The sequence below is a fragment of the Vibrio sp. 10N.286.49.E11 genome (assembly GCF_041469505.1).
In the GTDB taxonomy this organism is placed as follows: Bacteria; Pseudomonadota; Gammaproteobacteria; order Enterobacterales; family Vibrionaceae; genus Vibrio; species Vibrio crassostreae_C.
The window spans coordinates 57,672-115,342 of the sequence record NZ_JBFRKQ010000004.1 but is presented as its reverse complement, the minus strand read 5'-3'; the positions used below and the strand labels follow the sequence as shown (position 1 = coordinate 115,342).

Sequence of the window (57,671 nt, the reverse complement as noted above, 5' to 3'; positions counted from 1 at the left end):
CAGTAGAAATATGATACTGATCACCCATAAGATAACCTCGATTCTATATGGTAGCGTCATACTTAAAACCACGATGTGAACATACTTATGAAAAGACACATACTATCAAGCGCCATCCTACTCTCTCTAGCCTTTCCCACCTTTGCAGCTGATGGCGATATACACGATGTCACGATACTGGGTACTTCAGATATCCACGGTCATTTTATGGCGTGGGATTACGCGGCAGATAAACTCAACACTCATGGTAGCTTGAGCCAAATCGCGACCAAAGTTGGTGAGATCCGCAAAGAGCAATCTAACATTATCCTTGTCGATGCTGGCGATACCATCCAAGGCAACTTCGTAGAAACCTTCAAAGACGAGCCCGTTGATCCAATGATGCTTGGCTTTAATCACATGAAATACGATGTGTGGGTTTTAGGTAACCACGAATTCGACTTTGGCCTCAAAACCCTCAACAGGGCCGTTACCCAATTTAAAGGGCAGTCTCTCGGTGGCAACATCAAGAACAAAAACGGAAACCCATTCCTGCCTGGTTACACCATCCTAGAACGCGGTAGCATTAAGATCGGCGTGATCGGAATGGATACCCCAATGACGGAGGTCTTTGCGCAAGGTACCAACCGTTTAGAAGGCGTCACTTTCACTAATCCAACCTTGGAAGTGAAGAAAATCGTCAAAGAGATTGATGATAAAGTGGATGCCATCATATTGGTTGCCCATATGGGAATTGAGAACGAGAATGACATTGCCGACACCGGTGTCACCGACATTGCCAATGCAAACCCAGAGCTTGATGCCATCGTCGCTGGCCACATGCACACTCGCATCGATAAAGCCGTTGTAAATGGCGTTATTATTACTGAACCCGACAGATATGGCCGCGCCCTATCTCGTATCGATCTTCAATTTGAAGAGCGCGATGGCACATTCACTCTCGTCAACAAAGACAGCTTCACCTATAAAATTAAAGGTATCGACTCTGATGAGAATATGGACGAGTTATACCAGCCTTACCACAAACAACTCCGAGAAATGGCGAACAGACCTGTCGCTCAACTTACCGGCGTTGATTTAGTCCCAGAAAACGAAATCCGCGGTATCCCTCAAGTCCATGTTCAAGACACAGGCATCAGTGCGCTATTCCAAGAAGCGAGCTTCTTCTATGCACCCAAAGCCAATGTCATTGCACTTCAAATAGACAACGACAATGCAGAGCTCGATGTTGGCCCAATCAAAGCCAAAGACATCGCGTACAACTACCAATACGCAGGTGGCGAAATCACTGTCTATCAGATGACAGGCAAAGAGCTGAGAACCTACATGGAATGATCTGCAGGCTACTTCAACTCAGTACAACCTGGCGATGTGACCTACAGCTTTAACCCTGAACGTAGAGCTTCAAAATATTCGACCAATGACTTCTTCGCGGGCGTGGCTTATATCATCGACCTTACTCAGCCTGCAGGTACCCGCATCACCAACCTCGCGTTTGCTGATGGCACACCGGTTACTGATCAAACAGAGATCCGTATTGGTATGAATAGCTATCGAATGGGTCATCTAACCAAGAAAGGCGGCGTGCTAGAAGGTGAATCATTCCCTGTACTCTTTGATACGGAAGCAGAGTATGGAGAAGAAGCAGGCACGATTCGTAACATGACTATCAAGTATCTTAAAGAAGAAAAGAACGGCCAGTATGAGGGTAAGCCTCAACAACGATGGGCACTTTCTGGTTTAGAGAGTCGTTACAATGAACAGCGAGAGATCGTAAAGTCATTGATTAACGATGAAACTATATCAATCCCGACCAGTGACGATGGCCGCTACACAAACATCGCTTCTATCAACGTAAAAGAACTGATGTTCAAATCTGACGAAGCCAAACAAACAGCCATAACCACACGCGAAAAGAAACTGGCGCAGGCGACTGAGCAAGAGAGTAAGCAAATCAAACGCGAAATCACTCTGATCAAAGCGCTCAATTAAGCCTGACCTCAAACCAATAACGACTTAACGACGCTTAGAGCGTGGTTAGGTCGTTGTCGTTCCCATCTTCCAACATTACATCTGTACTGAGTAAAACGGTTGATATTGGATGAATGAGCCACAAAGGCTAATTCATAGTTGGACAGTTCAGTGATAGCGATTTTACTAAATTAGTAATTCGAAAATTACTTTATGTATTGAAAATCGCTTAATTCATTGTCTATTTTCGATTGTTAAGATCACTATTTAATGTATCTATATCTGAGACATTTTCTGATGGTGTTCAGGGTAACCCGTGATTTCGAATAGTAACCTTAAACCTTCTCTAAACGCCCCATAATCAAACTCTTTAAAATCAATAATATTCTGACCAAGTGAGTGTGATTCTCGGTTTATATATCGAATGAAAGCTTGATACTTCACGTCTTGAAGCTCTTGTTTTTGCATTACGTTACTCAAGTCTGATTTCTGCACAAAGTTGAAGAAGTATTCAACTACGTTCCTCATACAGTTTGCAACCAAAGCAGCAGGCTGATCCTTGTCATTAATAACAGACCAGTAAGATTGATAGTCATTCTGTACTTCTTCATACTTCATCGTTGCAATCGTTGTACCTTTCGTATTTTTAGATAACCGATACAGAGATTGGTTTTCTTTTCTTCGCTTGTGATTTGAATCAACAAGTTCATAAAAGAAGTACAGACTATGCGTGAGAACAAAAACTTGCTCAGCCCCATTACCATTGAAGAAATCGTTTTTAATTAGTTGTCCGATATTGTAAACAAAGATATGAGACAAGCTTGAAACTGGATCGTCAATTACCGCAATCTTTTTAACGTGTGCCTCATCAGCCGTTTGTTTACCTTTAAACAATTCTCGGAAGTACAAAAAGCTAATAATCATCTTTTCGCCCTCAGATAACGACAAGAAGATAGGTCCCTCTGTTCCTGTCCTTACAAGGCGATATAGGTCATCTTCATGCTTCTCAATATGAAAATCAGTAATACCAATATCAGTCAGCCCCTTATTGATATTTTCAATAGATTCTTCAATGTTAATTGTATCTTTTTGCTTCTCTGTTCGTTCAACTTCGAGAGTGGTAATCTCTACATCAACAGCTTTCTTGTCTTCTATTAACTTGGTCGTTTTCCCGCTGTAATCCGCTTTACTTGCTTCATAAGTCTTTATCGTCTGATCGTGTTCCCAACGAATGATTTTCCAAAACTCGTCTTTAATGCGTTTCAATTCTTGCGCTGAATTCGAAATTTTTTGGTTGTGGATACCAATGCTGGCATTCACTGCATCTACATGTTTATTAAATGAGGTAACATGGTCGCAAAGCTCTTCAAACTCGACTTTCAGGCTTGGAGTTTGCTCTTTTTGCTGAACTTTGAGTAAATTAGACTTTAATATTCCAGCAATTGACGCATAAGACTCTGTCATTTCAGCAAGGGAATCGGCAGAAAAAGGCGATGTCTTGTAGGTGTCTAAATCAGCAAGAGAATCAACTATCTTTTGGTATTTGGTAAGTATTTTGCCTATGTTCTGCTTACTTTCTTCATATGTCTCATCAAAGTAGCCTTTGATCTGTGCGATTAACTCAGGCGTTATCGTCTTAGACTGGCAGAACGGACAAGTTTCATCTTCAATCTCATCAAGGTACTGCAAACCATGACTAACCCAATCAGAATTTTTCAATTGATTAATCAGTTTTGCGATTGGGCTATCTTCATTACCAATCACTATTTCTTTGAGTAGTTCTAATTCCTCTGGCAAAAGCTTTGACAATGAAATCTTAGGTAAGACGGTGTAAGTAGTGGCTTTATCACCATCAATTGCAGCAACTTCCTCTTTAAGCTGTTCAATCGTTTTAATTGGTTTAACCGCTGGCAAAGGGACAGAAACAAGATGATTGAACAGAACTGTTTTGTTCCCCATTAACCGATCAAGGCAAAATTTCAGAACGCGATCACCACCAGAGTAGTTCGTCTTTATTTCCCAGGCCTTTTTTTCTGCCGTATCTGTTGCTTTCTTCAAAGCTTCACTTTCTTTGTTAATATCAGCTTGGTAGTTCTTGCTTTTTTCACTCAGTTGATCGATATCTTTCCCAAGCTGCTCTACCTTTTCCTTGGCTTCTTTGTTCTCTTTGGATAGGCTGAAAATACCATTAATAGAATCTTTGGAATAAAAATTATCTCGAATAAATTTCTGATTATAAACAAGAACCTTACATCCATCGTTTGTGTTAGAACAGTCTTTGTATTTAGAGTTGTCTGGTGCATAAAAGTAGTTGGAGAATGTACTTTTACCAGTACCATTTAAGCCATAAATGATGTTTACTTTTTTATCTGTGTTGAGAGTTGTAGCATTTTGATAACTTGCTACGTTACTAAGGTTTATTTGTGTAATCATATACTGCCTATACCAACTGGAAATTGAACTTATTAGTTATGCTGATTTGAAATAGCCATTGAAGTGCCACCAATATCATATCTTCTTTTAGAATGAGAAAAAGTATGTCAAATCACGGCTCGGCAAGACGATGGATTAATTAGGTGTAACCTAAAAAGAGGCAAAAAAAGCTACCAAAACAACACCAACCCACCCCGCTTTCATAAAGAAAACCTTTAACACGTTAAACCATGATTTATTGCACTTAAACGTGGTCACGAACCGTCTGACGATAAATTCGAAAGCCTCTGAGGTGGCTCAAAACTCCCACCACCAACTGTATTCTCCCTCACACTGATCTATTTCCCTCTTTTCGCAGTACAAGTTATTAATAATTCGATATAAATCGCTCTATTGTTTGAGATTTTTGTCTACAGTTTATAGAGCTTGTAGCTTCGGTAATTGCCACAAGTAACGACACCTTTTGATGGTTAGTTTTGGTTATAAGGAAAGGAAATGGAAAGCCCAATTGTCACACTCACACATGCCAACAAAAGCTTTGTTGATGGTAAAGACACTCATAGCGTGTTGGACAATGTCGATTTCGCTTTGGCGACAAGCGCAAGCGTGGCTTTGACAGGGGCGAGTGGCAGCGGAAAAAGTACTCTGCTGAATATCATTGCGGGGTTTGAACCTCTATCTGGTGGCGAATTATCTAGTGGTGAGTTGTGGCTCGATGGCGAGAACACATCAGATTGGAAAGATCCACAGTGGAGCCGATTCCGCCATCAAAAACTAGGCGTGATCTTTCAACAGTTCAACTTACTAACCCCACTCAACGTAAAACAAAACATCGCCTTCCCGCTCCATTTGAATCAACAAAAATGGAGCGACTGGTGCGATTATTTAGTTGATGCATTGGGCATCAGCGAGCTACTCGAAAGACATGTATCCGCACTCTCTGGCGGTCAGCAACAACGAGTCGCAATAGCGCGCGCGCTAGCCCATAAACCCAAACTATTGCTTGCCGACGAACCCACAGGCAACCTCGACCACAAAGCAGGGTTAGAGGTTATGAAGCTGCTGAGTGAAATCACCACACAAGGCAACACTGCCGTGCTTTTGGTTACGCACAGCCCAGAATGTGCCAGCTTTATGCAGACAAAATTGGTGTTAGATGATGGTTGTTTAAGGAACGTAGATCTAACCCCAAGAGCAGCAGCGTTGTGAGTAATCCAATGAAGCAAACTGGCTTCGCTCAGAACCAGCTCACCCATACCAAACTGACTCTGAATCTATTTGCGGCGCACTATCGTCAGTCACCATTGCAAGCCGCAGCGATTCTAATCGGTATTGTGCTTGCGGTCACCTTGTTTGTCGCGGTGCAAGCGATCAACCTCAATGCCAAGCGCAGTTATGCAGAATCGACCGAGCAACTTAGCGCTCAAGCGCAGAACCTGATCATTCCACCAGCAGGGCAAAACTATTTGCCGGAATCGCTCTACTTCAGCTTAAGACAAAGTGGATTAAGCGCGGCGCTGCCTGTAATTGAAGGGCGAGTAAGAGACGAACAAGGCCGACGCTGGTCAGTTCAAGGCAGTGAGCTAATCGCCGCCCTCACTTCAAGAGCTCGCCACGCTCGCATCGACGAAAAAAGCAATACTCAAGCCAAAGAGCCAAACATTTCCCTGTTCGACAATGCCTTACCTTTGCCGCAACTCTTAGCGGGTGAACCCATTGTGATGATGAGCCAATCTCAGCACCAGAGTTTGGACGAAGTGGACACGCTCACTTTGGATGAAGTACTCACCAAGGTTGTGGTACTGCCAGATGAATGGCAACTGGGTAGCCGAATGTTGATGGACATTGGATTCGCTCAGCAACTGCTTAACAAGCAAGGGCAACTGAGCTATATCGCTATTTTTGACACCAAGAGCGACACTAACAGCAATACTCAGGATAAGTCGCGAAGCCTTATCGGCAAACAGGGACAATGGATTTCCAACAACAAAAGCACGGATCTCGGTTCAATTACCGATAGCTTTCACCTCAATCTCACCGCCATGAGTCTGTTGGCGTTTTTGGTTGGCCTATTCATCGCTTACAATGGTGTGAAGTACAGTTTACTGAAGCGTAATCGGCTATTGGTGCAAATTCAACAAGCCGGCATTGCGCCAAGCATCGTGTTTTCAGCTCTGTTAGTCGAGCTGACTCTTTTAGTCACACTAGGCGCGTCGCTTGGTTTCATTCTCGGCATCCAACTCAGCCATTGGCTGCATCCAACCGTCGCGATAACACTTGAGCAACTTTATGGTGCAACACTGCTTCCCGGTACATGGCAGTGGCAATGGTTAGTGCAGGCACTGCTACTCACGCTGGCCGCAACGCTTGTCGCTTGTTGGCAACACTTTAAACAGCGGGTGCGACAACCCCTCTCTTCCCATGGCGGTTTCTATCAAGCGCCGGAAACGTCTAACGAAAATCAGCTGTTTGTTATCGGGTCAGTATTAACTATTCTCGCGTTAGCAGGTTTATGGATGAGCGAACATCATCGCTTCACCATGGCATGGCTCGGTGTGTTAGTGGTATCGATTCCTTTGTACCTGCCCAAAACGCTAAGCGTGCTAGCGAACTGGAGCGAAAAACGCACCCAATCGGGGTTAATACAATATCTGTTTGCTGAGCTACGTGAACTTATTTCCCCTCTCTCCCTTGCCATGATGGCGTTGCTTCTCGCTGTCACCGCCAATATCGGAATGAATACCTTAGTCGGCAGCTTTGAATCCACGTTAAAGCAATGGCTTGAACAGCGCTTACATGCCGATATTTACGTTAGCCCTGCCCAAGGTGAAATCGCGAATGTCGAACGTGCGTTAGAGCAGTTTGAAAATGTTGAAACCGTTTATAAGCAATATTATGTCGATGATAACTTGCAGGGCTTACCTACTTTGCTCGGCACCAAAGACAAAGACACACTTGAGCAAACCATGGTATTTCAATCCCACCTTGATGATTTCTGGACGCGCTTTTACCAAGGTGAATTCGTGGCGATCAGCGAACCTACGGCAGTGAAGCTCGGCTTGTCCCTTGGAAGCCGACTAAAGCTCGACGCGATCCAAGAAAAAACACTCATCGTCGGGGCGATTTTCCATGATTACGGCTCACCGAATGGCGAAGTGTTGCTTGCACCTAATTTATGGCTCGAAAGCGGGTTTACTGACTTACCCACCAGCTTGGGAATCAAAGTATCTGGCGACCCACAAGTGGTGTACGAACAGCTACGCCAACAACTCAATTTGCACCCTAGCCAGCTTTACGATCAAGCACAGATCAAATCGATCGCTTTAGATATCTTCTCACAAACCTTTGCTATCACTCGGGCGCTTAATGGCGTCACTTTAATGGTGGCGGTGATTGGGTTGTTCTGCGCCTGTTTCATGTTGCTCGATGCACGCAAAGCCGCCATTGCAAGGTTGTACGCGCTCGGTGTTAGTCAGAAAAAATTGATGGCGATGGTGGTCGGGCAAATCGTTGTTCTGGTCGCCTTCACTCTGGTTATCGCCTTACCACTCGGCGCTATGGTCGGTTATGTGTTGACGGACATCGTTACCCTGCGCGCCTTTGGTTGGAGTTTAAATTACGTATGGAATTGGAGTGATGCACTCAGCATCGCAACCATCACCATTTTAGTGGCTGTGATTGCGACCTTAATCCCACTGTGGCGTTTGGTCAGTAAACCCGTGGTATCCAGCTTGCAAAGTGAGGTGTTGTGATGAATCGATCAATGAGAGTTTTCGTTCTCACACTTGGCATCTTACTCCTTTTAGGGTGTGAGGAGTCCACTCAACCATCAGCTCAAAATATGGGTTCGATACTCGGTACTGAAACACAAACCGAGAATGAAACGGCAATCGATCAAGCGCAATTTTCTCCGGTAGTAAAAGGTATCGACATCACTTTCCCTGCCGACCATCAAGCGCACCCTGATTTTCGTCATGAATGGTGGTATTTAACCGCAAACTTGATTGATGAAAAAGGCAATACGTTAGGCGTGCAATGGACACAGTTTCGCTTTGCGGCTGCACCACAGGAACGTAGCAATAGAACCAAGGAAACTACGTGGCAAAGTCAGCAGATCTACATGGCACACAGCGCTGTCACCACTAAAGACAAACACTACGCCGATGAAAAGTGGTCACGTAACCAAGCAGAACTGGCAGGAGTAAGCGCTTCACCATTTCGTGTCTATCTTGATGACTGGCAATGGACGTCGACGACCGATGACCTGTTCCCAGCTACATTGGTCGCTAACTCGGGTCAATTTGGATACTCGCTTAAGTTAACCAACAACGCGCCTTATCAAAAGCAAGGCGAACAAGGCTACAGCACTAAAAGTAGCGATGGCAAAGTGGCTTCCTATTACTACAGCCAACCATTCATCGATGTATCGGGCGAAGTAACCATTGATGGCATCACGCATCAGGTGTCTGGTAAAGGTTGGATAGACAGAGAGTGGAGCTCGCAGTTTTTACTCGACTCGCAACAAGGTTGGGATTGGTTTGCGCTAAGGCTGAGTGATGAAACCAGCTTGGTGGTATTTCAACTTCGAAACTCAACTACAGGCAAAGCCAGCTATTCTCATGCGAGGTTGATGAATCAAGATGGCTCCGGCATCGCGATTAAGCAGCAAGACATCAGCTTAACCGCCATCAAGCAAACTAAAATCGACGGGCGTGACTACCCAACAGAGTGGCAAGTTTCGATTCCAAGCCAGCAAATAGAACTGACCGTCTCGGCACTCAATCCAAATGCCAAAATGCCGCTGTCGGTTCCTTATTGGGAAGGGCCAATTGAAATCAAAGGTTCTCATTCTGGGTCTGGCTATATGGAATTGACTGGGTATTAAGTCCTGTATTAATAAAGGTGAAATCTGACAACAAATACATCCGTTCTGTTAGGAACAACAACGAACTACAACAAACGGTTCTTATACTGCTCTGGCGTTTGGTTCGCGTAACGTTTGAACATGGTGATAAATGGGCTTGCTTGGTTATAGCCCAATGTAAGAGCGACCTCTTTGACCGATTGGCCGTTTCTCAACAAGTCCATTGAGTATAGGTAGCGCACACGCAGTCGCCACTCGGTAAAGCTCATTCCAAGCTCGGTCTGGCAGTGGCGAGAAAGGGTTCTTTCCGTGGTGTGGACACGTTCAGCCCAATCTTTCAGCGTCACTTCATCGGTTGGGTTCTCTTCAACAGAAGCCAATATAGGCGCTAGATACTTATTATCGGTTGAAGGCAAGAAGTGGTGTTCAACCTCACGCTGCGCAAGTTGGTCAAGCAGTACCTGAACGAGCCTTTGGTCTTGCTCGGTTTCCGCAACATTGATCCCACGATCGCGAAAATCATCGATAATAGAAGACACAATCGGCGTGATCTTTATAAGGCTGGTTTTATCTGGCAGGTGTTGCGTTAGCTCTGGGGCGATATTTAGCGAACAGTAGTCCAAAGGCTTACGGTTATAACTGCAATGCATCACCCCGGCCGGTACCCAAATCGCTAGATGTGGTGGCGCTAGAAATCGGGTGCTTTCCGCTTCCATCTCTAATATACCGCCACTGATCAATTGAACCTGTCCCCATGAGTGGCTATGAACTCGGGTTTCAGTGTTCGAAAGAAACGCTTCAAAATTCATAAATACATTGGATGGTGCCTTATCAATTAATAAGGATGGATGAAGGTTTCTGGAGTGTTTTTTCAAACTTGTCTTCCTATCGCGCTTAATGTCTTTCTAAAGATACTTGTAAGTATAACGACCTGTCAAACTAGCCGCACCAACTCATTCGCCACGGAATTCACATGCATTACCTATTACCATTTTTTACAGTCTGTATCTGGGGCGCCAATGCAATCGTCAACAAGCTTGCTGCAAGCACCATAGAACCTAGCGCAATGAGTTTTTACCGCTGGTTTTTTGCGATGTTAATTCTCACCCCTTTCTGTATTCGCCCAGTGATGAAACAGTGGGCTGTCATTAAGCCAAACTTATCGAAATTAGCGTTCCTCGGCTTTTTAGGCATGGTGTTGAATCAATCTCTAGGTTACTACGCCGGCTTAACCACAACCGCTTCCAACATGGCATTGATCACGTCTTTAGTCCCGTTGATCAGTGTATTTTTAAGCGTCCCTTTGCTGCACAAGTCGATTTCTAGTTTGAGTATTGTGGGTGGTGTATTGTCGCTGTCAGGCTTAGCCCTGATGTTAGGTAAAGGCGATCCGTTATTCTTCATGCATCAAGAATTGACTCAAGGCGATGGCTATATGCTAATTGCAGCCTTTGTTTATGCTTCGTACTGTGTACTACTGAAACGCTGGAAAATGCCAATCAGTAGCTGGGTGGTGATTTACATTCAGGGTCTGTTTGCTGTCGCGATGCTTACGCCACTTTGGCTTACCAGCAAACAGCTTTTACCACCACAACAAGCGCTCCCATTGATAGCTTACGCCGCGGTTGCCGCTTCAATTTTAGCGCCTTGGATGTGGGTGAAAGCGATTGACACCATTGGTGCTGACTCAAGCGCGATGTTCATGAACTTGCTTCCGGTTGTAGCGATCGTATTAGCCGCGACATGGCTTGGCGAAGAGATTAACCAGTTCCACATCATTGGTGGTGTGATGGTGATTTCAGGTGTCATCCTTGCTCAAATCAGAAGAAAACCAAGGCTTGAGGCTCCTCTCCCTCAACAAAGCTAAACGCATTACCCAACGCTCACATTAGGGTAAAAATTCAAACTCACGTTTCACACAGCAAATGAGAGTGGCTACTGTAATCCATACTATGATGAGCCCTTACAGCAAGCGAGTAAAACGGAAGATTAGTCTAAACGCTTTACTTTATATCAGCACGATGAGTCGTTACTCAACTATTCTTCAGCAGTTATACCTTTATATCATTACAATCACACTCGATTAGTGCGAAATACACTCAAAGGCTTCCCTAACAACAATCCGAAAGGAAATATCTACGCGAAGGATCTATACTTCATAAAAGAGTAAAAGTGAGCTGAAGAATAAATAGTTTTAACTACCACTTTAGTGGTAATTGCGATAAAGTCACTTTAACTAAACCAAACAAGCAACGGTTAGTTGGCAAACAATAAAAGGTACCGACATGAGTGCCTAAAGGCTTAGAAACACCTAGCATTACGCTAGGTGTTTTTTTTGCAATCTACCCTTTCTTTTAGCTTACTCTCGATTGTCTTTCCGTGTTTATCTCTCACCTTGAAACTCAATAACCATCAATATTCATCGGTTCGTCATCCGTTTGAAAAAAATAGTCTTAACCGTGAGATTATCCGCTTTAATTTCTATCATCTTATGTATATTGTTATTAGCAAGTAACAAGCATGTTATGCAGCATAATAATGAAGGAAGATAGATGAGCAGTAACAATAGCCGACAAGATGGTAAACGAGACGTTACTCTGCGTTTTTTAGCTGAACCCGGGGATGTGAACTTTGGTGGTAAAGTTCATGGTGGCGCAGCAATGAAATGGATCGATTTAGCAGCCTACGCTTGTTCCGCAGGTTGGAGCGGTAAATACTGTATAACAGCCTATGCAGGCGGAATTCGATTCGTTGCCCCAATTCATGTAGGCAACCTTGTGGAAGTAAGTGCAAAGGTCATTTACACAGGTTCATCTTCAATGCATATCGCTATCGACGTGCAAGCAAGCGACCCTAAAGAGCTCAATAACCGCCTAACAACTCACTGTATCGTTATTATGGTCGCTGTCGATGAGAATGGTAATCCGACTAAAGTGCCAGAGTGGATACCAGAGACGCCAGAAGACATCGAATTACGAGATTCGGCTATTCGCCTAATGAACATGCGAAAACAGATTGGTGAAGAGATGGAAGCTCACGTGAAGTACCTGAAATAAGGTCCACCAGCAGCCCTCCCCCTATAAAACTTTATTACAATGCCAAGCGCCTGCTTGGCATTGATCTATTTGATACCTTCGTGCTCTACACCGCCAAATCCGCTGCACACCCAATACAGACGATAAGAGCGTGATACCCAGCCAAAGGTTGAAATGAATCGGCACTTGTTCACTGATTTATTTTGACTGTAATAAAGTCGTCATTTTGCTCTGATTAAATACCGCCAATCATAATAGATGCATTTGAATTTCTTGGAGCCACTCTTGAGCGTCATACGCCCCACTCTTAGCGAGTCTACACTGAACAATTTAAAGGCTGTTGAGTACCAATGGGTTAGAACTTTGTACGTCGAAGGCTACGACAGCAATGAAATCAACCACTATATCCAAACGTGTTTCGGTGGAGATCCGACATTTGCCGATCTATTTCGTCGCGTGGCACTCGATCAAGAAAGTATCTATGTGTTGTTGCAACACTTAGGTTGTGCTCCTTCTAGTAAAGAGTTCTAACTTCTAAGTCCCACCAAAAACCAGAAGCATAAATAAACCTACCTCCATAACCCTCGTGAATGTCACTTGAATATTCTGTAACTACCTCTCGCTTACCCATACATTTTCAGTGCAATTTCAGGTTTTGTTGCATACAAATCATTGAAGTATCACGCATTGGAATATTCACAACATATCAATAGTACAACAGCCACTTATACTGAGTGTCTGATTTGTGAGACTAGTTCATTTCTACAAGTAACCAAAATGAAGTGGTCGGTATTTAGGAGAGAAGTAACTCGAAACTTTGGGTTTTAAAGTAGATATGAGCGCGATAGTTAACGAGTAACGCTGACACAAAAAACAAAAAGTAGCAGGCATAAAAAAACCCAAGTAAATACCTGGGTTAGAGTTACAAAAACCACTAATCATTAATAGCGTAAGGAACCTGATTAGTAGCCAGCTATGCGTAACCTGAGGGTTATTTTTATTACTGATCGGCGGCCAAACCAAATGATGTAATAAAAATGCCAATATAGAGCGACCTAACGGTCGCTCTTTTTCTTTCTTATAGAGTACAGCTTATCCTTTTACACCACCTGCCGTCAAACCACCAACTAACCAACGTTGAGCAAGTAAGAACACGATAGTAATCGGAAGTGCTGATAGTACAGCCGCTGCCGCAAAGTCACCCCATAGGTAGTTCTGAGGGTATAGGTACTGCTGCATACCTACTGCTAGCGTGTAAGAGTTCACATCTGTAAGTAGGATAGACGCTACTGGCACCTCACCCACTGTCGCGATGAAAGATAAGATAAACACAACCGCTAGGATTGGCACAGACAGCGGTAGTAGAACCAGTCTGAATGCTTGCCAAGGCGTTGCACCATCAAGGGCTGCTGCCTCTTCCAGAGAGTTATCAATCGTCTCAAAGTAACCCTTAATCGTCCATACGTGCAGTGCAATACCACCTAGGTAAGAGAAGATTAGACCACCGTGTGTGTTCAAGCCTAAGAACGGAATGTATTGACCAAGTTTGTCAAACAGCGCGTAGATTGCTACTAGAGCCAATACTGCTGGGAACATTTGGAAAATCATCATCGCTTTCAGGATTGTGTTCTTACCTTTAAAGCGCATACGAGCAAACGCGTAAGCCGATGTCGTAGACAGTGTCACAATCAGAATCGATGTGATACCTGCAACCTTCACTGAGTTCCATAACCAAGTTAGCACAGGGAACGGAGGTGACGTTACCGAGCCATCTGCGTTCGTTACTGACATACCCAATGCTAACTTCCAGTGTTCCAATGATGGGTTATCTGGAATCAAACTACCGGTTGCGAAGTTACCTTCACGGAACGAGATCGCGATGATCATCAGTAGTGGGAAGATAATCATTGCCAAGAAGCACCACAACACTGCATGCGTTGCCCACACTCGGTATTTAAGGCCTTTACCTTGTACCATAGCCATTGTCGTGCTCCTTAATCTTGAGACAGTTTAGTGAAACGAAGGTTTAGTAACGCTAGTGCACCAACCAATAGGAAGATAAGCGTTGCGATAGCACTTGCTAGACCGAAGTCTTGACCGCCGCCGCCTTCGAATGCAATTCGGTACGTGTAGCTTACAAGCAAGTCTGTGTAACCCGCTGGCTCAGAAGTACCAATCATGTTCGGGCCACCGTTCGTCAATAGTTGAATCATTACGAAGTTGTTGAAGTTAAAGGCAAACGCTGCAATCAATAGCGGTGTAAGCGGTTTAATCATCAATGGGAACGTAATGCGCTTGAAGTTATCAAGGAAGTTCGCACCATCGATTGCTGACGCTTCGTATAAATCATCAGGAATCGCTTTAAGCAGACCCATACATAGAATCATCATGTAAGGGAAACCTAGCCATGTGTTAACCATCAACACCATGGTTTTCGCTAAGATAGGGTCTGAGAACCAGTTCGGGCTTAAGCCGAAGATATTCTCGAGCACCATGTTGATCTCACCAAAGCTTTGGTTGAATAGACCCTTAAAGATAAGAATCGAGATAAACGCGGGTACGGCGTAAGGCAGAATCAGTAGAACACGATAAATAGAACGACCTTTCAACTCTTCCCATTGCACGATGTTAGCCAATACAAGGCCGATAACTAGCGTGAACGCTACGGTACATACCGAGAAGATAACCGTCCAAATAAAGATGCTGATAAACGGTTCTTTAATGCCGTCATCTTTCCATACACGCTCAAAGTTATGCGTACCAATGCTAACCACGAAACCTGGAGAGATGGTATTACCCGTAAACTCACCATTTGCATCAACAGGCTGGTAGAAACCCACATCCATATTTGGCTTGAGAACTTCACCCGTTTCATTGTTGATTAACGTTTCTTCATCGTCTTGTAGCGTGTAAAGCGGAGCAACAGAAGCAAACTTACGTAAGCCACTCATGCGGATGTCACCACCGTCAGGTAGATTGAAATCAACACCACTGATTGCTGCTCGGTTTTGAATGATCGCTTTGATCTTCTCTTTTTCACCTTGCGCAGACTCAATAACAGATAGGTCCATCTCTGTTTCTGTCATATTGTCTAGAGAAAATACGTCAGTCGCTAACAGTTGATCGCCATCTTTTACAACGATCTGGTGACCGTCATCTGTCTTGTACAAAGTAAATGGGTAGCTCTCACCGCTTTGGAAAGAACGGTCTAAAAGAACGGTTTGAGTGCGCTCTAGAGAAAGTTGGTTTTTCGCGCTGTAGTTAGTAAACGCAAGCCCTACGGTGTATGCCAATGGGAAAAGAATGAACAAGATCATTCCGGCAATACCTGGGTAAATATAACGGTGGGCGTAAGTTTTTTTACTACCAAAAATGTAAAGTGCCAAAGCCGTTAAGATCACTGTAAGCAGCGCAAAAGCGAGCTCACCGCGAGAATACATTAGAATTGTAGCGTAGCCGTTTATTAAGCCAACGCTACCAAGCAACCCCCATTTAATGAAGACGCTTTTACTGCCTGGAAGGCTTGATGGTGCTGGGATAGCATCTGTACCTTGAACTGACTGCATAGAGGAACCTGCTAGCGATATAGATAAAAAATAGAAAAGTAAGGAGAGGTTACCCTCTCCTTAAAAGGTAGTGCCTGGGTGTTACTTGACCATACGACCTTCAGCAGCTTTTAGTGCTTGGTCTACTGATTGACGGCCGTCAACTACGTTGCCGATCGCTTCTTCCATGCTGTACCAGAATGTTGTGAACTGAGGGATGTTAGGCATGATTTCACCGTTCATCGCGTTGTCCATTGTTGCTGCAATACGAGTATCGCTGTCTAGTTGACGTTGGAAAGAGTTAAGAGCAACAGCGCCTAGTGGCTTGTCGTCGTTCAGGCTCTTCATACCTTCATCTGTTAGTAGGTAGTTTTCCATGAACTCAACAGCTAGATCGCGGTTTGGAGACGCAGTGCTGATACCACCCGCCCATACACCAACGAAAGGTTTAGACGCTTTACCGTTGAACTTAGGTAGTGTTGTTACGCCGTAGTCTACGCCAGCTTTCTTGATGTTTTCCCAACCCCAAGGGCCGTTGATTGTCATTGCAACGTTACCTGCAACGAATTCAGACTCAGCTACTGAGTAATCCATGTCTGCAGAGATAACTTTGTCTTGTACCATCTTCTCGATGAAACCTAGAGACTTCTGAACACCTTCAGTCGCTACGCCCGCATCTTTAATGTCGTAACCTTCTGCAGTCTGTTTGAATGCGTAGCCGCCGTCAGCTGCAAGTAGAGGCCATGTGAAGTAAGCGCCGCCACGTAAAGGCCACATGATCGCTTTCTTGCCGTCTTTCTGAAGTTCAGCGTTAAGTGCTGGGATTTCTTCCCAAGACTTAGGTGGGTTAGGAACAAGTGCTTTGTTGTAAATTAGGGAAACTGACTCAACAGCAACAGGGTATGCGATTGTTTTACCCTCGTATGAAACAGCGTCCCATGCGAAGTCTACGATACCTTCTTTAGTCTCTTTAGAAGGTTTGATATCAACAAGAAGTCCCGCTTCTGCATAGCCGCCAAAACGGTCATGTGCGTAGAAGATCATGTCTGGGCCATCGCCAGCTGCTGCTACTTGAGGGAATTTTTCTTCTAGCTTGTCAGGGAAAGCGACGGTTACTTTAACACCAGTATCTTCTTCGAAGCGTTTACCTACTTCAGCCATGCCTTCATAAGCTTTGTCACCACCTACCCAGATTGTTAGTTGTCCTTCTTCGATAGCAGCATTTGCACCAAAAGAACCCAGAGCAACTATTGTACCTAGAGCTACAGCGCTTAGAGCGTTTTTCATGTGAATATCCTTTTTATATTTATACGTAGGGCACATCTACCAAGACGAGCCAGTTTTCGGAGGTTATGATCTGAGAAAACAGACCCTAGCTCATCATCCTAGCCACTACGCCCTAGCTATTATGGCTTAAATTCGTGATCGCCATCCGGTCAGATTAGAGACTGCAATCACAAAACGTATACTCATCGTGATCAACATCACCGTTACGTGGTGGATTTATTTGAACTGGATCGCCAATTATTAATAACCCCATTTATCTACTCCTCCCCTCCTACTCCCCCTAGTTAATTTTCCATTAGGAGGATGTACCCTTACGCCAATTCACCGAAACTGCATTCATCCAAGAGTGGATAGTAAGAACCCTTTACCGGCAAGTGTTATGCGTTGACGCATTATTCATTTAGTTGGCTTCACTGCCCGCTGGTGTCTTATATTAGCATCGAGCTAAATCTGTGATTGAATCACGGGGGAGGTTTAGCTGGATGTGGGGGAAATGGGCATCAGTTTGGCTATGACGGGTGGGCTTGGTTAAAGAAGCCAAGTCTCACCCACTTTTTTCTTACTCACTCAATACTTACCAATTCCTACAGTTACTGCTGACCCAAAAATTTCTTATAATGATAAGCAGTAAAACTTAAAATTTGATCGATCGAGGACAAGCTAGATGGCGAGTGTCACGTTAAAAAACGTTTATAAATCATATGGTGATGTACAGATTTCTAAGGACGTAACCTTAGACATCAACGAAGGTGAATTCGTAGTATTCGTTGGACCATCAGGTTGTGGTAAATCGACGCTATTACGTTGTATCGCAGGTCTAGAAGACATTACGTCTGGTGATTTGTACATTGGCGACCAACGCATGAATGACGTTGAACCGTCAAAGCGTGGCGTAGGTATGGTATTCCAGTCTTATGCGCTTTACCCTCACCTTAACCTATACGACAACATGTCTTTCGGTCTTAAGCTAGCAAACGCAAATAAAGCTGAGATCGACAAACGCGTTGAACATGCTGCAGAAATCCTTCAGCTTGGTCACCTTCTTGAGCGCCAACCTAAAGCGCTTTCTGGTGGTCAACGTCAACGTGTTGCGATTGGTCGTACTCTGGTTTCTCAACCAAACGTATTCCTACTTGATGAGCCTTTATCAAACCTAGATGCCGCGCTACGTGTTCAAATGCGTTCGCAAATCACCAAGCTACAGCGTCAACTGGGTTGTACCATGATCTACGTTACCCACGACCAAGTGGAAGCGATGACAATGGCGGATAAGATCGTTGTTCTGGATGGTGGTTATGTATCTCAAGTCGGTAAGCCGCTTGACCTTTACCACTACCCTCAAAACCGTTTCGTTGCTGGCTTTATTGGCTCACCGAAGATGAACTTCATGTCGGTACACATTGAACAAGCTGAAGCAGAACGCGTATTGGTACAACTTTCTAATGGCATGACTTTCTGGATCCCTGTTGATGGTACGACTGTCAATGCTGGCGATCGTATGTCTCTGGGTATTCGCCCTGAACACTTGATGTCTGCTGAATCAGGTGACGCGACGATTGAAGCTGACGTGATGATGGTAGAGAAACTAGGTAACGAAACTCAGGTTTACCTAAACCTTGAAAGTGCCGATGCTGATGTTATCTATCGCCAGCCAGACACGTTGAAAATCGAATCAGGTGACAAGTTGGCGATTGGTATTCCAGCGCACCGTTGTCACCTGTTCCACAGCGATGGCCGCGCATGTCGTCGTTTGTACAAAGAATACGGCACAGACTAATCGCTTAGCCTTTTAGGATATAACTTGCCCATATCGAATCCCTCTTACTCAGTAAGGGGGATTTTTTTATGTGCTGGATATTTTTATGTGTTGGATACGAGTTTCACTTACATTGAATAGTTCATGAGTCAGCCACTCGGTCTTTCGCTAGCGGCAATAAAAAAGGTCTAGCAAGCGCTAGACCTTTATCTGTTAGTTAGGCTATGAACCCAACCGCTAATATCACTTCTTTCAGACATGAAACCTGTCTAAATCAACTTAGTGAATTGGCGTATCATTCTGTTTGTTGAACTGGCCAAAATGCTTCTCTAACACTTCAGGAGTCAGTTTGCCTTCCGCTTCTAGTCGCTTAAACTCAGCAACAATTGCTTTTTGCTCTTCAAGTGATGGCAGTTTCACCTCAGGCTCATCGCCCATCTCTTGAGTCATCTGCTCTAGTTCTTTTTCAAAATCGCTCATGATACTTACCTAAATATTAAACCTAACCAGATTTTACTCATTTACGCCCTATGATGCTAGGGCGATTGAGTGCAAAGCCCGAAACCAGATCAAGCGAACGTCAGTTAGAAGAAAACAAGCCCGTAAATAAAAAGAGCTGAATTCACGATGAAATGAATCCAGCTCTTCGTCTATATCCCTTTCTAAGCCATGTTACAGCTTGAAAGAATTAAAGCTTAAATAAACCAACCATCTTATCTAGACGAGACGATAGATCACGAAGCTCTTGGCTCGCTTCAGCAAGTTGCTCAGCCGTGCTCGTTGTCACTTCGTTGATTGCGTTAATCTCTTCAATGTTCTGGTTGATGGTGTGAACTACGGTTGATTGCTCTTCCGTTGCCGTTGCCACTTGAGTGTTACGGTCTGTGATATCAACGATACGGTCTGAAATGCCACTCAGCACGTCTACCGCTTCATCCGAAGCCGATACACCTTCAAGGGTAATCACCTTACCCGCACTCATTGCCGTTACCGCATCTTTAGCATCGCTTTGCAGTTGGTTGATCATCTTTTGAATCTCTTCCGTTGAATCTGCGGTACGGCTTGCTAGGTTACGTACTTCATCCGCTACAACCGCAAAACCACGACCTTGCTCACCAGCACGGGCGGCTTCAATTGCAGCGTTTAATGCGAGTAAGTTAGTTTGCTCTGAAATATCACGAATAACACCCAGAATAGAACCGATGTCTTGAGTTGTAGAAGCCAGTTGCTCTACTACCTGACCCGTGCTTTCAATATCTTGCGCCAAACGACTGATCGCGTCTTTTGCTTTGTTCACCACAGAGCGGCCTACTTCCGTATTGCCTGAAGCTTGAGTTGCCGTTTCTGCTGCGGTTGCCGCGTTCGATGCAATCTCGCTGATGGTCATACCCATTTGGTTAATTGCAGCCACCACTTGAAGCGTTTGGTCGCGCTGTTCTTGGCTGTTGTCGTGGGTGATGTGGGCTTTGCTAGAAACACTCTCTGCCGCCACTTGAAGCGCTTGGCTTGTCGAACACACCTCTTTCATCGACTCGTGAATCTTTTCAATGAATCCGTTGAAGCCTTTTGAAAGCTGTGCAATTTCATCGTTGCCTTTCACTTCGATACGCTGTGCAAGGTCACCGTCGCCTTCACCTAAGTCGCCGAAACGCTTAGCCAAAAGCTTGATCGGTTGAGTAATGCTGTTCGCCAGAACTACGCCCATTAGGATAAAGACTAACGCCACAACCGCAGTCATGATCAGCATCTTCTGCGCAGTCGCATCAAGCTCAGCAAACACTTCACCGGTTGGTACCACACCAATAACGAACCAGTCCATTGAAGACACATACAAGCTCGCCACGAACAGCTCTTGGCCTTGGCTTTCTGTAGTAATCAGGTTGAAGCCCGACTTGTTCAGTAGTTGGCTTGCTTGAGGACCGTAAAGTTGTTGAAGTGAAGAGTCACTGCGAGAACGCTCGCGATGAATTTGAACATCACCTTGGCTATCGGTTAAGAAGACAAAACCAGTATTTTCAATCTTGAAACCGTTCAGCAGGTTAACCATGTCATCCATCGACTTTGATAGACCAGACATAGCCAAACCAGAAGGCTGTTGGTAGTTAGCAAACATCTTCACTTCGCCATTGGCTTCTTGGAACATGCTCACCATGGTCGGCTGTCCAGATTGCGTAAAGCCAAAGAACCAACCATCTTGCTGTTGGTTTAACTGACGTAGGAAGCCATTTTGGTTCCAGTAGTAAGCAGTTTGACGGTTCGCCACTGAGGCATCGTTCAACTGATACTGGTTACGAACATTGTTCAGCTGTTTCACCAGTTTATTTTCTAGTGCGGGATCGCGATCGGTCGATTCGATAGCATCAGAAATAAATTCATTTGAAGCAATTTGCTCCGCCGCTAGTAATAGCTGAGAGACTTCTCGGTCAATTTCACCATTGATTCGCTCTAGCATTCCTGGAAGTTCAATATCGATCAATCGATGACTTAATACATCTCTTGCTTGTTGTTGTGCCATTGCGCCGACAATCACTGTCGATGCAAGAACCGCAAAGGTAATTCCAAGTACAACTTTTTGCTTGATACTCAGAGAGTTAGTTTTAAACATATTTGGACCTTTAAAAAGAATCGCTCGTTATTGGTATACCCTGAACAGGACTTTTTTAGTGCACTCCAACAAGCAATGCACAATCTGAGTGATGTATCGGCCACAACCAATAAAACTAGAGACTTTCTTCTCAAAAAACTGCAAATATGATGTAACAATTAGAAATATTCACCTTGAGCATGAATTAACTAAGCAAATACCGCATTGTCGAGAGTCAATTTTAGTTCTCACCCCCTGAGACCCAACCGAACTCAAACCACTCCCCACCGCCGAGCTTTTGTATATAAAAACCAATTGATATAGTAATAATCACAACCTAACGATGTTTTTAGCTAACCACTTGTAAATATTTCCAATTTTGAAAAAATAAATTACGCAAATGTACTGGAACTTTTTCCTCGAAATCAGTGACCAATACTCAAAATAAAAATCAAATGGATACCCAGAGAGTCCAAAATGCACAAAACAAATTTCGAAGTCCTTCAAAACTATCTAGAGTCTCAAATCATTGGTCAAAAAGAGCTCGTTAAGCAACTGATGATCGCCCTTTTAGCAGATGGTCATATCCTCGTTGAAGGACCTCCCGGCTTAGCAAAAACTCGCGCAGTAAAATCATTGGCTGATTGTGTTGAGGGTCACTTCCACCGCATTCAATTCACTCCCGATCTATTGCCTGCCGACCTAACTGGTACCGATATTTTCCGTCCAGAAACGGGAGAGTTCACCTTCCAATCTGGCCCGATTTTTAACTCGTTAATTCTAGCGGATGAGATCAACCGTGCTCCTGCGAAAGTTCAAGCGGCAATGCTGGAAGCAATGGCAGAGAAACAAGTAACTGCCGGTCGAAAAACCTATGCGCTGCCTGAGTTGTTCTTGGTAATGGCAACACAGAACCCAATTGAACAAGAAGGGACTTACCCGCTACCGGAAGCTCAGTTAGACCGATTCTTGCTTCACCTAGAGGTTGAATACCCAGATATGGAAAGCGAGCTTGAGATCTTACGACTCAACCGTGGTGAGGCTCAAGGTAACGAATCAGCTCAGCCACAACAGATATCTCAGCAAACGATCTTTGAAGCGCGCCAAGAAGTACTCAACATTCACATGGCAGACACCATTGAGCAATACATCATCAGATTGGTAATGGCGACTCGCCAACCTAAACAATACAGCGAACAACTTGATCAATGGTTAGACATGGGTGTCAGCCCGCGTGCAACCATCGCGTTAGACCGTTGTGCCCGCGCTCACGCTTGGCTTGCAGGACGAGATTACGTCACGCCACAAGACGTTCAAGCGATGGCATTCCCTGTGTTACGCCACCGTCTACTGCGCAGCTACCACGCACAAGCTGAAGGTGTCACCGCAAACCAAGTGATCGCACACCTTATTTCATTGGTTGGCAGCGCATAGGGATACGCGCATGAATAATCAACTACCCAACCATAGTGACGGCGTCACGTTAAATCTGGATGAGCTGCTGCAATACAAAGCGCAGTCTGTTCGCTGGTTGCCTCCCGCCAAGAGCCTTTGGTCACAGCTGAACGGCCAACACGAGAGCAACCGTAAAGGTCGCGGGATGAATTTCTCTGAAGTTCGTCAATATCAAGCGGGAGATGACATTCGCAGCATTGATTGGCGTGTAACAGCCAGAACGGGCAAAGCGCATACCAAACTTTTCTCTGAAGAACGAGAACAGCCTGTCATTTTATTCTTGGATCTATCAAGCAGTATGATTTTCGGCTCAACCTTGTTGCTGAAATCGGTTCAACTTGCACACTTTGCTAGCCAACTGTGCTGGCTTACTGTGGCTCAAAAAGATCGAATTGGCGCGGTGATCGATACTGGCCAAGAGGTCATTGAGATTAAGCCAAGTGCAAGCAACCATGCTCCACTGCGTATTTTGCAAAAAGTCATAGAAATCAATAATGCAGCGCTGACTCATCACGACAATCATAATGACACAACCTTAGAGCATGGGCTGAAATCTCTGCACCAGCTTTGCCCTAAAGGAAGCGATATTATTATGCTCAGTGATTTTGTGCGCTACCAAGAAAGTGACTACTCACTTATCAGTCAAATTCGCCGACACAACAGAGTACGTCTGGTGCATTTCTACGACCCGCTAGAGCAAGGTGAAACCACCTATAAAGGCTCTAAACAGGTCACCGATGGCAGCAAAACTCAATGGTTTAATTTCTCTTCTAATAAAGAAAAGCAAAAGCTTAACCATGCTTTTTCGCTTAAGAAACAGCAGCTGCAACAGATGGGGTTATCTCTCGCGATACCTTATAGCTCGCTGTCGAGTGCGCAGTCACTCATGAGCCAGATATCAGGAGCTCAGTCATGAAACAGCCCTTAGATTTAAGTCCGGTGATTGCGCCAGACGCCCCGACTTGGTGGCCTTTGGCGTGGGGTTGGTGGGCAGTCATTATCACAGCCATTTTCCTGATTGCCTTGGTGTTTTTCATTCTAAAACGTAGAAAAAACAATCAACAGGCGAAACAAGAAGCGCTGTCTTACTTTAGTAATAGTCAGTCCCAAGATGACTTGTCTCCGAGCGCAGCTCAAGACATCGTTCGTCAGGCTGCACTGAGCTATTTCCCTCGTGAAAAAATTGCAGGTTTGTCTGGTGATGATTGGTTGAAGTTCTTAGATGCGCAATTGGCGAAGCCGTTATTTGTAGCAAAACAATCCCAGTGGCAACAAGCGCTCTATCAAGATGTAGCCCTTATGAATGACGAACAGAAAAAGGCTCAACAACAATTAGTTAATGATTGCGAAACTTGGCTTCGTAAAGCCCTTCCTCCTAAGCGAGGTCGTTATGAGTGATTTTCTAAGCCCTATGTTTCTAAGCGGGGACTTGCTAAACATCGAGTTCGTTTGGTGGTGGATGTTCTTCATCGCGCCACTGCCGTTGCTCGTTTACTTGTTCTCACCAAAGTCAGAATCAAGCCATGTCCTAAGACTTCCATTTCTGCCAGAAGACAGTAATACCAAAACACCGAGCAGTCGCTTACCAAAGGCGTTGTCCGTGATTATCTGGCTTCTGCTGGTTACGGCGAGCGCGCGCCCTGTATGGTATGGCGAACCGGTAGAGTTTCAACCGAAACATCGTGATTTGATGTTGGTTGTCGACCTCTCCTACTCGATGAGCCAAGAAGACATGCAGTTCAATGGCGAATACATCGACCGCTTGTCGGCGGTGAAACGCGTATTGAGTGACTTTATTGAGCGACGAAAAGGCGACCGAGTTGGACTGGTGTTATTTGCTGATCACGCCTACTTGCAGACCCCGCTTACGCTAGATAGAGATACGCTTTCACAACAGCTCAATCAAGCGGTGTTAAAGCTGATTGGTACTCAAACAGCGATTGGTGATGGTATTGGTCTTGCCACCAAAACCTTTGTCGATAGCGATGCGCCCCAACGTGTAATGATTCTACTCAGCGACGGCAGTAATACCGCCGGGGTATTAGACCCATTAGAAGCGGCGGATATTGCAAAGAAATACGACGCAACGATTTACACCGTGGGTGTCGGTGCAGGCGAGATGATGGTCAAAGAGTTCTTCATGACGCGCAAAGTCAATACTGCTCAAGACTTGGATGAACGTACACTAATAGAAATTGCCAAACGCACCGGCGGTCAGTACTTCCGAGCGCGTGACAGCAAAGAGTTAGCGACGATTTACGACACCATTAACCAGTTAGAGCCCGTGACGAACGCCACTAAGATCTGGCGACCGCAACAAGAGTGGTTTGTATGGCCACTGTCGGCGGCAATGTTCTTCGCATTTATGCTGTTAGCCATTAGGAGAAACAATGTCTAACTTTACTTTTATCTACCCATATTGGTTCTTGGCGCTTGCCGTGCTGCCCGCTATTTGGTGGCTGAGCAAGACACAGTCCAAACAAGGATTACTCGCGTCACACATCGCCCGTTACTTGGCGCCAGAATCAAGCAAGCCATCGAAAAATCGCAGTACTTACTTCGGTATTTGGTGGCTGGTCGGCGTTATTGCGTTAGCTGGGCCAAGCTTCGAGAAAAACGAACAACCAAGCTTTGAAAAAACGCAGGCACGAGTTGTGATCATGGACATGTCGATGTCAATGTATGCCACCGATATTAAGCCGAATCGCTTAACTCAAGCGCGATACAAGGCTCTTGATCTGCTTTCATTATGGAAGGAAGGGCTAACAGGCATGGTGGCGTATGCTGGGGATGCTTACACCATTAGCCCGCTAACGTCAGACATCAACACCATCAAAAACCTAGTGCCTAACCTATCGCCAGATATCATGCCTTATCAAGGTGGTGATGCCGCATCAGCCGTTAAGCTTGCGATTGATATGATGACTCGCGCGAAGATCTACCAAGGTGATTTGGTATTGATTGCTGATGACATCGATGACCAAGAGAAGAAGCAGATCGACTCCCTACTCTCTGGCAACGATTGGACATTGTCGATTCTAGCTGTAGGGAGTGAAAACGGTGCGCCAATCTCGTTACCTACGGGGTCGATGCTGCAAAGCGACTCAGGACAAACCGTGGTGGCAAGAACCAACTTGAAGAACATGCGCAAGCTTACACGCCGCTATGGTGGCACGTTCACTGAAGTTCAATTTGATAACTCAGATGTTGAACACATCGCGAGCTACCTCGACCGCGTTGCAACAACATCGGAAGTAACCAAGACCAAGAACTCACTCAACACCAGAGTGAACAACGGTTTCTGGTTACTGCCTTTGCTATTACTTCCGGCACTTGGATTATTCAGGAAAGGGGTTATTTGGTGTGCCTTAGCTGGAGTTATCTCTTTTAGCCAACCAAATACTGCGTTTGCGAACCCGTGGAAAACCAATGATCAAGTAGGCTATCAGCTGTATCAGGACGAGGACTTCCAACAAGCTGCTGAACAGTTCACCCAACAAGAGTGGAAAGGCATTGCTCAATACAAAGCCGGTGATTTCGAAGCCGCAGAGCAGACGCTGCAAGAGCTTTCTAGTGAAGATGCTCGCTACAACCTTGCTAACGCTCAAGCCCAACAAGGTAAGTACGACCAAGCGATCCAAGAGTATCAACGTATTCTTGAAAGCAACCCTGAACATGCTTATGCGAAGAAGAACCTAGAGATTGTCGAACAGGCTCAGAAGCAACAGCAACAGCAACAGCAACAGCAACAGCAACAGCAAGGCGATTCTGACTCCAAAGACCAGAATGACCAAAATCAGCAAGGTCAGCAAGGTCAGCAAGGTCAGCAAGGTCAGCAAAATGATTCTTCGCAAAGCTCTCAGGATCAACAACAAAGCTCCAGTGGCAAGTCGCAAGATCAAAGCAGTAACCAAGATCAACGCGGTAGCCAAGACCAAAACTCATCTCAAGGCCAACCTGAAAATCACTCTGACTCTGAAAAGTCTAAACAAGACGACAAGCAAGCCACGCAACAAAGTAACAGTGATCAGCCGAAACAGAGTGACCAAGAAGGCGCTACACCTCAAAGTGCTAGCGCACAACAAGCTTCAAAAGAAGATGGTGAGCAAAGTAGTCAGCAAGCTGTAGCACAAACCTCAGATCAACCTCTGTCGAGCGACCCTGACATGCGAAAACTTGAGCAAGTAGAAAGCGCCCGTGACCCGAGCCAACTGCTTAAAGCGCAAATGATTTTACAAGCACGACAAAAAAGTGCTCCTAACAACCAGAACAAAAAGTGGTAACCATGCGATTTTTAAACAAGCCATTTTTATCCGTACTCCTAACATTGTTGTTGGGAGCTTTCTCGTCCTTCTCAGTATTGGCTGCAAACGCCGTGGCGAGCGTTTCACATAACAGTGTCACCAAAGATGAAGTGTTCCTTCTTAGAGTTGCAACCGATGAAAAGGTCTCCTCTGATGCTCTAGATCTAACAGCGCTCCAGCAGGATTTCTATGTTGGCACACCAAACTTTGGGTCTTCGATGCGAATCGTCAATGGCAGCCGTTCGGTATCAAGTGAATGGAACATTAGCCTTGCTCCACTGCGTTTGGGTAAGTTGCAAATCCCGAGTTTTGATATTGAAGGGGCAAAAACCAAGCCTATCACCATCAATGTTGCAATTAACAAAGCCGCTCCAACTCAACATGATATGGCAGAGTTCCAGCTTAATCTCAGCAAGAACTCGCTGTACCCAGAAGAAGTGGCTGAGCTTGATGTAAAACTCATCATCAAAGCTGACCCAAGAAGGCTGCAAGATCCTAAAATAGCGCCACCGAGCTCGCCGGGCTTAGATGTGGAACCTATTGGTGAATCGAAGCAATTTCAAGATGTTCTCAATGGACAAGAGGTGACGGTAGTTCAACAGTCTTTCCGTATCTCTTCACAAAAGGCCGGACAGTTTAAGCTGAATGGACCGAAGCTGAATGGAGCCGTTGTTTACTCAACCAACAACTCCAGTACAACGCGTCTGTTCCAGCTCGACACACCTGTTGAAACCTTAGATGTAACCGTGAAGGACGTACCAAAAGGCTACCAAGGTGAGTGGTTACCAACATCAAACTTCAAACTGATTCAACAATGGTCAGATAGCCAAGGCAATCAACTGGGAAATAGTAATGGTTTAGAAGGCGACAACCCATCCATTGAAATGGAAGCGGGTGATTCGTTAACTCGTACCATCACGATGACGGCTAGCAACTTAACGCAACACCAACTGCCAAAACTGAATATCACCTACCCTAATTCGGTACGTGTTTATGAAGAGAAGCCGCAATTTGGCACAACTCAGTCAGGTGATGCTGTCGTTGTTTACAAGCAAGTATTGATTCCGAAAGAGGCTGGAAATATCTCGCTTCCTGATGTGTCTCAAGCTTGGTTTAACACCGATTTGCAATCAGAACAAACCAGCAAAGCGCAAGGGCTAGAGTTAGCGGTAAAAGCAAGTGATCGCGCAGCGTCAAGCACTCCACCAGTGACTGCTACGCCCGCCCAACAAGTAAGCCCGACGGTTGTTACTGTGGATAGCCCTGGGATCTGGCCTTATCTCACCGCTCTGTTTGCTGTTTTATGGTTAATCAGCTCAGCCATGGCTTTCTATTTCTGGTCACGACGTGGTGCAGCAGTAAAACCTAAGCGCCCAGTTCAACATCAATCAGATACGGCAGACGCGCTTATTGAAGCTCTAAGAACGAAAGATGGCGTGATGACCAGAACCTTATTTGAGCAATGGAAATATGAAAATACAGATCTAAGTGATGAGACGTTACAAACCGTTGAAGCCGAACTCACCAAGCTAAACCAAAGCCTTTATGGTGAAGCCGGTTCACCAGCCCAAACATGGAGCCCTGAGCTGGCAATCAAAACGGTGAAGAAGCCCAAGAGAGTTGCGAGTAAAAAGCATAATAGTTCGCTAGAAAATCTTTAGTCGACGCTGTTCATCAAGAACAGTAAAACACAAAGGCCGTTGATCATCTTGAGATCAACGGCCTTTATTTTAAGAAAGAGAGGCTGTGACTTTTTTACGTTTTAAGGCAGAAACAATTCGATTTCGCCCCGAGTCTTTGGCTTGATACAAGGCTTTATCTGCCTTGCCATACAACAAATCAAAATCGAACTGATGCTGGTCAGACGTTATCGAGGCATAGCCAACGGATGCCGTTAAATATGGGCTGGTACTACTTTCACAATGTAGGATTTTTGCCTCTTCAATGCATTTTCTAATCGACTCTGCACGTTGCTTTGTCTCTGAGTGATTCGTGCCAATCATCAACAACATAAACTCCTCTCCGCCAATCCGGCAGAAGGTTTCTTTATCATTGTGAACATGGGCATTCAGTATCTCACCTACCGTCCTCAGAGCCGCATCCCCTTCAGTATGACCATAGACACTGTTGTACAAACCAAAGTGGTCGAGGTCGACAAGAATCAAGCCAAATGTAATTTCGTTCTGTAAGGCAAAGGCACCTTGATCGTCACCGTTCAAGTCTTCTAGAACCTGCGACAACATACGGCGGTTTCCAAGGCGCGTAAGAGGATCTAGCTTAGAAATGATATCCAATTGCTCATTCGCCAACTCTAGCTCTTGGGTACGCTTACTGACTTCTTGCTCCAATGTTTCATTGAGCTTTTTCAGTTCTTCTTGAGCCATGGTTCTTTGCAGCACCTCAGCAAGGCTCGAAGCAAAGATACGTATTACCTCACGAAGCTGGGAGGTTAAAGGACTGCGAGTTAATAGGTTATCAGCAGCGATAAACGCAATCGGCTCACCCGTATTGGTGGTGAGCATGGTCATTGCCGTCCAACCGACTCCCACAATATTGAAATCGTGATAGATAGGCACCGATTCTTCAAAGGCAACTTGATTAGGGCAAGCACGAGCTGCGGCTACAATGTCACGTTCCACCAGCTCAGAGCGATAATAGGACTCATCGACAATATCGCCTTTGATGTCAGTGCCCCAAGTACCTTGCATGTAACTGCACTTTTTGTCTGTTAGGAAAACAGCCAGTCGATCGATACCTAGATGTTGAATCGCAAAACTAACCGCGGACTTACAGACTTCACTGACGCTATCGCATCGAGACAGCTCAACCATACTCGAGTGCAACATACGTATGTTCTGCTCTTGGCGCTTGCGAATATAGATTTGAGAAAGCAAAGAGCCAAAAGACTCAAGCATCTGCTTTTGATAGTTAGTAATCGGTGAGCGATGAATGTAGTTATCCATGGCGATCCAGCCGACAGGTTTGTCGCCTTCACGCAAGATAAGCATGCCATTCCACCCCTGCCCGACCACCTTACCTTCTGTATACAGGGGCGCATTATCGATGATGACTAGATTAGTATGGTTATCAGACAGCGCTTCAATGTATTCCGCTTCAAGTTGGTGCAAATCGTATTGAGTGTGGTGTTCACTGTTGGTTTTACCCGCTTCGTCAGTGCCATAAGTTCCGCTGAAACAACGCTTTTTCATATCAAGCAACATGAAGATCGCACGATCAAACCCTAACCTGTCTCGCACAGCCTCAACCGATGCTTTATACAAAGCATCGAGTGACTCAGGGTTAGAAAGCTCAAGCGCGACCTGATGAACCAGCTTCATGTTCTCTACAAACAGCTCACGTAACTTTATCTCATCTAAGTATTGAGCTTCACGTGTGTCTCTGTGTTTGATTTCTAGCGCCGCGTTCTTTTCGGCACGAATACATTGCCAACGGGCAGCCGCGAGCTGTAACACATCAAGATCTTGGTCAAAGGTTTGATTAACCTTCTCAGCATTGCAATTTTGAACAATTAAATAAGTTCTGGAGGCAGGTGCGTTGTCGAGCATCATGATAAACGACTCCCCACCAAGCACTTTCATGTGTTCCCACTTGCAGGTGTTGATAGCCATTGGCAAAACCCCGTCTGCGGTATCAAACTGTGAGACCCACGGCCAAAATGTAGAGGGGTAGCTCGCCAATGAGGTTAGGTCGCCATAAGAAAAAAGCGGTAATGCGTCGCTCTCCGGCGTCGGTTCAGCAAATATTCCTATCCCTTTTGGAGTAAGTACCTTAACCAGATAGTCAAAAAGAGACTCAGCCAACAGACGATGGTCGCGTGTCGCAGATATTTGTTTTGCAAAGGCTTTAACAGGCACAGCTTCCTTCCATTGGCGATTAAGAATAAAGCAAAAATACAGAAGGCTTGATATGCAATCAATGTAAGTAAAAATGAGATGTTAAGCGGGTCGCAGTTTCACCTTTAACATTATCACAAGCATGAGAAGGACGACAAAAATGGGATTCTCTGCCCAAAATCACATCGACATTGGGGATTTTTAAGACACATAAAAAAGCCCCACCTATAGTGGGGCAAAACTTCCATCGCTTATAGTTATAGTGATAATTCTGTTGTTCTATTCGATTATCTAACCTGCGTTTCAGTTAGTGTGTAAAGGTATCTAATCGCTTAAATACCACACGTAAATCGTCGATTAACCGAAGTCACCGTTTACGTAACCTTTAGTACGATCATCTTTTGGTTCACTGAAGATAACGCTGGTTTCGTTATGCTCTACAAGCTCTCCCATTAGGAAGAAAGCCGTGCGGTCTGAGATACGACGCGCTTGCTGCATTGAGTGCGTTACGATAACGATAGTGAAGTCTTTCTTCAGATCTTCCATCAATTCTTCAATCTTGTGTGTCGCGATTGGGTCTAGAGCCGATGTTGGTTCATCCATCAGGATTACATCTGGTTCCATTGCAATGGTACGTGCGATACATAGACGCTGTTGTTGACCACCAGACAGACCAAATGCATGCGCTTTAAGACGGTCTTTTACTTCATCCCACAGTGCAGCACTGCGTAGCGAGCGCTCAACCACTTCATCGATGTGTTTTTTGTCTTTGATACCTTGAGCACGTAGGCCGTATGCCACGTTCTCGTAGATGCTCATTGGGAACGGGTTTGGCTTTTGGAATACCATGCCTACGCGGATACGTAGGTCAGCGACATCGATATTACCGTAGATGTCAGTGCCATCCATATCCAGCTTACCCTTAATCGTAACGCCTTCAATTAGGTCATTCATGCGGTTCAAACAACGCAATAGTGTTGATTTACCACAGCCAGACGGGCCAATCAGAGCAGTAACCTGGCGAGTTGGAATTGGCAGGTTGATAGATTTAAGCGCTTGGTTGTCGCCGTAAAACAGATCTAGGTTCTCAATATCAAATTTATTCATGTTCGTAATCTCTAAATTCTTAAATTCGTGTCTAACTTGATGCTTTCTTTATCACGGGGGCTCGCTTTATTTATGAGCCAGCTAATGAGCTTAGTAAGTTGCCGTGTTGAAGCGTCTCGCAATCAGTTTTGTAACCATGTTGATCAAGAGAACCAGTACGATTAGGACTGTCGCCGTGCCGTAGGCTTGGTTCCACTCATCGATAGTAAATAGCTCTGTTGTCAGCTTATATAGGTGAACCGTTAGTGTACGGCCAGAATCGAATACCGACTCAGGAACACGTGCCACCATACCTGCTGTTAAAAATACAGGTGCTGATTCGCCAATTACACGACCAATACTAAGAATGACCGAAGTTAAGATACCTGGCATTGCGCTTGGTAAGATCAAACGCCAGATAGTGTAGATTTTTGAAGCGCCAAGGCCGTATGAGCCTTCGCGGTAAGTTTGTGGCACTGCCATCAATGCTTCTTCTGTAGTACGAATGATTACAGGAAGAATCAGGATACTTAGCGTTAGTGCACCCGACAGAATCGAGAAGCCAAGACCAAGAATCGAAACAAAGAAGGTCATACCGAACAGACCAAAGATGATCGATGGGATACCAGCTAACGACTCAGTACAGAATCGAATCACTTTCACCAATCGGCTACCTACTTTCGCATATTCAGTTAAGTATATCGCCGTCATGATGCCCAGTGGCGCGGCTACCGCAATCGATGCGATTACCATGTAGATCGTGGCAATGATCATTGGGAAAATACCACGTTCTTCACCAGTACGAGTGTAATCGTCAGTGATGAAGTTCCAATCTACGTATTGCAGACCGTTCGATAGGATGTACCAAATAATCCAGAATAAGAAACCAACGGTTACAGCTGCAGCTGCCCAGATAAAACCTTTTAGGATGTTATCTTTGGTTTGACGTGCTTGTTTTAGTTTTACGCGATCCATATTACTTATCCTCGCCTACTTCGCTTTTTCACGGTTAAGATAAAGTAGAGCACCATTTAACATCATGATGAACACTAGAAGTACAACACCTGTTGCGTACAGTGCGTTAGCGTGAACGCCACTTGCGTAAGACATTTCAATTGCAATGTTTGCTGTTAGCGTACGAGCAGAGTCCAAAATGCCTTCTGGCATTGCTGGCGCGTTACCCATAACCATGATGATTGCCATCGTTTCGCCAAGTGCGCGGCCGATACCCAAAATCACACCAGTCATAATGCCTGAACGTGCAGCAGGAACGAGTAGCTTAAAAATCGTGTAGATTTTCGAAGCACCCAGTGCAAGTGAACCTTCTTTGTATGTACGAGGTACCGCACGAATCGAAGTTTCAGAAACCGTGATAACGGTAGGAAGAATCATGATACCCAGAACAATGATACCCGCCAGGATAGTGTTACCCGCTGGTACTTGGAAAACGTTTTGAATCATTGGAACGATAATTACTAGACCGAAGAAGCCGTAAACTACCGACGGGATACCCGCTAGAAGCTCAACTGCTGGTCGAATAATATCTGCAAGACGCTTTGGAGCAATCTCAGCAATAAAAATAGCGGTTAATACACCAACTGGCACACCAACAACTACAGCTCCAAGTGTCGAAACAATCGATGCAACAATCATGGTTGCAACACCGAATAGAGCTGGAGGTAACCAGTCAACACCCAGAACGATGCCAGAAACACCGGCCTCTTGGAATGCAGGGATACTCTCTGCAACGATAAAGTAAGCGATAACGGCTAGTGATACGATGCCGATTACAGCACTCGATAAGAACAAGCCGTGGAAGATTCTTTCTCTCCAGTCGATGCGCTTCTTAGCACGTAGACTTGGCTTGTTGATTTGAGTCGCTTCAGTATTCATAAGCTTTTCACTATTTGCGATGGTCATATATAAAATCTCAAACTTTGTGGCTCAATAAGAGCTCGAAATAAACAAAGTTGAAAGAAAAGGCTCAGCCTAAAGCAGGCTGAGCAATAATTAAGATTGAGTCAGTTAAGATTAGTTAACTGTGATGTAGCCTTTCTTACCAGCGATAGCTTGAGCTTCATCTGCAACCATCCAATCTAGGAATTGTTGAGTTTCAGCTGTTGGAGCGCCTGCTTTGTAAAGAACTAGGAATGGACGAGCAACTTTGTAAGAACCGTTCTTAACGTTGTCTACAGTCGCAGCAGCGCCGTCGATAGTTAGAGCTTGAACAGATTCGTCAACTGTACCTAGAGAGATAAAGCCGATAGCGTATGGGTTGCTTGCTACAGAAACTTTAAGTGCGCCGTTACCGTTTGCAACTTGTGCACGTTGAGAGATAGCCGATACTTTCTTATCGCCAATCTTCTTCTTAAGCTTCATGATGTCTTCGAATGCACCACGTGTACCTGATGCAGTATCACGAGTGATTGCTACGATTGGCTTGTCAGCACCGCCAACATCTTTCCAGTTAGTGATGTCGCCTTTGTAGATTGAAGTGATTTGCTCAGCAGTAAGAGCAGATACTTCGTTGTTCGGGTTAACAACAACTGCGATACCGTCACGAGCGATAACTAGCTCTTTCAGGTCAGCTGTTTTCTCTTCTTCTTTTAGGTCACGAGAAGAGATACCAAGGTCAGCACTTCCATTTTTTGCTGCTTTGATGCCTGCAGAAGAACCTGGTGCTTGAATTTCGATGAACACTGGTTCGCCTTTATTCATGTAGGTTTCTGCAAAAACTTCAACCAGTGGAGAAGCACTGTTAGAGCCAACTACAGAGATAGTTTCTTTAGCTGAAGCTGTATTCACTGTTAGAGCGCCTAGTAGTGCGATTGCACCGATAACTGTCTTTTTCATCACAAATTTCCTTTAGTGGCGTTATTGCCGTAATGTTTTGCTTGAACGAGGCCTACTTTAGAATCCGAATGTGACAGTTGTGTTTCACTTAATTGAAGCCTATATGACAACTACAAATTAATGGCTAATTTCTCTCCTACTCGATGAATTGATAGTCGCGCCCCCATCAGATGCAGTTAGTGAATGCAGGTCTCACCATCGTTTGAGCACCAAAAAGCTAGATTTCCTTCCCTATTTATATCGAATACTAACCAATATATTTCTCTATTTATCAATCAATTAGCCCTAACACGATGGATAAAAAGATCCACCTTTATCGCCATTTAGAACAATAAACAACCATCTATATCAAATACCTATCGCATATAACGAAATCAAAGCCTTTACTGATTGAATTGTCAGTCTCATTAGTTAGAATCGCCAACTAATTCTAATAATAATAATTCTCATCTTTTTATTTTATTCAAAGAAGGACATTACATGCGCCAACTTCTCAGTGGCTTATCAATCAAAATACAAATTCTTATACCCGTACTATTTTCCGTTGTCTTACTTTTAGCCGGTGTCATTATCGGTGGTGAAAAACTAGAAAGTGCATTCAAAGATGTGTCAGTAGCAACCGACCAGTTAATCTTACATAAAGAAGAACTTAGCGAAATCGTCGACAACAGCTATGGCATGCGCATCAAAGCGATTTACAGTCTATTCAATGCTGATGACGTAAAAACATTGGTTGAAACACTAAACCAAAAACGCGATCAGAATACTCGCCTACTGAATTCATTAGACACAGTGCCAGGCATGCAAGATGAAGTGGCCGCGATGAACAAAGCGATGCATCACTATCTTCAGATTTTGAAAACCGCTACCAGATCGCAATCGACCAATACCGACATGCGGGTAATGAAATGGTGCAAGCGATCAATACTCTGTCTAAAAAGCTGAACTTGCTTGCCACTCAAGAGGTCGACATCAACGGCCAGCAACACGCTAGCACGCTGACTACTGCGACCATTGCACTGTTGGTGATCCTGTCTGTAGCTCTAATTATCAGTTGGACGCTGGCTGGTATCATTGTTAAGCCGATCAGCAACATTCAAGAAACGATGCGGGAAGTAGCAAAAGGTAACTTGTTAGTTAAAGCAGAAGAGTATGGCGACAACGAAATCTCACGCCTAGCGCAAGACGTAAACCAGTCTGTTGAACAGCTGCGTGACACGGTAAGCTCGCTGTCTCGAATCAGTATCGAAGTGGCTTCTGCGTCGACAGAGCTAGCGGCTGTAATGACACAGTCCAGCGTTAACTCAGACCAAGAAAAGCAAGAAGTAGAACAAGTTGCTTCTGCTGTAAACCAATTAGAAAGCACAGCAGCACACGTTAATGAGAACGCAGTACAAGCCGACTCAGCGTCTAAGCAAGCTGACGAAATGGCGACACACAGCATGAGCTTGTTTAATGAAAGCAACAAAGCTAACGAACAGATGGCGATTCAGCTAAGCGAAGCTGCAAATGTTGTGGGCACGCTAAAAGAGCACTCTGAACAGATTGGTAAAGTGATTGAGGTGATTCAAAGTATCTCTGAACAAACTAACCTGCTTGCGCTTAACGCAGCAATCGAAGCCGCTCGTGCAGGTGAAAGCGGTCGTGGTTTCGCAGTGGTTGCTGATGAAGTTCGAATGCTAGCGGCACGTACACAAGATTCAACCAAAGAGATCCAAAGCATCATTGAAGGTTTGCAGGTTCAATCCGGTAACGCGAATGAAAGCATGAGCAGCTCACTGGCTATGCTGGAACACAACCAAACTCTTGCAGGTGAAGTAAGCGCGGCGCTTTCAGGCATTGCTAACTCGGTAACGGACATGACTGAGATTAACACTCAGGTTGCCTCTGCCGCAGAAGAACAAAGCCAAGTAACCTCAGACATCAACCGTAACATCTCAAACATCTACAGCCTAGTAAGCCAAAACGTTACCGGCATTACTCAAGCCGCTGCAGCAAGCCACGAGCTTTCTAACCTAGCAGAACAACAGAAGCAGCAGTTGGATTACTTTAAGGTATAGGCTTCAAGGTACGAAGTTCAAGGCAAACAGATTCAGGCTGTATGCTCTTTAGAACTCGCCGATAAACAAAAAGCCAGCCATCATGGCTGGTTTTTCGCTTTTAGACACTACTGACGAGATTCAGCCGCTCGAATTCTTTCAATCGCTTCTACCCTTCTAAGCTGTTCTGGTAGGAAATGTTCAGTCCTAAGTTGCGCAATCTTCTCTTGTTGTTCGGTTTTTGATAGGAATGAATCTTTCAAGACATCATTTCGTTCTGCGAAGTAGACCTCTAACGAGTCTTCAAAGGCCGCTCTTTGTTTATCAAGTGCTTCAAGTCTCTGGGTTGCTTCTTCACCGACAAGTTCGCTTCTCTTTAAGTATTTACCCTGTTCATCGAGACCTTCAGAGCTAGAGAGCTGTTGGAGTAACACCTGATTCTGGTGACTCGACTGAACATAATCAGGTTGCTCAGATAGATAGGATTCGAGTCTTTGTTGGTATTCTTCATCCTCTAATCCCTCCTGTTTCAGAAGTAACTTTTCTAAGGCGATTTCTCTCATTCTGTTGTCGTGCGTAAACAGAATACTTATCTCGCTCTCACTGAAAAACTGAGCTTGGAGGTCAAGGAGCGCTTGATTGAGTGCACGTAGATCATCAGCGGAAATGGATGTGGTACCGAACTGCACGTCCAACGATGTCAGTGCCGACTTATACTCAAGATATTTGGCAAACAGTGCTTCATCAACCACGGTTGTTGATGCTTGTTCGTGGTGTTTCGCCACGTTGTCTCGAATATCTTCAAGGGTTAATTCTGCATTACCTGACACGAAATATTCCATCATGTCTTTTGCTGATGCGTTATCGATGTCGGTATCTTGCTGAGAGGTGACTTTCAATGAGGAGACGCGTTGTTCGTCGTCAGTATGTGTATCTTGATTATTTAGATATAAAACAGAAAGTAACGACTTCATATTTGTGATGGCGAACTTGAATTAAACAGGTGCGATGAACATCAGGCAAACAGAATCAGGAGAAAAACAAAAATATAAGCAATTGATTAAATTAACATTTAACTAAGGTTGATGAGATTGTTCTTTCAATATCCCGACTCAAATATCAATTCAACATTCTCAATAAACCAAAATTATTCGACAAATAACCGTTTGGAAACAGGTATTTTTCAACCAAAAACTCGTTGATAACTTGATGCTTATTCCATTAACGACACACCATAACCCTGAATATATTGACGCTAATTATTGGTTTTAGATATAGGTCGTACCAGTTATTTACTTATCCACTTATCCACTTATCAAGAAACAAGCAACAAGCAACAAGCAACAGCGTTTCTGTTTGGCTCATCTAAATATAAAAGAGAATACAGTGATGAAAAATACGGCTTTAATACTCACGTTAGCCCTGCCTTTTGCCGCTTATGCCGCTGAAGACTCAATACCAACACCTGAATCGATTACATCTGCACAAGTACTCAGTGCACAAGGCTCAGAGACCTATTCATATGTTAGATGTTGGTATCGAACCGATGCCTCTCATGATTCCCCAGCCACCGACTGGAAGTGGGCAAAGAAAGAGAGTGGTGATTACTACACGATCAACGGATATTGGTGGTCTTCTGTTTCTTTCAAAAACATGTTCTACAGTGATGCGCCTCAATCTGAAATCAAACAGCGTTGCGAACAGACGCTCGACATCCAACATGACGCCGCTGACATCACCTACTTTTCCGCAGATAATCGCTTCTCTTACAACCACTCCATCTGGACCAACGATAACGCGTTCCAGGCCAATAGCATCAATCGTATTGTCACCTTTGGTGATAGCCTGTCCGACACTGGTAATCTATTTAATGGCTCACAATGGTTTTTTCCGAACGCAGATTCGTGGTTTTTAGGGCACTTTTCGAATGGTTTAGTCTGGACGGAGTATTTAGCAAAAGCGAAAGATGTCCCTCTGTATAACTGGGCTGTGGGTGGCGCCGCAGGTACCAACCAATACGTGGCATTGACTGGTGTTTATGATCAAGTCACCTCTTATCTGACCTACATGAAAGTCGCCAAAAACTATCGTCCGGAAAACTCACTGTTTACTTTAGAGTTTGGCCTCAATGACTTCATGAATTACAACCGAGAAGTCGCCGATGTAAAGGCTGACTTTAGCAGCGCGCTGATCCGCTTAACAGAATCTGGTGCGAACAATATCCTGCTGTTCACCTTACCCGATGCAACCAAAGCCCCTCAATTCAAATACTCTACCGAACAAGAGATAATAAAAGTTCGTGGCAAGATCTTAGAATTCAACCAGTTCATCAAAGCTCAAGCCGAGTATTACCAAGGTATAGGGAAAAACGTGGTGTTGTTCGATGCAAGTGCGTTGTTCGCCAGCATTACCGATAACCCAGAACAACATGGCTTTCGAAACGCGAGTGATGCTTGTCTTAATATCAATCGAAGCTCAGCCGCGGACTACTTGCGAAGCCACAGCTTAACCAATGACTGTGCCACCTATGGTTCAGACAGTTATGTATTCTGGGGCGTGACGCACCCAACCACCGCCACACACAAATACATTGCCGACCACATCTTGGCGTATTCGTTCTCGACGTTCAATTTCTAACTAAATATCGAAAAGTAATGGCTGAGCTAAGGTCGAGATACAAAAAAACCGCCTAATATTGGCGGTTTTTATTTATGTCAGTTTTACTAGCAAACGCTTTAAAACTGGCTGGTGATTACTCGTCGTCCACTTTTGGTGCGACTTTTTTCTTAGGGATAAACACGGTATCACCCACTGCCACATTCTGGTGGAAGCTCTTATCGCGCTTAACTGGTTTCTTCGGCGTTTTCTTCGCTTGAGTGTTGGTCTTCTTCTTAGCAGGACCGCCTTTAGCAAACGCAGGTTTACGTGGCTTAATGCCTTTGAATTTACCTTTTAGGCCTTCAAGTACAGAGAAGGTCAAATCTTGTTGAAGGTAAAGTTCAACACGCTTGAAGCTGTCCCAGTCTTTTGGACCAACCAAAGAAATCGCATCGCCTTTGTTACCCGCACGGCCAGTACGACCTACACGGTGCACGTACTCTTCCGTATGCTTAGGCATATCAAAGTTGATAACGTGGCTCACGTTTGGAATATCAATACCACGTGAAGCAACATCGGTAGTTACCAAGATCTTGTAAACCGCACGCTCGAACTGGCTCATAATAGCATTACGTTGCGTTTGGTTTAGGTTACCACTCAGTGCTATCGCTTTAAGCTTCTTCTCGTTCAACTTATCTGTTAAACGGTCAGTATCAGCGCGTGTTGCTGTGAAGATCATTACCTGACGGTATTCAGCTTCTTCCAGTACACGGTCTAAAATCGCTTCTTTGTGATCTAGGTGATCACATAAGTAGAATTTCTGTGTGATATCTAAGTGTTGCTCGTTAGAAACACCAACAGAGATACGCTTAGGTGCGTCTAGCATTTCATTTGCAATGCCATTTACTTCAGCGTGATCTAACGTTGCAGAGAACATCAACGTTTGACGACGACGGTGTTTAGCTGCATTGGCAATGCGACGAAGTTCTGGAGCGAAACCCAGATCAAGCATACGGTCCGCTTCATCAAGGATTAGCGTTTCAACACCATCTAGGAACAATGAACGATGTTCTAGGTGGTCAGCAAGACGGCCTGGAGTCGCAACGATAAAACGAGGGTACTTACGCAGTGCTTTAACTTGGTCGTTAAAGTTCTCACCACCTAAGATAAGCGCCGCTTCATAAGACAGACCACCAAGCATGCTACGCAGTTCGCCGTAAACTTGCTTCGCTAGCTCACGAGTAGGAGCCAAAATTACACCACGAGGATCTTTAGCAGAAAACGCTTTTGTTTTTAATGCTTTATGTATCATTGGCAACACAAACGCCAATGTTTTTCCTGATCCCGTTTTTGATGAAGCCAATAGATCCTTACCAGCAATAGCAACAGGGATCGCTTTTGATTGGATCTCTGTCGCCTTCTTGAAGTCGTAATGTTTTAAGTTCTTCAGTAAGCGGTTATCTAAGCCTAAATCTTTAAAGTGCAAAGGACTCTCCAGTCATGATGGTATTGAATAAAATTAATTTAACGTGACATGATACCGCGAAAGTACTTTATAAGGATAGAGATCACAGTAAATTTATCCCTTTATCTATCTTTAGCTAGAACAACGCATGCATTGCTAGCAAAGGGATAGCTCTCCAAAAACACCTTCAAGTCGTCTCTAAATCCTTCATCTCATAAATGAGACACAACGTGATACTTAGCTAATTACCTCAAAAATTTAGCAATTTCTTTAGTTATTGTTTTTGCAGTTAAAAAATTAGTCGCTACAATCATTAATGAAGCGACTATATGATAAAGAATGTATAGCGCATCTTTTGATGATAAATAAGCAAGGAGTTCTTATGAATAAGACGTTAATCGCAGCTGCAGCCTCAGTTTTCATTTTAGCCGGTTGTTCTTCAGAACCAGAAGAAGCTGCAGTGTCAGAAATGGATCAACTAACTAACCAAGTGGCTCAACTTACAAGCGAAGTTGAAGCACTTAAGAGTGACAAAGCAGCCGCAGAAATGAAGGCTCAAGAAGCAGAAGCAGCCGCTATGGCAGCGAAAGAAGAAGCGGATCGTGCTAACGAACGCATCGACAACATCGCTGAGTCTTACACTAAGTAGTTTGAGATCTAATCGCGATTAAGCTGTAGATTAAATAAGTCGCAAAAAGCAGTATATAGACAGCACCACTTCTTATCGGATGTGGTGCTTTTTTTGGGTGACACTAATGCGAGTAAACAAGATAAAACCGCCCCTTGTTGCAGAAGAGGCAATCGAATTAAAACTCAATCACAGGTGGTGCTATCTCTACAGGTACGCCGTTTTGAGCAAAGATAACCGCTTTCGCCTTTGAATTTGGCAGTTCTGCGTCTTCAAGCCACCATTTTAGTTCCACAGGGATCTGTAATGATTTCTTTGAACCATCACTTCGAGTTAATGGCTCGTGCGCTTCAACAAACACACTTCTATCTGGTTCTAATGACACCTTAATCGGCTCATTGATAATGGTGACCTGTTCACCACGGTTCACTTGCTCAAATAGCCACTCAATATCTTTAGGTTCCATTCGGATACAACCAGAGCTAACTCGTAAACCTATTCCGAAGTCTTTGTTAGTACCATGGATCAAATAGTCGCCAGCGCCATAAGCAAGTCTCAAAGCATACTCACCCAATGGATTTTCCGGCCCAGCGGGAACCACTCTCGGTAATTCAATACCCTTTTCAAGATACTCTTTGCGGATTGAATTTGGTGGCGTCCATGTTGGATTCGGTCTTTTTTGGCTTATCTTGGTGATCATCTCGGGAGTATCGCGCCCCACTCGACCGATGCCGACAGGGAAAACATGCACCTGATTTTTCTCGGGCTCAAAGTAATACAACCTTAACTCAGCAAGATTGATGACGATCCCCTTTCTTGGGGTGTCAGGCAAAATCAAGCGGCTTGGAATGCTTAACACATAGCCTTCCGCGGGAAGAAAAGGATCCACCCCTTTGTTAGCTGCCATTAAAGAGAGAAAACCAATATCGTATTGCTTGGCAATGATGGCCAAGGTTTCGCCCGCCGCCACTTCATGCTGCTGGATTCTGCCCACAATGCGGCTTTCCGTTGGTGGCAATTCAAAGGTTGCAGCAGACACCCACGATGAAGCTATCCCGCTGGCAAGCAAAGTAGTTCTTACAACAAGCGACGCCGCCCTGTGGAGTCGTGTTTTCATTGACTGCAAAGGCGTCGAGTTAACGCAATACGACATACAAATCCTTGGTTTGTCTTTTATCAAAGTTTAGATTATCTCTGATCAAACGTCTCTACAACGTATTGTTGTCTCGAAACTAATAGGCAACAAGTTTATATGTAAGCCTTTTCCTCTCATTCGCTTGCAATTTACCCATACAATCGATTGCCTTTACGCTTTCAACATATTTGGTTATCAATATTAATAAAACTATAATGGCAGACCTGTTTTGTGACTAAAGTCTCATGGGGCCACGTTCTAACTCGCTAATATTGCCTCAACAAAACGAATTCAATTCAACAGAATCGGTAATTGATTAAATCCTGTTCCTATAATTACCGTTTAAACTTTGGAGAACGACCATGGCTACACCTCATATTAATGCTCAAGCTGGTGATTTCGCAGAAACAGTACTTATGCCGGGCGACCCGCTTCGCGCAAAATACATTGCAGAAACATTCCTTGATGACGTGAAGCAAGTTTGTGACGTTCGCAACATGTTTGGCTACACAGGCACTTACAAAGGTAAGAAAGTTTCTGTAATGGGCCACGGTATGGGTATCCCATCATGCTGCATCTACGTACACGAGCTAATCGCTGAGTTCGGCGTGAAAAACGTTATTCGTGTAGGTAGCTGTGGCGCGGTACGTGACGACGTTAAACTAATGGACGTTGTTATCGGCATGGGTGCATCTACTGACTCAAAAGTAAACCGCATTCGTTTCAACAACCACGACTTCGCTGCTATCGCTGATTTCGGTCTTCTAGAAGAAGCAGTAAACCAAGCTCGTGCACAAGAAGTTCCAGTTAAAGTTGGTAACGTATTCTCTGCAGACCTTTTCTACACTCCAGAAGCTGACCTTTTCGAAAAAATGGAAAAGCTAGGCATCCTAGGTGTTGATATGGAAGCGGCTGGTATCTACGGCGTTGCTGCAGACCTTGGTGCTAAAGCACTAACTATCCTAACAGTATCTGACCACATCATCCGTGGTGAAAAACTAAGTTCTGAAGAGCGTCAAAAGTCTTTCAACGACATGATGAAAGTTGCTCTAGAGACAGCAATCAACATCTAACGATTTGATAAAAGATACATTGAAAAGCGTTACCCCGCAGCCAGGCTCGCTTGGCTGCTCAAATAATCCCGAGGGGGAGATCGTGTCTAACGACAAGCTGCCAAAAGATGCGGATGGTTTGCAACTCAACTTTTGTAAAACATTGGCGTGTGACAACTTTGGCTTGAGCGATGCAAAACGGTATGTTTTGCAACACGCGAACCCTAAGCGTCCAGCGATGGTTTGTCGTGAATGTGGAGCTTTCCCCCCCTTACTTAACAATCGTGAAGTGTTAAGTGAACTTCATCGCCTAAGACAACTTCACAGCGACGGGCTCCCTGCTTGTCGTAATGATGATTGCGATAACTTCGGCTTATCGGTTCATACCCATAAACATCTTTATCATGCCTTCGGCTACAGTGGCGACAGGCAGCGTTATCGATGCAAAGACTGCCAAACAACCTTCGTTGATAAATGGTCTGGATCCAATAAAAAACTCCAATTTCAAGAGAACCTCATGGGCTTACTGTTCATGGGCTATTCCGTACGTGAAATCTGCCGAAAATTAGAGATCAACCCAAAGACTTTCTATGATCATGTTGACCATATCGCGAGCCGTTGTCGTCGTAAATTAGCGATGATCGATGCACGATGGGTTAACCATGCGAAAGATTACGAGTTCGCATCTCACTACCAGCGTCTGCAACCACAAAGTAACAACGGTGTGGTGTGGATAGCGACGGGCGAGGCGCATTCTGGCTATATACTTTGCCAACACGTTAACTACTCTCAAAATGAAGAACCATCAGGAAACGTCGACCATAACCCTTATGATGATGTGGCACGATTTGTATCCAAAGAGCACTCTTCAGAAGCAAATCTCGAACTGCCTCAGCCCTCTGACAAACTAAAAGAGCGCATTGAACAGCAGTACCAAGTGATTCTTGCGAGAGGTAACGTTGAGGACCCTATGGGTAACCTCACCACATTTAGTTACCCTTCAAAAGGCGCTCTCATTCGACCGCCTTATACCTCTTATGCTCACTTCTTACATGTGTTGGATATGTGTAACGAAGACAAGCATGTCGCCATCTATATGCCACAAGATCCATTACTAAGATCTGCCGCTTTAAGTGTATGTTTGCCGCGCATTCAGAGTCAAAATATTGACCTCATGTATGTCGAAGAAGATTCAGGCTGGCAAGACGACCAAAGTTTTGAAAAGATCGACATCGTTCACATGAGTTGGTGGCGAGATCGCTGGGCTATTGCCAATCAGGGTGATAACCAGAAAGGTATCTGCTACCTAACCGGTAACAATCCAGAACCAAAACAGTGGTTTAACACAGCCTCAATTCAACAAACTAAGTTCTATCAACAGCGCTTTCAGTTGTTATTTGATAGCTTTATTAATGAGCCCAGACGTAAGCTTCGTCCTGGGGGCATTCTTCCATTGCTCGACATATTTAGAGCTTGGCACAATCTGTGCTACCAAGATAAGCAAGGGCTCACGGCAGCACAACGCTTAGGCGTAGGGGAGCTGCCATTAACTCTAAAGCAACTACTTTCATAGCAACAAAGCCTCTAGGTAATTATTCGGGAACTCATTGATTTTAAAGCGACAACATGAGGTAACACCCATAATTAGAAAAGATCGATGTTCCTTTGACGCTCTACGAAAGATAATTGGTGCTTATCTCAAATTACACTCTTATAATGATTGTGTTATCAATATGTTCGATAATCATGGATGTAAGTCTTGGACAAAAATCAGTACCTTCTTGAAACAGAATTAGAAAAACTCAAAACTCGAGTCGACTCTGAGCCATCGGTGATCCTAGAGATTGCCCAACAGTGCCTAGTCCGATCAGAGCAAGTTCTGTTTGAAGAGGGTGCCATCCAGTCATTAATGTTAATGGCAAGATGTAGCTGGAACCTGATGGATTACCAAAAAGGTTTAAAATACATCAAGGAAGCCTACAAGCGCCAAAGCCGATTAGATACCGATCTTTTTCTGCCCGAAATCCTCCATTTACACGCGCTCCAGTTCTGGGGACAAGCCAAGTACTATTCCGCCCAACAGTTCTGGATCAATGCTTTAGAGCAGTCCGCGTTGGTTGATGAAGTCGAAATTCAAATTGAATGCCTCATTGGCCTTGGCAATATTTGGCGGATGACCCACGAATATAAACTTGCACGTTCTACCCACCAGCTTGCCGTTAAAGTTGCTAACAACAGCCGCATTGGTTGGTTAGAGGGTAAAGCCAGAATACTGCTTGCGTGGGATTACTACCTGCTCAACAACTATGTTGAAATGCTGTCGGTATTGGACGGTGCAGAAGAAGCATTAAAAGACCATAAAGATAACACTTGGCATGCAGAGGTATGGGACTTTCGAGGCCTTGCCCTACTTGGTCTTGAACGCTTAGATGACGCGGAGCGCGCCACGGCCAAAGCGCACAATCTGGCAGTTGAACACAACCTAGTTTGGATGAAGGCGCACTCATACATCAGCCGAGCTAGATTGGAGCTCCTGAGAAAAAGACCAGAACAAGCGGCGGAATTACTGAGGCTCGCAGAACAATCCGCAAACGAGTTCGATAATGGCGAGTTGCTGAGCCAAATCTGTTACCAACAATCCTTGGTGGCGGAAGAAAACCAAGACTTCCAAGCCGCGCTCGTCGCCTTTAAAAAGTACCGTCAATATTCTATCGGCATGCTCAAAGAGCAAACGACACGTGTCGGTTTGGACAAAGCACGCAGTTCAAAACGCCAACTTGAACAGAGAGCACGAAAACTGATTAATCGTATTCGCGGTCAGCACGAGTACGATCCTGAAAAGCACCTATCTTACGTTGTCTCTGAAACCTTTTGGTGGGAAAAGTTGGTGCTGTTCAAGACAGAGCTTAAACGTTCAAACCACAGCATCATTATGTTCCATCATGTCGATACTGATTACTTAGATGTCTGTACCGAGATTGCTCATGCTTTATGTAACCAGAATGACTTCATCGCAAGGCTAAGTTCTGAACGTGTGGCCCTTATGCTTTCCGAAAAAGGCGAAGCCGCAGAGAAAACCTTCCAAACTCTCAGCACCATGCTCGATATCTATCCATGGCATAGAAAAGGATTAAAAGGTTCGAAACCAAGCGTCAGCCTCAATGATATTTTGACGTTCCCGTTCACGCTTGAACAACTCGAAGAAGACGATGCTGAGGTAATAGAATAATGGAAACTCTATTAAGCAAGATCACAGACGCCGGTTTAGACCCTTCATCAGTATCAGGTGAAGAAGCGATCATCTTCTGGAACCACATTCGTCAGCACGTTTCGACAACGCAAACAGAGCAAGCGCACTGCTATATCATTAGCTCTGAATACCGTGCCGAGTTACAACAAAATCAAACCAGTATCGAAGAGTTGAGACGAGCACTCGATCTGCTCCACCTTCCTGCCGATATCGAAGATATTCTGACAGTCAAAACCAGTTTAAGTGACCGCTTAGTTGAAACTGGTGATTACACCTCAGCACTCAATGAATTCGTCAGTTCATCGACTATCGCGGTTGAACACGGTCATATCGATGAGTATGTATTAGCTATTTTAGGCATGGGCAACCTGTGTGATTCCTATGGCGATCACAACAGAGCACTTCGTTACTACCAAAAAATCAGCAGCATAGACCATGCGATAAGCAGTCGCTCACTTCGCCTCAAATTCAAGCTGCATATGGTAGCAAGCCTACTTCTACTCAATCGCATTACAGCAGCCAGCGATTTACTGAATGAGTGCGAAGAACTGAGTATTTTGGTCAGTGACAAGTTGCTCACAGCTCAAATACTGCTTTACCAAGCAAAGGTGCTGCGCGCTAAGAAAAAACACCATGAAGCGCTACGCTGTCTGTCTAAGATTCAATACCCAGCCAACAGCACTCAAGCAAGCTGGCTTGCAACCATGACTCGTCTAGAGCTCGCACATTGCCTAAGTGCAACCGGCAAGCAAGACTACGCGAGCATGATTTTGTCGAGCACAGACAAACGCGTGAAAGCCTACTCGTCGCCAGTACTTGCAAAACGATTCTACGATTCGCTGAGTGATGTGTGTATGAATCAAGGGCGTTTTCAAGAAGCGCTAAGCTATGAGAAAAAAGGCTACCGAATTGAAACCGATCTGATGAAGCAGATCCCGATCAGTGAACTCGGTGCAAGCCAACTACGCCGCCTGTCCCGTTTTGAATTACAACTCAAACTCATTCTCTCTGAACAAGAAAACAAAGAGCTGAAAGAGACAACGGAACAACACAAGAATGCGGTTGCTCAGCTTCAACAAGACGTATTCACCGATCCATTGACAGGGTTACACAACCGTCGCTGGTTAGATGTGAAATTGAAAGACATGCTGTTGCACGATACCTCTTTCGCACTGATGGTTATTGATATTGACCACTTCAAGTCTATCAATGATGAACTGAGTCACTTAGTGGGCGATAAAGCGATTGTTAGTGTGTCTCAAGAGCTACGTTCATACTTTAAGTTTAGAGGCGCGTCATGTGTCAGATTTGGTGGAGAAGAGTTCCTCGTCATTCTAGAGAACACTGATCTTCCGAAGGCAGAAATGCACTCTGAAAATTATCGAGAGCGCATTTTCCAATTCGGTTGGCATGAGATACTTGGGGAGCGCGGTTTGACCGTGAGTATTGGTATCACTTTGCATCGTGACGGAGAGAATACTCAACGTACCTTCTACCGTGCCGATAAAGCGCTATACCGAGCTAAAGCCAACGGCCGTAATCAAGTGTGTACAGAGTAGTGGCATATAGCTCTGTAGCTTAGGCCAACTGCTTATTGATAAAAGAACAGAGAAATACCAGCAAGGGCGGCAAGTGTGCCTATGATAGTTTGCTTTGACACCTTCTCCCCTTTCAGCGCATAAATCATCAAAATAAAGACCGGGCTGGTCGCTATCAACGTTTGTGCAATCGCAGGGTTAGCATTCTTCAACGCCACTTGTTGAAGCCATAGAGCGAGAAACGTCCCGACAAAGATTGCTCCTAATAACCACAGTTTATCGAGCTTGGTCATTTCCCATAAATCTCTTTTTATCGATGAATACGGCTTCTTTTCAACGAAAGGGATAATCAGCATCACAGCAAACACGCCAATCGTCAGGCGAATCAAAGCACCTAACAATGGTGGAATATCACCCGCCACTAACGCGTAATGAGAAATAACCACACCAGATGCCTGACAGACACTCGCCACAAGCCCATAACCAATGCCACCCCACTGCGCTTTGTTATTCGATTCACCGCTCGCCGATTTTGATGGCTGGAAGACAACGAAGGTCACCGCTAGTGTTGTAATCACGACACCGAGCCAACTTTGCACTGTCAATACAGCGCCCAGGAACATTAATGCCAGCACACCAGAAAGAGGCGGGGCTAAAGATTCCAGTAACAGCGTCTTATTGGCACCGATTCTTTTCAACGCCGCAAAATAGGCGCTATCTCCAATCGCAATGCCAATCACACCTGAAATTGCCAATATCAGAAAATGGTTGGTACTCAGTTCAAACTCCGGCATCGGAATAAGAGGCATCACCAGCAACATCATCCCTGACGCCACTACACCCTTAACAATGTTCAATTGCATCGCAGAGAAGCGATGACCAAACTGTCCATAAATCCATGTCGCACACGCCCACACAATCGCAGCACCAATAGCCGCCAATTCACCTATATACATCCGTGTTTATCCTTTGTGGTTGTGCACGTCATTTAGAATCGTAGCTGTCATCATTTCAGCTAAAATACCAACCAGAAAGCCGAAATAGCCTCTTCAAACGCGATGAGATTTTATAAGATTCGTCAATAGTTTTGCTCACATTAGAAGCGAACACTCATTATTTATAACTCAGCAAATCATTTTTATAACAATTACTTGGATGATAACGTACTATATTTATAACTAACATCTAACATTACAAGGATCTGTTATGTTTTTAGACTACTTTGCACTCGGCTTACTCATTTTCGTTGCTCTAGTCATCTTTTACGGCATCATCGTTATTCACGATATCCCTTATGAAATAGCCAAAGAACGTAATCATCCTCACCAAGACGCAATTCACGTCTCAGGCTGGGTTAGCCTATTCACTTTGCACACAATTTGGCCCTTTCTATGGATTTGGGCAACATTATGGCGGAAAGACCGAGGCTGGGGCTTCGAAAAACTCGAAGAAGAGCAGCACGATATTCATCACCGAGTGGATGTTTTAATCGATCAAGTTAGCACCCTTCAAGAAGAGATCGCACAGCTCAAACAAGCAAATACTAAACAAAGCAGCACAAAAAAAGAGTCAAACAACGTTCAAGATCAGGAGGCTAAGTAATGGATTTACTACTGATAATGACCTACGCGGCACTTTGTATCACTATTTTCAAAGTATTTAATATCCCACTAAACAAATGGACAGTGCCTACCGCAGTGCTCGGTGGTGTGGTCATCGTAGGAACATTGATCCTATTAATGAACTACAACCATCCTTTCACACAACTTGGCAACCAAGTTTACTCAACGACTCCAATTGTTTCAGGCGTTAGAGGTAAAGTCATTGAGGTTCCTGTTGAGGCGAATTCTCCTTTAAAGAAAGGAGACATCCTCTTTAAAATTGACCCTATCCCTTTTGAAGCAGAAGTCGCCAAGCTCGAAGCGAAAGTAAAAGAAGCAAGCCAAGGAGCACTTGGGCTTGAATCTCAAGTTGCTGAAGCTGAAGCTGCTAAAATCAAAGCGATTGCAGAAAGAGACAAAGCGCAACGCGAATTTTCTCGTTATAAGCGTGGCTTTGAAAGTGGTGCGTTTACCGAACAACAATTGGATACTCGTAGACAAGCTTATAAGGCATCGGAAGCAGCAGTAAAAGTAGCAGAAGCAAGTCAACAACAAGCTCAGATCGCTCTAAATTCTGAAATTGGTGGCGAGAACACCGCAGTGGCAGGATTACTTGCAGACTTACGTAAGGCTCAATTCAACCTTGACCAAACGGTCGTGAGAGCACCAACGGATGGATATGTTACACAACTAGCACTGCGTCCAGGCGTAATGGCTGTACCGCTACCTCTTGCTCCTGTCATGACATTTGTCCATACGGAAGAAAAATACTACATCGCAGCATTCAGACAAAACTCATTGCAACGACTGCATCCTGGTTTCGAAGCTGAATTTTTATTCAGAGCACTACCAGGCAAGATTTTCAAAGGACGCATTGATGAAATAATCCCAGCTATTGGTGAGAGTCAAATTCAAGCGCGCGGGACACTTATTGGTACCAATGCACTTCGTACTAATGGACGCGTATTTGCTAAAATGACCATCACTGATGACCTGTCTGACTACCATTTACCTATGGGTACCGCGGTTGAAGTTGCCGTTTATTCTGACAGCTTCACCCACGTTTCAATCATGCGCAAGGTCCTTATTCGCATGAAGAGTTGGCAAAACTATCTATACCTAGACCACTAAACGGTCAAAGGTACGTGACGAACCCGCTTAACACATTGTTAAGACGAATGAAAAAGTCAGACTCGCTCTGGCTTTTTTGTTGCTGGATTAACCGTAAAATTACGCTTTTACACGATATTTAGGTGTTCAGATGGAATTTTAGACATCTAGACACTTACCTTCCCTTATGGAAGGGTTCTACTGTATAATGCGCGCCTTATTTTTTATCTTTGCCCAAAAAACGTTCTCATTGAGACGCATATTAATAATGGCGAATATTTATTCTTTATTTTGCTTTATTTTTCAGAATTCGAGGTTATCTATGAACTTTTCAGCTAAAACAGTGGTCGTTATCGCCATTGGCGCGGCACTGTACGGCATTGGTGGTTTACCTATGTTTGGTGTCCCAGTGTTTGCTAACACGACATTGAAACCAGCAATGGCAGTTCTAGCACTGTTTTCTGTTTTGTTCGGCCCTATTGTTGGCTTCTTAGTTGGCTTTATCGGTCACTGGGTAACGGATCTATTCGCAGGCTGGGGGGTGTGGTTAACTTGGGTTTTAGGCTCAGGTATCGTAGGCATGGTTATCGGCTTATTCCCGATGTTGACCAAGAACCGCCTTCAGCAAGGTGAGTTGCCTATGAAGGACTTCGCGCTGTTTGTGGTACTTGCCCTTGCCGGTAATGTGGTTGGTTACGGCTGCTCTGCATTCCTAGATACCATCCTTTATGCAGAACCGTTTACTAAAGTCTTCACTCAACTCTCTATCATTGCTGCGGGTAACACCGTTCTGATCGCTGTTGTTGGCTTACTGATCCTAAAATCAGTCGCTAAACGCAACAAACAAAGCCGTAACCTGACTGAGGCATAAGCGATAATGACTATAGCATTTTCGAACTTCTCTTTTAGATATGAGTCGCTGGATAAACCGATGCTAAAAAATATCAATCTAAGGATAGAGAAAGGAGAGAAAATCGTCATTATTGGACCAAGCGGTAGTGGTAAATCTACCCTAGGTCAATGCCTTAACGGTCTGATTCCTCATGCTATCAAAGGTGAGGTGACTGGCTCTCTAGAGATCAACGGTAAGAACATTTCTGATTTTTCTATGCACGACTATACCGAGCAGGTTGGCACAGTATTACAAGATACTGATAGCCAATTTGTCGGTTTGAGTATTGGCGAAGACATCGCATTCGCACTGGAAAATCAGTTAGTGTCGAACATTGATATGTACCCTCTGGTTAAGTCGACAGCAAAAATGGTCGACTTAGCAGATATGCTTGATCGCTCGCCACATGATTTATCCGGCGGCCAGAAACAACGCGTGTCATTAGCGGGCATCTTAGTTGATGACGTTGACATCCTGTTGTTTGATGAACCTTTGGCTAGCCTTGACCCGAAAACGGGTAAAGCGACTATCGAAATCATCGACCAACTTCATAAAGAAACCAACAAGACTATAGTCATCATCGAGCATCGCCTTGAAGATGTACTACATCGCGATATCGATCGAGTGATCTTGATGGAGCGCGGTGAAATTGTCGCGGACATGACACCCGATGAAATCTTAGCTTCTGAACTGCTTGAAACACACGGTATTCGTGAACCACTTTATTTATCTGCTCTGAAGGCAGCGAAAGCACCTTTGACCAGTGAAGATAAGCTATCAAACCTCAAAGCTCTCGATTACAAAAGATTCCGCCCTGCGGTTCAGGCTTGGTTTGCAGAGCGCCCGACTCCAGTTGCCGAGAAGCAGTACCAACCTTTGCTTGAGGTCCACGGCCTGACTTACTCTTACGATGGTGAAAAGAACGCTCTCGAAGATGTCAGCTTTAAGATTGGTAAGGGTGAGTTCGTTTCAATCTTAGGCAAAAACGGTTCAGGCAAATCTACCATCACTAAACTCATCATGGGTGTGATCGATGCCGATTCAGGCTCTTCCTATCTAAATGGTGAAGACCTATCTGAGCTTTCTATCTTTGAAAGAAGCCAGAAAGTCGGTGTCGTGATGCAGAACCCAAATCATATGATCTCTCATCATATGATTTTTGATGAAGTTGCATTCGGTCTGCGTAATCGTGGGGTTGCAGAGCAGGAAATCAAAGAGAAGGTGGAAAGCGTTCTTGAGCTGTGTGGCTTGAGCAAGTTCCGCCACTGGCCAATCGAAGCGCTAAGCTACGGTCAGAAAAAACGCGTAACGATCGCTTCTATCTTAGTATTGGAGCCAGAGCTTCTGATCTTGGATGAACCAACAGCGGGTCAAGATTACCGCAACTACACCTCAATGCTGGCGTTTATCCAAAAGCTTAACCGCGAGTTAGGTATCACCGTCGTGATCATTTCACACGACATGCACCTTGTTCTAGAGTACACCACACGCTCAATTGTCATTGCTGACAGCAAGCTGATTGCCAATGCCGCGATGACGGAAGTATTCAGTCAGCCATCGCTGTTAGAACGCGCAAATCTTTGTACCACCAGCATTTATGAACTCGCGACTATGATGAAAATCGACGACACCAACGCATTCATGCAGTACTTCATCGACTACGAGAGAAGCGCTCAATGAACGTATCAAAAGTAAAATTCGGCATCAATTACATTGATACAAAATCACCGCTTCATGCACTTAACGGCATCACCAAATTTGCGCTCTTCTTAGCTTGGGTAACCGTGGTATTGACTACGTTCGACCTAAGATTGATTACGCTGCTTATTGTGACTGGTTTATACCTGCTAAAGCTCACCAATGTGCCTGTACGCGTATATAAGCCTCTGTTATTGGGTACGGCGAGTGTATTGAGCCTAAATGCTTTGTTCATGTATCTGCTGGCTCCACAGCAAGGTACTGAGCTCATCGGCAGCAAAACCTTATTGCTGACATTGCCGGGTAACTACTCGTTGAGCCAAGAGACTCTGTTTTACTTGGTTACTGTGACGCTCAAATACATGAGCATGTTCCCGATAGCGTTGATTTTTGTCTTCACAACGCATCCGACTGAGTTTGCAGCTAGCCTCAACCGTATCGGTGTTCCTTACAAGATCGCCTATGCGGTCAGCTTAACACTGCGTTACTTGCCAGAAGTTAAGAAAGACTTCATCAATATCATGCATGCTCAACAGGCTCGTGGTGTAGAGCTCTCAAAGAAAGCGCCTCTAATTACTCGAATCAAAAATGTGGCTAAGGTTCTAGGCCCGCTCATTTTCTCTAGCTTGGACCGAGCAGACGAGATCTCTAACGCAATGACGTTACGAGGTTTTGGCCGACACAAAGCTCGCACTTGGTATAGCTATGCACCTTTGAAACGTATCGACTTTGTTTGTTTAGGTGTCATCGCTTTTATCGTGGTGTTAGCCATTGCGAAACGCATTCTAGAGCCGCAGTTATTTTGGTATCCGTTCTAGTCATCTGAATTAGCATAGATAAACAAAGACTTTAAATAACACACCGCTCAATAGGGCGGTGTTTTTGTTTATGCCAAAATCTGATTGATAATTGAACCAATGACACAATACTGACTATATTTAACGATAAATTGACCAGTTATTTACCCTTGGAGTTTGAGATTTAATTCATAAGCTCTTAATATACTCGTTTACAGAATGTTACAATCAGTAGAGATTTGTAATGGCTCGAATTACTCAAGTACAAAAACTAGAAAATCAAAAAAACTACGATGAGATCGTACTAAACCTTTTTCTGGCTGAAGGACATGAAGCACTAACTTATGCAAGGATTGCTCAAGAGATTGGCATTAGTTTAACGACGCTTCAGGGCTATTATCCGTCGACCCGCGCTATCCGATCAGCGTTACACCAACACATGCTATCAATTGTTATAGAGAATCTAGAGTTCTCATCGGAAGAGGTATTCATTCAATCTTGGCAAAACGCTCTAGATAATGATCAATTTCGATTCGTGATCAAATTGATGTTTTTCCATGCCTCCCAGGTCAAGAGCCCTGAACAGTTTAACATCAGTTCAGATGGTCAATTCCGCGAGATAATGTTTAATAGCTTTGGGCTTGATACCGTTCGAATCCTTGAGACTGTCGTAGGACGTTCAATGTTCTATCTCACAAACTTCAAGCAGCATTAAACCAAGCGTTAGAAATACAAAAATGGGAGCCTTTCGGCTCCCATTTTCTTTTTAGTTATCGCTTACTTCAACTTATAGACCTAATTTAGCTTGTAAAAAACGGTCGATAACGGTGGTAAACGCAGCTCAATCGATGTGTCTAGCCCTTCGCTCTCTACAGATTCAATCTCAGCAGTCTGCTTCACTTCAAAACCGCTGCCTGCATAGTCGACAGAGTCTGTATTCAACAACAATGCGTATTCACCTTTTGCAGGAACACCTAAGCGGAAATGCTCGTGAGGCACTGGCGTAAAGTTAGACACTATCAATACTCGCTCACCAGATTCACTGATGCGCTCGTGCGCAAGAATGCTCGCTTCAGCAGAGTCCTGTAGACGCCATTCAAAGCCTTTCGGATCAAAATCAAGATCGTGCATTGCAGCTTCAGAGCGGTACAGATTGTTCAGGTCTTTCGTTAAACGCTGAACACCTTGATGACGCTCGTAATCCAGCAAAAACCATTGCAGCTGGTCGTCATGGTTCCATTCAGCCGTCTGACCAAATTCTGCACCCATGAAGTTCAGCTTCTTACCTGGTTGCGCATACATGTAACCCATATAAGCACGTAGGTTTGCCGTTTGCTGCCATTCATCACCAGGCATCTTGTTGTGGATAGAACCTTTACCGTAAACCACCTCATCGTGAGACAGAGACAATACATAATTCTCACTGTGTGCGTAAACCAGTGGGAAGGTAATCGTATCGTGGTGATATTTACGGTTGATTGGGTCTTCTTGAATGTAAGACAAGCTGTCGTGCATCCAACCCATGTTCCACTTAAAGCCAAAGCCTAAGCCGCCCATAAAAGTCGGTGCTGAAACACCAGGGAAAGCCGTTGATTCTTCAGCAATCGTCATCGCATTCGGAAAGTGTTTATACACTTCTTCGTTCATCCACTTAAGGGTTGCGATAGCGTCGTAGTTTTCGTTGCCGCCATCCGCATTCGGGATCCATTGGTCATGGCTACGCGAATAGTCGAGGTACAACATCGAAGCAACCGCATCAACACGGATGCCATCAATGTGGAATTGCTCGAACCAGTACAGTGCATTAGAAACTAAGAAACGACGAACATGCTCTTTGCCTAAATCGTAAATGTACGAGTTCCAATCTTGATGCCAACCACGACGTGGATCTGGATCATGGAATAATGGCGTACCATCGAAGTTTGCTAGGCCGTGATCATCACTTGGGAAGTGAGCAGGAACCCAGTCCAGAACAACGCCAAGACCCGCTTGGTGACATTGATCGACGAAGTATTTGAAATCATCTGGAGAGCCAAAACGGCTAGTCGGTGCAAATAGACCTACAGGCTGATAGCCCCAAGAACCGTAGAATGGATGTTCTGAAACTGGCATTAGTTCAACGTGCGTGTAGCCAAGATCCGTTAGGTATGGGATCAGCTCTGCCGCAAGCTCGCGATAATTTAAGAATTCACCTTCAGCGTTACGCTTCCAAGAACCTGCATGCAATTCATAGAACGAAAGCGCTTCTTTGCGCTTTTGCGTTACCGGGCGATTTTGCCATTGAGTATCTTGCCACTGGTAACGAGCGTGATCGTAAGTTACAGATGAGAACGATGGGTATTGCTCAGAGTAGAAACCCCATGGGTCAGCTTTGTGTGGTAAGCCTTCGCCATTTGGTCCTTTTAATTCAAACTTGTATTGAGCGCCTTCTTCCAGTTCAGGAATGAATAAGCCCCACATACCGTAATCTAGGCGTTGCATTGGGTGGCGGCGACCATCCCAAGCGTTGAAGTTACCCACCAAGCTTACCGCAGTTGCATGCGGTGCGTACACCAAGAAACGCGTACCTGAAATCGTCTGTCCATCACGCTCTAGCGTAATAAACTGAGCCCCCATGTGATGATACATATCTTTCGGTGTATGAAGATCTTCATAACTCGCGTACAGATCGTGGTACTGGTAAGGATCATCGATGATCTGTTCTACGCCAGCCCAATCAACCGCAAGCTTATAGTGAGTAAAACGTAAGTCTCTCTTTTGCTTAAGAATGAAACCACTTTCACCCTCTCGCGCTAACTCAATACGAGGTTCCTTTCCAACAATCAACTCGACTTTATCTGC

42 protein-coding genes and 3 pseudogenes (1 of these 45 only partly in view) are annotated in these 57,671 nt (G+C 44.6%); 28 read left to right on the top strand and 17 right to left on the bottom strand.

Annotated features, from left to right (window positions below):
- The first annotated feature begins 87 nt into the window (after positions 1–87).
- Positions 88–1,992 (top strand): annotated as a pseudogene (locus AB4167_RS01125) (bifunctional metallophosphatase/5'-nucleotidase).
- A gap of 255 nt (positions 1,993–2,247) precedes the next feature.
- On the opposite strand, the gene AB4167_RS01120 reads toward AB4167_RS01125, so the two are convergent.
- On the bottom strand, positions 2,248–4,404 hold the full coding sequence (locus AB4167_RS01120) for an AAA family ATPase (RefSeq protein WP_136981754.1): 2,157 nt from the start codon (positions 4,402–4,404) through the stop codon (positions 2,248–2,250).
- A 495-nt stretch (positions 4,405–4,899) separates the two neighbouring features.
- Here AB4167_RS01120 and AB4167_RS01115 point away from each other — a divergent pair, with 495 nt between their 5' ends.
- From AB4167_RS01115 to AB4167_RS01105, 3 genes are read left to right on the top strand one after another with little or no spacing between them, the layout of a single operon-like run.
- The gene (locus AB4167_RS01115; RefSeq protein WP_136981753.1) at positions 4,900–5,613 is read left to right on the top strand and encodes an ABC transporter ATP-binding protein; all 714 of its coding nucleotides are present in this window, start codon (positions 4,900–4,902) and stop codon (positions 5,611–5,613) included.
- A gap of 8 nt (positions 5,614–5,621) precedes the next feature.
- The gene (locus AB4167_RS01110) at positions 5,622–8,156 is read left to right on the top strand and encodes an ABC transporter permease (protein WP_372136016.1); all 2,535 of its coding nucleotides are present in this window, start codon (positions 5,622–5,624) and stop codon (positions 8,154–8,156) included.
- Positions 8,156–9,289, top strand: a complete 1,134-nt coding sequence (locus tag AB4167_RS01105) for a lipocalin-like domain-containing protein (RefSeq protein WP_136981752.1) — start codon at positions 8,156–8,158, stop codon at positions 9,287–9,289. Before AB4167_RS01110 ends, AB4167_RS01105 begins: the two co-directional genes overlap by 1 nt.
- 65 nt (positions 9,290–9,354) lie before the next feature.
- Here AB4167_RS01105 and AB4167_RS01100 read toward each other — a convergent pair whose 3' ends face one another.
- Complete coding sequence (locus AB4167_RS01100; RefSeq protein WP_029235520.1) at positions 9,355–10,143, bottom strand: helix-turn-helix domain-containing protein; 789 nt, start codon at positions 10,141–10,143, stop codon at positions 9,355–9,357.
- Positions 10,144–10,241: 98 nt separating this feature from the next.
- Here AB4167_RS01100 and AB4167_RS01095 point away from each other — a divergent pair, with 98 nt between their 5' ends.
- The 4 genes and pseudogenes from AB4167_RS01095 to AB4167_RS01080 all read left to right on the top strand — a co-directional run bounded on the left by AB4167_RS01095 (position 10,242) and on the right by AB4167_RS01080 (position 12,834).
- Positions 10,242–11,135: a DMT family transporter gene (locus AB4167_RS01095; protein ID WP_136981751.1), complete on the top strand. Its 894-nt coding sequence runs from the start codon at positions 10,242–10,244 to the stop codon at positions 11,133–11,135.
- 48 nt (positions 11,136–11,183) lie between these two features.
- Positions 11,184–11,438: pseudogene (locus AB4167_RS01090) on the top strand (peptide ABC transporter substrate-binding protein); the annotation flags it as partial.
- A gap of 382 nt (positions 11,439–11,820) precedes the next feature.
- A complete protein-coding gene (locus tag AB4167_RS01085) occupies positions 11,821–12,324 on the top strand; it encodes an acyl-CoA thioesterase (RefSeq protein ID WP_004737700.1) in 504 nt (167 codons plus the stop codon).
- 237 nt (positions 12,325–12,561) lie between these two features.
- Positions 12,562–12,834, top strand: coding sequence for a hypothetical protein (locus AB4167_RS01080; protein WP_019822928.1), 273 nt, complete (start codon positions 12,562–12,564; stop codon positions 12,832–12,834).
- A gap of 561 nt (positions 12,835–13,395) precedes the next feature.
- Here the strand turns inward: AB4167_RS01080 and malG are convergent.
- The 3 genes from malG to malE form a co-directional block, all read right to left on the bottom strand.
- The gene (malG, locus tag AB4167_RS01075) at positions 13,396–14,286 is read right to left on the bottom strand and encodes a maltose ABC transporter permease MalG (RefSeq protein WP_017060050.1); all 891 of its coding nucleotides are present in this window, start codon (positions 14,284–14,286) and stop codon (positions 13,396–13,398) included.
- 11 nt (positions 14,287–14,297) lie between these two features.
- Positions 14,298–15,869 (bottom strand): maltose ABC transporter permease MalF, encoded by a 1,572-nt coding sequence (gene malF / locus AB4167_RS01070; RefSeq protein ID WP_017060049.1) that lies wholly within the window; start codon positions 15,867–15,869, stop codon positions 14,298–14,300.
- Positions 15,870–15,950: 81 nt separating this feature from the next.
- Positions 15,951–17,135: a maltose/maltodextrin ABC transporter substrate-binding protein MalE gene (gene malE, locus AB4167_RS01065; protein WP_017067915.1), complete on the bottom strand. Its 1,185-nt coding sequence runs from the start codon at positions 17,133–17,135 to the stop codon at positions 15,951–15,953.
- A 664-nt stretch (positions 17,136–17,799) separates the two neighbouring features.
- On the opposite strand from malE, the gene malK reads away from it, so the two are divergent.
- Entirely contained in the window at positions 17,800–18,912 is a 1,113-nt protein-coding gene (gene malK, locus AB4167_RS01060; RefSeq protein ID WP_017060047.1) for a maltose/maltodextrin ABC transporter ATP-binding protein MalK, read from the top strand.
- A gap of 258 nt (positions 18,913–19,170) precedes the next feature.
- Here the strand turns inward: malK and AB4167_RS01055 are convergent, their stop codons facing one another.
- Together AB4167_RS01055 and AB4167_RS01050 are read right to left on the bottom strand one after the other, a co-directional pair.
- Positions 19,171–19,371 carry a hypothetical protein gene (locus tag AB4167_RS01055; RefSeq protein ID WP_010431457.1) on the bottom strand — a complete coding sequence of 67 codons (201 nt, stop codon included), beginning with the start codon at positions 19,369–19,371 and terminating at the stop codon, positions 19,171–19,173.
- A gap of 208 nt (positions 19,372–19,579) precedes the next feature.
- On the bottom strand, positions 19,580–21,496 hold the full coding sequence (locus AB4167_RS01050; RefSeq protein WP_065583801.1) for a methyl-accepting chemotaxis protein: 1,917 nt from the start codon (positions 21,494–21,496) through the stop codon (positions 19,580–19,582).
- A 456-nt stretch (positions 21,497–21,952) separates the two neighbouring features.
- Between AB4167_RS01050 and AB4167_RS01045 the strand changes: the two genes are divergently transcribed.
- The 6 genes from AB4167_RS01045 to AB4167_RS01020 are packed head-to-tail and all read left to right on the top strand — an operon-like array spanning position 21,953 to position 28,895.
- The gene (locus AB4167_RS01045) at positions 21,953–22,909 is read left to right on the top strand and encodes an AAA family ATPase (protein ID WP_372135990.1); all 957 of its coding nucleotides are present in this window, start codon (positions 21,953–21,955) and stop codon (positions 22,907–22,909) included.
- Positions 22,910–22,919: 10 nt separating this feature from the next.
- Positions 22,920–23,846: a DUF58 domain-containing protein gene (locus tag AB4167_RS01040; protein ID WP_372135989.1), complete on the top strand. Its 927-nt coding sequence runs from the start codon at positions 22,920–22,922 to the stop codon at positions 23,844–23,846.
- Positions 23,843–24,328 (top strand): DUF4381 domain-containing protein, encoded by a 486-nt coding sequence (locus tag AB4167_RS01035; RefSeq protein WP_372135988.1) that lies wholly within the window; start codon positions 23,843–23,845, stop codon positions 24,326–24,328. The genes AB4167_RS01040 and AB4167_RS01035 overlap by 4 nt, the downstream gene beginning before the upstream one ends.
- Positions 24,321–25,328, top strand: a complete 1,008-nt coding sequence (locus tag AB4167_RS01030; protein WP_017060042.1) for a VWA domain-containing protein — start codon at positions 24,321–24,323, stop codon at positions 25,326–25,328. The genes AB4167_RS01035 and AB4167_RS01030 overlap by 8 nt, the downstream gene beginning before the upstream one ends.
- Positions 25,321–27,213, top strand: a complete 1,893-nt coding sequence (locus tag AB4167_RS01025; RefSeq protein ID WP_372135987.1) for a VWA domain-containing protein — start codon at positions 25,321–25,323, stop codon at positions 27,211–27,213. Before AB4167_RS01030 ends, AB4167_RS01025 begins: the two co-directional genes overlap by 8 nt.
- A 2-nt stretch (positions 27,214–27,215) precedes the next feature.
- Positions 27,216–28,895, top strand: a complete 1,680-nt coding sequence (locus tag AB4167_RS01020) for a BatD family protein (protein WP_372135986.1) — start codon at positions 27,216–27,218, stop codon at positions 28,893–28,895.
- Positions 28,896–28,964: 69 nt separating this feature from the next.
- Here AB4167_RS01020 and AB4167_RS01015 read toward each other — a convergent pair whose 3' ends face one another.
- The 5 genes from AB4167_RS01015 to AB4167_RS00995 form a co-directional block, all read right to left on the bottom strand.
- On the bottom strand, positions 28,965–31,109 hold the full coding sequence (locus AB4167_RS01015; RefSeq protein ID WP_017064257.1) for a GGDEF domain-containing protein: 2,145 nt from the start codon (positions 31,107–31,109) through the stop codon (positions 28,965–28,967).
- Positions 31,110–31,445: 336 nt separating this feature from the next.
- Positions 31,446–32,195: a phosphate ABC transporter ATP-binding protein PstB gene (gene pstB / locus AB4167_RS01010; protein WP_004737715.1), complete on the bottom strand. Its 750-nt coding sequence runs from the start codon at positions 32,193–32,195 to the stop codon at positions 31,446–31,448.
- Between the two features lie 90 nt (positions 32,196–32,285).
- Positions 32,286–33,149, bottom strand: coding sequence for a phosphate ABC transporter permease PstA (pstA, locus tag AB4167_RS01005; protein WP_017064256.1), 864 nt, complete (start codon positions 33,147–33,149; stop codon positions 32,286–32,288).
- Positions 33,150–33,164: 15 nt separating this feature from the next.
- Positions 33,165–34,094 carry a phosphate ABC transporter permease subunit PstC gene (gene pstC, locus AB4167_RS01000; RefSeq protein WP_017064255.1) on the bottom strand — a complete coding sequence of 310 codons (930 nt, stop codon included), beginning with the start codon at positions 34,092–34,094 and terminating at the stop codon, positions 33,165–33,167.
- 111 nt (positions 34,095–34,205) lie between these two features.
- Complete coding sequence (locus AB4167_RS00995; protein ID WP_017064254.1) at positions 34,206–35,027, bottom strand: phosphate ABC transporter substrate-binding protein; 822 nt, start codon at positions 35,025–35,027, stop codon at positions 34,206–34,208.
- A gap of 480 nt (positions 35,028–35,507) precedes the next feature.
- Here AB4167_RS00995 and AB4167_RS00990 point away from each other — a divergent pair.
- A pseudogene (locus AB4167_RS00990) lies at positions 35,508–37,087 on the top strand (methyl-accepting chemotaxis protein).
- Between the two features lie 107 nt (positions 37,088–37,194).
- Here the strand turns inward: AB4167_RS00990 and AB4167_RS00985 are convergent.
- Positions 37,195–38,040, bottom strand: coding sequence for a lipase secretion chaperone (locus AB4167_RS00985; RefSeq protein WP_372135985.1), 846 nt, complete (start codon positions 38,038–38,040; stop codon positions 37,195–37,197).
- A gap of 415 nt (positions 38,041–38,455) precedes the next feature.
- Here AB4167_RS00985 and AB4167_RS00980 point away from each other — a divergent pair, with 415 nt between their 5' ends.
- Positions 38,456–39,703 (top strand): SGNH/GDSL hydrolase family protein, encoded by a 1,248-nt coding sequence (locus tag AB4167_RS00980; protein WP_372136015.1) that lies wholly within the window; start codon positions 38,456–38,458, stop codon positions 39,701–39,703.
- Positions 39,704–39,818: 115 nt separating this feature from the next.
- Here the strand turns inward: AB4167_RS00980 and AB4167_RS00975 are convergent, their stop codons facing one another.
- Complete coding sequence (locus AB4167_RS00975) at positions 39,819–41,150, bottom strand: DEAD/DEAH box helicase (RefSeq protein ID WP_372135984.1); 1,332 nt, start codon at positions 41,148–41,150, stop codon at positions 39,819–39,821.
- Between the two features lie 361 nt (positions 41,151–41,511).
- Between AB4167_RS00975 and AB4167_RS00970 the strand changes: the two genes are divergently transcribed.
- Positions 41,512–41,778 (top strand): Lpp/OprI family alanine-zipper lipoprotein, encoded by a 267-nt coding sequence (locus tag AB4167_RS00970; RefSeq protein ID WP_017061882.1) that lies wholly within the window; start codon positions 41,512–41,514, stop codon positions 41,776–41,778.
- Between the two features lie 157 nt (positions 41,779–41,935).
- Here the strand turns inward: AB4167_RS00970 and AB4167_RS00965 are convergent, their stop codons facing one another.
- Positions 41,936–42,910, bottom strand: a complete 975-nt coding sequence (locus AB4167_RS00965; RefSeq protein ID WP_136981745.1) for a L,D-transpeptidase family protein — start codon at positions 42,908–42,910, stop codon at positions 41,936–41,938.
- A 344-nt stretch (positions 42,911–43,254) separates the two neighbouring features.
- On the opposite strand from AB4167_RS00965, the gene deoD reads away from it, so the two are divergent.
- The 4 genes from deoD to AB4167_RS00945 all read left to right on the top strand — a co-directional run bounded on the left by deoD (position 43,255) and on the right by AB4167_RS00945 (position 48,753).
- Positions 43,255–43,965 carry a purine-nucleoside phosphorylase gene (gene deoD, locus AB4167_RS00960; RefSeq protein WP_017061880.1) on the top strand — a complete coding sequence of 237 codons (711 nt, stop codon included), beginning with the start codon at positions 43,255–43,257 and terminating at the stop codon, positions 43,963–43,965.
- A gap of 82 nt (positions 43,966–44,047) precedes the next feature.
- Positions 44,048–45,517 (top strand): lactate dehydrogenase, encoded by a 1,470-nt coding sequence (locus AB4167_RS00955; RefSeq protein ID WP_017061879.1) that lies wholly within the window; start codon positions 44,048–44,050, stop codon positions 45,515–45,517.
- Positions 45,518–45,703: 186 nt separating this feature from the next.
- The gene (locus AB4167_RS00950) at positions 45,704–47,173 is read left to right on the top strand and encodes a hypothetical protein (RefSeq protein ID WP_102321116.1); all 1,470 of its coding nucleotides are present in this window, start codon (positions 45,704–45,706) and stop codon (positions 47,171–47,173) included.
- The gene (locus AB4167_RS00945; protein ID WP_372135983.1) at positions 47,173–48,753 is read left to right on the top strand and encodes a diguanylate cyclase domain-containing protein; all 1,581 of its coding nucleotides are present in this window, start codon (positions 47,173–47,175) and stop codon (positions 48,751–48,753) included. The genes AB4167_RS00950 and AB4167_RS00945 overlap by 1 nt, the downstream gene beginning before the upstream one ends.
- Positions 48,754–48,785: 32 nt before the next feature.
- Here AB4167_RS00945 and AB4167_RS00940 read toward each other — a convergent pair whose 3' ends face one another.
- Positions 48,786–49,688: a DMT family transporter gene (locus tag AB4167_RS00940; RefSeq protein ID WP_372135982.1), complete on the bottom strand. Its 903-nt coding sequence runs from the start codon at positions 49,686–49,688 to the stop codon at positions 48,786–48,788.
- A 250-nt stretch (positions 49,689–49,938) separates the two neighbouring features.
- Here AB4167_RS00940 and AB4167_RS00935 point away from each other — a divergent pair, with 250 nt between their 5' ends.
- The 6 genes from AB4167_RS00935 (at position 49,939) to AB4167_RS00910 (ending at position 55,545) form a co-directional block, all read left to right on the top strand.
- Positions 49,939–50,334, top strand: a complete 396-nt coding sequence (locus AB4167_RS00935) for a DUF3302 domain-containing protein (protein WP_017061875.1) — start codon at positions 49,939–49,941, stop codon at positions 50,332–50,334.
- A complete protein-coding gene (locus tag AB4167_RS00930) occupies positions 50,334–51,464 on the top strand; it encodes an HlyD family secretion protein (RefSeq protein ID WP_017061874.1) in 1,131 nt (376 codons plus the stop codon). Before AB4167_RS00935 ends, AB4167_RS00930 begins: the two co-directional genes overlap by 1 nt.
- 301 nt (positions 51,465–51,765) lie before the next feature.
- Positions 51,766–52,314, top strand: coding sequence for an ECF-type riboflavin transporter substrate-binding protein (locus tag AB4167_RS00925; RefSeq protein ID WP_017066579.1), 549 nt, complete (start codon positions 51,766–51,768; stop codon positions 52,312–52,314).
- Positions 52,315–52,320: 6 nt separating this feature from the next.
- Entirely contained in the window at positions 52,321–54,015 is a 1,695-nt protein-coding gene (locus AB4167_RS00920) for an ABC transporter ATP-binding protein (protein WP_372135981.1), read from the top strand.
- A complete protein-coding gene (locus AB4167_RS00915; protein WP_372135980.1) occupies positions 54,012–54,851 on the top strand; it encodes an energy-coupling factor transporter transmembrane protein EcfT in 840 nt (279 codons plus the stop codon). Before AB4167_RS00920 ends, AB4167_RS00915 begins: the two co-directional genes overlap by 4 nt.
- A 223-nt stretch (positions 54,852–55,074) precedes the next feature.
- Positions 55,075–55,545 (top strand): TetR/AcrR family transcriptional regulator, encoded by a 471-nt coding sequence (locus AB4167_RS00910; protein WP_372083000.1) that lies wholly within the window; start codon positions 55,075–55,077, stop codon positions 55,543–55,545.
- 80 nt (positions 55,546–55,625) lie between these two features.
- Here the strand turns inward: AB4167_RS00910 and glgB are convergent, their stop codons facing one another.
- Positions 55,626–57,671: the 3' portion of a 1,4-alpha-glucan branching protein GlgB gene (gene glgB / locus AB4167_RS00905; protein ID WP_372135979.1), read on the bottom strand. It continues 135 nt past the right edge of the window; only the last 2,046 of its 2,181 coding nucleotides appear in the window; its start codon lies off the right edge, out of view — the gene reads right to left on this strand; its stop codon occupies positions 55,626–55,628.

Coding starts and splice junctions, on each gene's coding strand:
- AB4167_RS01120 (WP_136981754.1), bottom strand. CDS start 4,404: ATGATTACACAAATAAACCTTAGTAACGTAGCAAGTTATCAAAATGCT.
- AB4167_RS01115 (WP_136981753.1), top strand. CDS start 4,900: ATGGAAAGCCCAATTGTCACACTCACACATGCCAACAAAAGCTTTGTT.
- AB4167_RS01110 (WP_372136016.1), top strand. CDS start 5,622: ATGAAGCAAACTGGCTTCGCTCAGAACCAGCTCACCCATACCAAACTG.
- AB4167_RS01105 (WP_136981752.1), top strand. CDS start 8,156: ATGAATCGATCAATGAGAGTTTTCGTTCTCACACTTGGCATCTTACTC.
- AB4167_RS01095 (WP_136981751.1), top strand. CDS start 10,242: ATGCATTACCTATTACCATTTTTTACAGTCTGTATCTGGGGCGCCAAT.
- AB4167_RS01085 (WP_004737700.1), top strand. CDS start 11,821: ATGAGCAGTAACAATAGCCGACAAGATGGTAAACGAGACGTTACTCTG.
- AB4167_RS01080 (WP_019822928.1), top strand. CDS start 12,562: ATGCATTTGAATTTCTTGGAGCCACTCTTGAGCGTCATACGCCCCACT.
- malG (WP_017060050.1), bottom strand. CDS start 14,286: ATGGCTATGGTACAAGGTAAAGGCCTTAAATACCGAGTGTGGGCAACG.
- malF (WP_017060049.1), bottom strand. CDS start 15,869: ATGCAGTCAGTTCAAGGTACAGATGCTATCCCAGCACCATCAAGCCTT.
- malE (WP_017067915.1), bottom strand. CDS start 17,135: ATGAAAAACGCTCTAAGCGCTGTAGCTCTAGGTACAATAGTTGCTCTG.
- malK (WP_017060047.1), top strand. CDS start 17,800: ATGGCGAGTGTCACGTTAAAAAACGTTTATAAATCATATGGTGATGTA.
- AB4167_RS01055 (WP_010431457.1), bottom strand. CDS start 19,371: ATGAGCGATTTTGAAAAAGAACTAGAGCAGATGACTCAAGAGATGGGC.
- AB4167_RS01050 (WP_065583801.1), bottom strand. CDS start 21,496: ATGTTTAAAACTAACTCTCTGAGTATCAAGCAAAAAGTTGTACTTGGA.
- AB4167_RS01045 (WP_372135990.1), top strand. CDS start 21,953: ATGCACAAAACAAATTTCGAAGTCCTTCAAAACTATCTAGAGTCTCAA.
- AB4167_RS01040 (WP_372135989.1), top strand. CDS start 22,920: ATGAATAATCAACTACCCAACCATAGTGACGGCGTCACGTTAAATCTG.
- AB4167_RS01035 (WP_372135988.1), top strand. CDS start 23,843: ATGAAACAGCCCTTAGATTTAAGTCCGGTGATTGCGCCAGACGCCCCG.
- AB4167_RS01030 (WP_017060042.1), top strand. CDS start 24,321: ATGAGTGATTTTCTAAGCCCTATGTTTCTAAGCGGGGACTTGCTAAAC.
- AB4167_RS01025 (WP_372135987.1), top strand. CDS start 25,321: ATGTCTAACTTTACTTTTATCTACCCATATTGGTTCTTGGCGCTTGCC.
- AB4167_RS01020 (WP_372135986.1), top strand. CDS start 27,216: ATGCGATTTTTAAACAAGCCATTTTTATCCGTACTCCTAACATTGTTG.
- pstB (WP_004737715.1), bottom strand. CDS start 32,195: ATGAATAAATTTGATATTGAGAACCTAGATCTGTTTTACGGCGACAAC.
- pstA (WP_017064256.1), bottom strand. CDS start 33,149: ATGGATCGCGTAAAACTAAAACAAGCACGTCAAACCAAAGATAACATC.
- pstC (WP_017064255.1), bottom strand. CDS start 34,094: ATGACCATCGCAAATAGTGAAAAGCTTATGAATACTGAAGCGACTCAA.
- AB4167_RS00995 (WP_017064254.1), bottom strand. CDS start 35,027: ATGAAAAAGACAGTTATCGGTGCAATCGCACTACTAGGCGCTCTAACA.
- AB4167_RS00985 (WP_372135985.1), bottom strand. CDS start 38,040: ATGAAGTCGTTACTTTCTGTTTTATATCTAAATAATCAAGATACACAT.
- AB4167_RS00980 (WP_372136015.1), top strand. CDS start 38,456: ATGAAAAATACGGCTTTAATACTCACGTTAGCCCTGCCTTTTGCCGCT.
- AB4167_RS00970 (WP_017061882.1), top strand. CDS start 41,512: ATGAATAAGACGTTAATCGCAGCTGCAGCCTCAGTTTTCATTTTAGCC.
- AB4167_RS00965 (WP_136981745.1), bottom strand. CDS start 42,910: ATGTCGTATTGCGTTAACTCGACGCCTTTGCAGTCAATGAAAACACGA.
- deoD (WP_017061880.1), top strand. CDS start 43,255: ATGGCTACACCTCATATTAATGCTCAAGCTGGTGATTTCGCAGAAACA.
- AB4167_RS00945 (WP_372135983.1), top strand. CDS start 47,173: ATGGAAACTCTATTAAGCAAGATCACAGACGCCGGTTTAGACCCTTCA.
- AB4167_RS00940 (WP_372135982.1), bottom strand. CDS start 49,688: ATGTATATAGGTGAATTGGCGGCTATTGGTGCTGCGATTGTGTGGGCG.
- AB4167_RS00935 (WP_017061875.1), top strand. CDS start 49,939: ATGTTTTTAGACTACTTTGCACTCGGCTTACTCATTTTCGTTGCTCTA.
- AB4167_RS00930 (WP_017061874.1), top strand. CDS start 50,334: ATGGATTTACTACTGATAATGACCTACGCGGCACTTTGTATCACTATT.
- AB4167_RS00925 (WP_017066579.1), top strand. CDS start 51,766: ATGAACTTTTCAGCTAAAACAGTGGTCGTTATCGCCATTGGCGCGGCA.
- AB4167_RS00920 (WP_372135981.1), top strand. CDS start 52,321: ATGACTATAGCATTTTCGAACTTCTCTTTTAGATATGAGTCGCTGGAT.
- AB4167_RS00915 (WP_372135980.1), top strand. CDS start 54,012: ATGAACGTATCAAAAGTAAAATTCGGCATCAATTACATTGATACAAAA.
- AB4167_RS00910 (WP_372083000.1), top strand. CDS start 55,075: ATGGCTCGAATTACTCAAGTACAAAAACTAGAAAATCAAAAAAACTAC.